We start from the raw sequence: 57,671 nt of genomic DNA on the forward strand, positions 1-57,671 counted from the left end.
CCGGCATGCAAATGCCACGGGGTAGAAGAGGCAGATCCAAAGGAAACCATCATGAAGACCGGCACAGCGCAAGCGCAATCTCCCTGCCCCTGGGAAGCGCTCGAAACCGGGGCAACCCCTTGGGAGAACTTTTCGCCTGCAGAGCAGGAATCTGTGGTGCGGCACTATGCGCCCAAGATCCGCTTTCTTGCGTTACGGCTCAAGGCCAAACTGCCGCGCAGCGTCGAGCTTGGCGAACTGATCAGCTCCGGCACGCTCGGGCTCATGGAGGCCCTTGGCAAATTCAGGCCGCAGCTGGGTATACGCTTTGAAACCTACGCCGAAAGCCGTATCAAGGGAGCAATGCTTGACGAGTTGCGCCGTCTCGACTGGTTTCCCCGTTCGTTGCGCCAGCGTGTGCGCGTGCTTGACGAGGCCATGCGCAAGGTTGAGCACGAGCATGGCCGCCAGGCCACCGAAGACGAACTGCAAAAGATCACCGGCCTCGACTTGCGCGACGTGCGTCAGGGGCTTGAAGCCCTGCAAAACCAGCTCTGGATTTCGCTCGACGCCATTCAGGACACGCTGTCGGGCGAGGGGCCGGAGGGCGGCGGGGAGCCCTACCGCAACACGGCGCTGCGAGAGCTTGTGGAGCGCGTGGCGCCACTGATAGACCGCTTGACGCCAAGGGAAAAGTTGGTACTGTCGCTGTATTACACAGATGAGCTTAATATGCGCGAAACTGCCGAAGTTATGGGCATTACCGAAGGACGTGTTTCGCAATTGCATTCACAGGCCCTGAACCGCCTTCGCAAAGAGTTTCATAATCTCTACGGCGAAGGCTCTGAAATATAAGCTTACAACAGACAGTGGCGTACGGCTGCAACGTCTGTTGCAAACCGATATTGACGAAGCTTCAAGGAGTTTTTCTCATGCCTTACAATCCCAACATGCGTGTTCTTGTGGTTGACGACTTCTCCACCATGCGTCGCATTGTACGCAACATCCTGCGTCAGCTCGGTTTTCAGAACGTGGTGGAAGCAGACGACGGCACCTCGGCATGGGATGTCCTGAACCGCGAAAAAATCGACTTTATCGTTTCTGACTGGAACATGCCGCAGATGACCGGCATCGACCTGCTGCGCAAGGTGCGCGCAAGCGAGCAGTTTGCCAACATCCCCTTTTTGATGGTCACTGCCGAGGCCCAGCAGGAAAATATCATCGAAGCGGTGCAGGCAAGGGTTTCCAATTACATTGTCAAACCCTTCACTGCAGACACCATGAAGCAGAAGATCGACAAAATTTTTCCCTAGGCATTGCACCAGCGGTTCCCTGGCTTTGACGGCCCGCACCTGGCCGGGGTTGGCGCAACGCAGCGCTACCTGGTCGGGGGCGGGTCTTTTGCAGGCCCGTATTTGACTTTATGGCTCGTTGCGCCCTGCACGTCTTTGCATGGCGGGGAAAGGGCACAGCAGGCGGCGCACGCCGCAAACTACCGCCTGCAGCACTGCGCCATGCTGGCGGCGTGCGGTTGACAGCAACATAAGCGCCAGTGACCGTCTGGTATTTTGGGCGTGGCCGTCAGGAGTGACGCGTGGCTGAAAAACAAGAGACCAAAGAAGCCCCCGCCAAGGACGAACTGCAGGTTGCAGTGAGCCCCGATACAAGCCTGCGCAAAGTTGAGCTTGATCTGGACGACGCGCCTTTTTTGCAGGAGCAGGAGTCTCCCCCTCCAGCCAAAACCGACAAAGCGCCCCTGCAGGTGCCTGCCGAAGCCCCCGCGCCCAGCAAAAAGAAAAAGCTGCTCATTGCGGGCGCTGCTGCCCTGCTTGTGGTGCTGGTGGCGGCCGTGGCCGTATGGTGGTTTGTCTTGCGCACCCCGCCGCCCCCGCCGCAGGACCCCGTCAAGCCGGAGGTGATCGTGGTGCCCTCGGCCAAGTCGCCCACCGCCAAGCCCGACAGCGTCAAGGAACTGGCGCCCTTTGTCATACCCCGACAAACAGCCAAAGGCGCGCGCTTTTTGATCTGTAAATTTTCTACGGTGAGCCAGAGCCCCCGGGTGGGCATGGAAATAGACCAAAAGCTCATCCCCCTGCGCGATGCCCTGTACTATTACCTGAGCAGCAAATCCGACGCATTTCTGCTTGACCCTGCCAGTGTCCCCACTATCAAAAAAGACCTCGGCGGCGTGCTCAACGACTATCTTACTCAGGGCCGCATCGATGACATTTTGTTTGAAAGCTATTTAAATGAATAGGGTACATTAGCTAGCCGTTGCTCACGTGCATGGCGGCCCGGCATCTGCCGCAGCCGCACCACAGCCGCCACAACCCGCGAGACGTATCAACCCCACGGTACGCAAAGGGCGTTTGCAGGCGAGGCAGCACCGCGCACACGGCAGCAGGAGGCAGCCATGAGCGTTGACGCCACAATGGCCGTGCTGTATGCCCAGACTAACCTGGCAACCTCTGTAAGCAATGCCGCCGCCGTTGCCCCGCAGGCATCGACGGCCATGTCGCGCGTGCTTGCCGCCGCCATGGCAAAGCAGGAGCAACAGCAGGTAGCCCAGACCGACCCAAGCCATCAGGCCGCACTCACGCCGGATGCGGAAAAACGCGGCGCTCCCCAGTTTGGCAGCCGCAGAAAACGAAGACCACCACCGCCGGAGCCGGAACCTGCAACCGGCGAAATAACATCTCCTCTGGTGGGCAACCTTTTGAACATAAAAGTATGAACGACACCCTGCTGTTTGCGCTGGTTGCGCTTTTTTCTCTCTTTGAGCTGGCCATTCTGGGCGGCGTGCTTGTTTTTTATCTGCGTTTGCGGCGCTCCGAAGCCCTGCTCAACGCACTGCAGGGCAATCAGGAAAGCCTGCTCGCGCGCATAGAGATGAACGCACGGCTCGAAAAGGAAATTGTGGCCACATTTGCCCAGCGACAGGCTGAATTGCGGAATCTGGATGAAAAGCTGGAAGAACGCACGCATGAACTGCGCCGCTTGCTGGAACAGGCCGAGGGTATCAGCCGATCGCCCCAGTTTTTGCGCGAACTGATCCTGAACGGACGCCGCAAAGGACTCAACAGCCGTCAGATTGCCAAAAACGCCGGTCTTAGCGTGGATGAGGTTGATCTGATTCTGGCGCAGGAAGTGCAGTAAAAACCCAGGCCTGCCCACAAGCGGGCTCATGCCCAACACACGCCGCCAGGCTGAAAGCGCTGGCCTTCTTGCGCTAAAAGCCCAGCTTGAACTGCATGCCCATACCCAGGGCGGAGTCCGGCTGCTTGTTGGCCGCGGCCCGCTCGCGCTGTTCATCCTTAAGAATCAGCTCTGGCCCTACGCTGACGTTCAGGTCATCCCCGGCATCCACATCGGCATACGCCCGCACCACATGGCGGCTTTGCATGGGCACGTTTTCGTCAGCGGCTTCCGGCTCTAGCTGGCTTTTTTTGCGCCAGCCCGATTCCTCCTGCCCCACGCTCAGCGCCAGCCCGTTTTTGCGTTCGTTCTTGGCGTTTGCGCTTTTCAGGGCCGAGTTGATGCCCGAGGTGGTGTTGATCGAATTATCCTTGGCAGCCTCGTCGCCCACCGCTCTTTTTTGCAGATCAGAAGTGCTTACGCCTTCGCGCAAGGCCTCCCGGCTTTGCGAGGCGCTGCCAAAGGCCCATGCAGGCGCGTGGATGCCCTTGGAACTTTTTTCCTTGCCCTTTGCTTCGTTACGCTTTGCCTTGACGGCAACCTTTTTGTCCAGCCGGTGCTTGGCGGATGCGCCAGCCAGGTCGGCGCTCTTTGCGCCCGGGGGGCTGGCTTCCTGGGCGCGCACGTCCAGAGGCGCGCATAACACCTGCTGCGCGACAAAAAGAATAAGAAAAAATACGGGCAATTTTCTGTCCATGTTTTCCCTTTACGACAGGCAAGGCATGTATGTAAAGCCTGTCATTTTTCCCCTGGCCGCAGCCTGCCGCCGGGCCGCTGTAAATGCAAAAACGGGAAAGACGCCTTACGACGCCTTTCCCGCTGATAAACTGTCTGCGGCAAAGAGCATTGCCGCCAGCAGTCTGTTATTCTGTTTTGCCCGCAGGCGCGGCCATGCGCATGCTTGTCTGTTCCTGCAGCAGTTTTTCAGTGTTCACAACCGGAAAGCTTGGGCTTGTGCCCGCATCCTGCCAGCCGCCGCCAAGGGCCATGCACACGCTGACCACGCTGTCGAGCCGGTCGCGCAGGGCTGTAGCCAGTTGCAGCTCGGCTGCAAACAGCTGACGCTCCGCATCCAGCACCGTCAGGTAGTCGGTATAGCCGTTGTCGTACTGCAGACGGGCAATCTGCACAGCGCGCCGCAGGCTTTCAACCTGCACCTGCATGCTGCGCACGATGTGGTCAGCCTCGCGCTGCGAGGTAAGCGACGTACGAATATCCTCAAAGGCCGACTGCACGGTCTTGCGGTACACGGCAATGGCGGCCTTTTTCTGGGCCTCGGCATCTTTGAGGTTATACCAGTTGCGGCCAAAATCGAGCAACGGAACCGTACCCGTCGCGCCGTAGCTCCACGCCCCAGCTGGTCCGGTAAAGAGGTTGCCCACCGAGGCGCTCAAGGTTCCCAGCATGCCCGTGAGGGATATGGACGGGAAGAACTGCGCGCGGGCAACGCCGATGTTGGCGTTGTACGCCATGATGGAGAACTCTGCGGCGCGGATGTCGGGCCTGCGTTCCAGCAGGTCTGAAGGCAGACCGGCGGGCAGTACCGGCGGCGCGGGCAGCAAGTTGATGCCCTGTCCGCGCTTCATGGCGCGGTCCATGATTTCGCGCGGCGAGCGCCCTAGCAGCACGGCCAGACCGGCCTCGGCCTTGTCCACAGTCACGGTGCTCGTATGCACCTGGGCACGGGCGGTTTCCACCTCGGCACGGGCCCGCTGCCAGTCAAGCTCTGTAATGTCGCCCTGCTTGTAGCGGGCGGTATAAATCCGGAAGGAATCCTCGCGTGACTTCAGGGTGCGGCGCGAGGTTTCAAGCTGCATGTCCTGCGCAAGCAGGGCAAAGTAGCCCTGGGCCGTCTGCCCCGCCACCGAAAGCCTGAGGGCTTCGTGACCGATAACCGTGCTCATGAGCACATCGCTGAGCATGGTGTACTGGTTGCGCACCTTGCCCCAGAAATCCAGTTCCCACGACGCGCTGAGGGCGCCCTGATAGGAGGTGTTGGAACGTGCAAGCTTGCTCTGGTCAAAGGGTACTGTGTTGGCGGTTTTTTCCGACGCGCCCTGAGCCGTGGCCGAACCAGTGCCCGTAACCGCAGGCGCAAGCGCGGCCGTGCCGACGCCCACCTGTGCGGCGGCCGATTCGATCTTGGCCATGGACTGCGCCAGATCCTGATTATTCTTCAGGGCTTCTTCAACCAGCTCGGTCAAAACAGGGTCGTTGAACCTGTTCCACCAGTCGGTATGGAGAGGGGCCGAGCCCATGTCCACAGACCGCCACTGCTTGGGCATTTCCTGATCTGGCCTGTCGTAATGCGGGGCAAGCGAGCATGCCGAAAGCAGCACTGTCAGGGCCAGCACCAGGGCTGGTGTTTTAAGCGTTATACCTGCCGCCTTGCGGAACACGCTCATATGTCGTCCTCCTGGTCTTCCGCAAGGTGGTCCTTGCCCAGATTGGGGTCGGTTTTTCCCTGCAGTTTCAGTGAGAGTTGCATGATGGCCTTAAAGAAGAACGGCACAAACAGCGTGGCTATGCACGTTGCCGCCAGCATGCCGCCAATAACCGCCGTGCCGATGGCGTGACGGCTGTTGGCGCCAGCTCCCGTACTGATGGCCAGCGGTACGCAGCCGAGAATAAAGGCAAGCGATGTCATCACGATGGGCCGGAAACGCAGCTTTGAAGCATGGATGGCCGCCGCATCCAGGCTGCGCCCGGCGCGCCATGCTTCAACAGCGAATTCCACGATAAGAATGGCGTTCTTGGCGGCCAGACCAACCAGGGTAACCAGCGCCACCTGAAAGTAGATGTCGTTGGAAAGCCCACGGCCCCAGGTTGCCACCAGTGCGCCAAACACGCCGAAGGGCACGGCCGTGAGCACCGAGAGCGGCAACGACCATGACTCATACTGCGCGGCAAGAATCAGGAAGACCATGATCAGCGCCAGTACAAAAATGACGGTGGTGTCGGAGCTGGCCAGTTTTTCCTGCAGGGCCGAACCCACCCAGCCCAGCTGGTAGTCGGAGGACAGCACCACGGACGCGGCTTTTTCCATTTCCTGGAGCGCCTGACCGGAGGAATACCCCAGTGTGGGCGATCCCATGATGTGCGCAGCGGGGAACACGTTATAGCGCTCCACCACCTGCGGGGCGGTACGGCGTTCAAGGCTCATTACCGCAGTCAGCGGAATCATCTCGCCAGCGCTGTTGGCCACGAATATGTCGTTCAGGCTGTCAGGCAGCACGCGGTTCTCCGCATCGGCCTGCATACGCACCTGGAAGGTACGGCCCATCAGGTTGAAGTCGTTGACGTACGCGCTGCCGAAGGTAGCACTCATGGCCGCATACACATCGGCGATGCTGATGCCCATATCCTTGCAGCGCTCGCGGTCAAGGTTGGCGTAAAGCTGGGGCGAACCGGTGGAAAAAAGGTTGCGCACCATGCCGATGGAGGGATACTTGGGCGAACCGTCGGCGTTTGTGGATGTAACCTCGGCCACCAGTCTGTTGGCCGCGTCTTCCATGTCCTTGAGGCTGCCGCTGCCGCGCATCTGCACGTAACCTTCAAAGCCGCCCGTGGTGCTCATGCCGCTGATAGGCGGCGGCGAGAAGCCCAGGATAAAGGCCTCAGGCTGCATGACGGTAACTGCGCCCGCCGTGTTTACAATGGCGTCGGCCGAGTCCTTGGGATCCTTGCGTTCGTCCCAGGGTTTGAGCAGCGCAAAGAACGTACCGTAGTTGCTCTTGGCCGCCATGGACGTGATGTCCAGACCGGAGAGCGTACCCACGCTCAAGACCGCGGGGTTTTTGAGCAAGAAGTCGTTGAGCACCTTGTTTACCGCAGTGGTGCGGGGCTGGGCTGCGCCGTCGTCAAGGATGGCCATGCCCAGCAGGTAGCCCTGATCTTCGTTGGGCACAAGCCCGCCAGGCACAATGCGGAACAGCCATACTATGCACAGAAACATGAGCGCGCAGAGCGCCAGCGCCCGCAGGCCGGAGGCTTTGATAAAGCGCACGGCGTTCACATAGCGGCGGGTGATGCGGCCAAACATATAGTTGAACCACACAAAGCCCTTGGCCGGCGTATGATCATGGGCATGCGGCTTGAGCAGCAGGGCGCAGAGCGCCGGGGTGAGCGTCAGCGCAACAATACCCGAAAGCACAACCGACACCGAGATCGTTATGGCAAACTGCTTGTACATCTGCCCGGCAAGGCCGCCCATGAACGAAACAGGGATAAACACGGCGCACAGCACCAGCACAATGGCGACAACCGGGGCCGTAACTTCGTTCATGGCCTTGGCTGTCGCCTCTCTGGGCGGCAGATGCTCCGTACTCATGATACGTTCGACGTTTTCAAGCACAACGATGGCGTCGTCCACCACGATGCCGATGGCCAGCACCAGGGCGAACAGCGTAAGCGTGTTGATGGTGTAACCAAAGGCGAACAGGCCCGCAAACGTACCGATAATGGATACGGGCACGGCAATGCAGGGAATGAGCGTTGCACGCCAGTTTTGCAAAAACACATACACGACGATGAACACCAGGATCATGGCTTCGACCAGGGTGCTCACCACTTCCTTGATGGACTCCATAACAAAGTCGTTGGTGTCCACCAGCAGCGTGTAGGCCAGACCGTCGGGCATGCGGCTGGAGATTTCTTCCAGCCTTGCCTTGACGAGGTCGCCCGTGGATATGGCGTTGGCGCCCGGCAGCAGATACACGGCGCCCATGCGGCCCACCATGCCGTTGTATCGGGAAAGGACGCTGTAGTCCTTGCCGCCCAGTTCTATACGCGCCACGTCCTTGAGACGCAGCATGGCGCTGTCCTGTCCGGTGCGGATGATGATTTCGCCAAATTCCTCGGGCGTTACAAGGCGACCCTGAGTGTCGATCTGCCAGGTGAGCTCGGTGGAATCGGCCGTGGGCATGTCGCCCAGGCGGCCGGGCGCGTACTGCGAGTTTTGCTCCTGAATGGCCGCGCTTACCTGTTTGGCGGAGAGGCCGTACTTGGCCAGTTTGTCTGGCTGCAGCCAGATGCGCATGGAGTAGTCCATGCTGCCAAACAGCGAGCAGTCGCCGACGCCGGCCACGCGCTTGAGTTCGTCAACAACGTTGACCTGAGCCCAGTTGTGGATGAACACGCCGTCGTACTGGCCGTTTGGCGAGTAAAAGCAGAACACCTGCAGCATGGCGGGCGAACGCTTGACGACTGTAACACCCTGCCGGCGCACGTCTTCGGGCAGGGTGGTCTGGGCAAGGTTAACCTTGTTGTTGACGTTGACCAGGGCCATGTTGGGGTCGGTCCCCAACTTGAAGTACACGTTGATGCTGCCCGAACCGGAACCGGAGGCGGCAGTGGAAGTCATGTAAAGCATGCTTTCCACGCCGTTGATGTTCACTTCGAGGGGAGCCAGAACCGTAGAGGCGATGGTTTCCGCTGAAGCGCCGGGGTAAGACACGCTCACGTTGACCGTGGGCGGCACAAGGTCGGGGTATTGTGCGATGGGCAGGGCCTTCATGGCCAGCGCGCCCACCAGGGTTATGACGATAGAAATAACGGCCGACAGTACCGGCCTGCGCAAAAAGAAATTCGGCTTTGTAGAAACAGCCATATGCTACCTACTTCTTGGGCGCGGCATCCTGGGGCTGCTGCCCGCTGGCTTGCTGCACGCGCACTTGGGTCCCGGGGCGGGCCTTGATGATGCCTTCACTGATGATGCGTTCGCCGCCCTTGAGGCCCGAACCCACCAGGTATTTGTCTCCCACAGCCACAGTCACCGTAATGGGAATGGGGTAGACCTTGTCGTCCTTGTCCAGTCCCATGACCACGGCGCCCTTTTGGGTCATGACCACGCACTTTTGCGGAATAAGAATGGCGTTCTTGAGTACGTCGCCTTCAACAAACAGGCGTATGTACTGTCCGGGCATGATCTGTCCGTCGGCATTGGAAAACACCGCGCGGGCCTTGATAACGCCAGTGGTGGGCTGCACCTGGCTGTCGATAAAGGTAACCTCGCCCTCGGTGGCGTACATGGTGCCGTCGAGCAGGCGCAGCTTGGCCTTGTACCGGTTGCCCTGGGGGAACTGCAGCACCCCGGCGGCAGCAAGCTGCTGCCGCTGCATGCGCTCAGGCGCGGCAATGGAAAAATCAATATACATGGGGTCGGTCTGGTTTACCGTAGTAAGCAGCGAGTTGTTGCTCACCAGGTTGCCGGGGGTGTAATTTTCCTTGCTGCTGTAGCCGGAAACAGGCGACACCACCTGGCAGTAATCCAGATTGATCTTGGCCTGGCGCAGCGAGGCCTTGGCGCCGTCGTAAGCGGCAAGGGCCGAATCGCGGTCTTTTTGCGAAACGGCGTTCTTTTCGTACAACGGGCGGATACGCTTCCACTCGCGCTCGGCATTTACATATTGGGCCTGAGCCTGCTGCATCTGCGCCTCGTACTGGTCGCGCTCAAGCTGAAACAGCTGCTGCCCGGCCTTCACAAAATCGCCTTCGTTATAGAGCCGCTTTTCAATAATGCCCTGCACACGGGCGCGAACTTCAACGGCGCGCGAGCCTGTGGCCTGCGCCTGAAACTGGCTGGACCAAGGCGCGTCGCCCACTGTCACTTCAACAGCCGACACCGGCAACCGCATGTCCGGATGCCCTTTTTTATCGCTTTCGCAGGCGACCAGGGCAAGGCAGAGCCCCAATACAACTGAAATCTTTGCAATAGATCTGATACTCATGAATAACTCCATATGGGCGTGGCGCACGGCGCTCAAAACACGCACGGCGTAGCGGCGGTGGTTTGAGTTGCCACCGGGACGGGTCATCTCGCTAAGTTTTGTTCCTGGGGGGATCAGCATGAAGATTGGGCGCTCACAAGCGCCACATGACGCGCAAGGGGCGTCACACGGCCCCAGCCTGACAACACAACGGCGAAAGCAGTAAACCACCTCTCTAAAAAGCACAGTTCACGCCAAAAAGCAATGCGCGAAGCGATATAGGCGGCGGGAGATTAAAAAGAATATTGTCAATTATTTCAGCAAGTTGCCGATGCGGGGTGTTTTTATGTAACATGCTGAAATAATTGTATAAAATTTTCAGGAAAAAACTGTATCATTCTCGGTGGTTTCACTCTGCTCAAAGTACTCTTTTATGCGTCTGGCGTTGGCGCTGGCGCTGTCCAAAAAAACCGCCCACCACACCGTGTCCTTGAACAGTTCCATGCGTTTGAACTTGTGCCGTTCATCGTTCATGCGCAGCACGTTTATCTCCAGCTGTTTTTCCGCGCCGTCGTCGCCAGCGAAGGTCAGGCGCAGGCCCGCGCGCTGCATGAGGCGCAGATCAGCCGACGAATAGCGGGCAAAAATCCTGCCCGCCACATCCGTGGCCTTCAAAAAGCTGGTGGCCTGCGTGGAGGCAACCCCCACATCGCGCGGCTCGCCGTTGACAAGCAGATCAACCCGCCTGATGTTGGCCAGGTTGATGCGGCTGCGGTTGATGACCTTGCCGTTGCGCAGCACCCGGTAATAACAGGCCCCGACCTCTTCCGAAACACCCACAATGACCGTGGTGCTCACATCGGGGTAAAAAACGCCAATGCTGGCGGTCATGCCCGACGCCTTGGCGATGTCGCCCTTTTCTTCTGCAATGGAGCGCAAATGACGGGCAGCGCGCATACGGACATTCAGATAAATGCCCACGAGCAAAAGAAAAAGCAGGGCGACAATTGTAAGGATCATGCAAAGCGCCTTGAGTAGAGTTAAGGGTGACCCGTCGAAGGGGCCGCACGGAACCGGCAGAAAACAGGCCGCGAGCTGATACGGGCTGATCGGCAGATCCGCGCGCGTTGAAAAAACCGGAGCTGCGGCATATTCACCAGGTGCAAAAGCCCAGGCAAACCGTGCGGCAGAGCAGGCCCGAGGGGCCGCCTAATCGTCGAAGCGCAGCCGCATCAGGGTTCCGGCACGGACGGCCAGCAGCTCGGCCACGATGGAGACGGCGATCTGCTGGGGAGTCTCGGCCTCTATGGAAAGCCCGATAGGGCAGCACACGGCGGCCAGCTCCGAAGCGGGCACGCCCTTGGCGCGCAAAAGCCCGTACACCTGCTCCCGCTTGGTTTTGCTGCCGATCATGCCCACATACTGCGCGTGGCTCGACAGCGCCTGAGCCAGCGCCTCGCGGTCAAAGCTGTGCCCACGGGTCAGGATGGCCACAAAATGCCTGCGCCCGATATTGCAGGTCTGCACCAGATTTTCGTACTCCGGCAACACGAGGCACTGCCGGGCCATGGGAAAGCGCTCGGCATTGGAAAATTCTGTCCGGTCATCCACCACATCCACGACAAATCCGCAGGAGTGAGCCAGGCGGGCCACCTCAAGCGAAACATGGCCCCCGCCGCACAAAAGCAGCACCGGCGGCGCGTCCAGCGGCTCCACGTACAGTACCCGTCCGTCCCGCTCCACCAGGCCCGGCTTGTTCTTGCGCGCCTCAACCAGCGGCAGCACCGCATCAAGCCCAACGCTGACGCCATCGGGCAAGGGGGCATTTTCCTCCTGCCCGTCGGACGGCAGCGCGTCAATAAACAGCTGCCGCACGGGGTTTGCCGCCTCGCCGTGCAACGAAACGCCGTCGTCGCGCAGTTCCACAAGCCACACGCCCCTGCCGCCCTGTCGCAGCACGCGGGAGGCAAGGGTAAACATTTCGATCTGCCGGGGGGCGAGCACCTCGCAGAGCACCTCCATGCCGCCGCCGCAGATCATGTCGCTGGTGGGCAAAAAGCCGCTGAGATCAACTGAAACCCGCGCAGACACAGCGCTTTGCAAACTGTTGCGGGCCGCTTCCATGGTGCGCGCTTCAAGCAGGCCGCCGCCCACCGTGCCCTCAAAGCCGTTGCGGGTCTGCAGGGCGCGGGTTCCGGCATCCCGTGGGGCGGAGCCGGTACGGCTTACCACCGTCACCAGCACTACAGGTTCGCCAGACTGCAAAAGCAGGGCAGCCCGCGACTCCAGGGTGTCCTCCCACGGCGTAGTTACCAGGGTTTCCGGCGTACCGTGGGAGACCGCGTCGGCAGCCGTTTCAGCAGCATCGCCCTTGTTTTTTTTAACCATCGCCATCCTCCTTCACGTACCCGCAGCCCTTGACCGGGCAGAGAACGCGCATGCCGTCACGGTTTTTTTTCTCGACGAGATACGGAGAACCACAACGCGGGCATGGGCCTGGTACCGGCTTGTCCCAAAGAGCAAAATCACACTGCGGGTACTGGTCGCAGGAATAGAATATCTTGCCGCGCTTGGTGCTTTTTTCCACCAGCGAGCCCTTGCCGCAACGCGGGCACGGCACGCCGGTAGAAAGAGGCGCCGCATACTTGCAGTCAGGATAGCCGGTGCAGGCAATAAAACTGCTGCCGGTGCGCGCCTTTTTGATGACAAGATCTTTACCGCACTGCGGGCACTCGCCCACTTTTTCGTACTGGGGTTTCTCCTGCGCAACGGCCTCTACGGTGCCGTCTTCCGTGCGCTCAAAATTGCTGGTGTAGCGGCAGTCGGGGTAGCCGGAACAAGCCAGAAAAGCCCCGGCCTTGCCAAACTTGATGAGCAGGGGTTTGCCGCATTCCGGACAGGGCAGGTTGGCGGGCATGCCGCCCTTGAGGCTCTTCATGTTTTTGGAAGCAGCCGCCAGCGTGGGATTAAAGTCTTCTGAAAAACGCCGCAGCAGTTCGACCCACTGCTCCTGCCCTTCAGCCACCTTGTCCAGGTTTTCTTCCATCTGGGCGGTAAAGCCCACGTCCATCAGTTTGCCAAAATGCTCCACAAGCTGGCTGCACACCACGCGCCCAAGATCGGTAGGCACAAAATGGCGTTCCTTGAGGCTTACGTACTCCCTGTCCTGCAGGGTTGAAATGATGGCGGCGTAGGTCGAAGGACGCCCGATGCCCAGCTCTTCCAGCTCGCGCACGAGGCTTGCTTCGCTGAAACGGGCCGGGGGTTGGGTAAACTTCTGTTCCTTGTCGAGCTTTTCAAGCTTGAGGGTCTGTCCTGCGGTCAACGGCGGCAGCTCGGCGTCGGCCTCGTCCTTGCCGCGCGGCATGGCCGCCAAAAAACCGGCAAACAGCAGGCGTTCGCCCTTGGCCTTCCACTGCGTGTGGGCGCAGGCAATGCTGGCCGTCGTGTCGTGAAACCGGGCCCCGGCCATCTGCGAAGCCACAAATCGCGCCCAGATGAGCCTGTACAGGTTGTACTGCTCCGGCGGCAGGCTGGGCTTCACCTCCTCGGGCGTGATGGTCACGTCAACCGGGCGGATGGCTTCATGCGCGTCCTGCGCGCTGCCCTTGGCCTTGTACACCCGGGCCCGCTTGGGCAGGTACTCCTTGCCGAAACTGCTTTCGATAAAGGCCTTGGCCGCGTCGCGCGCCTCGTCGGCAATACGCGTGGAGTCGGTACGCATGTAAGTGATAAGGGCCGTAAGCCCCCTGTCGCCTATCTCCACGCCTTCGTACAGGCGCTGGGCGATATTCATGGTGCGCTTGGCCGTGTACGACAGGCGCTGGTTGGCGGCCTGCTGCAGGGTGGAGGTGATAAAAGGCGGCTGCGGCGCGCGCTCGCGCTCTTTTTCTTCCACGCTTTCAACCACAAAGGGCTTGCCCGCCATGGCGTCTTCAATATCCTGCGCCTGGGCCGCATTGCCGATGACCGCCTTTTTGCCGCTCACCTTGGCCAGCTCGGCCTTGAAGGGCGGCGGCACGTCGCCTGCCAGCAGCGCCTTGAACAGCCAGTATTCCTCAGGTTTGAACACCTCGCGGGCTTCCTCGCGCTCCACAATGAGGCGCAGGGCGACTGACTGCACGCGCCCGGCGGAGATGCCGCGCTTGATGCTCTTCCAGAGCAGGGGCGAAATTTTGTAGCCCACCAGCCTGTCCAGCACGCGCCGGGCCTGCTGCGCGTCAAAAAGATGTACATTGAGCTCGCGCGGGTTGGCCAGCGCGTCCTTTACGGCCTTGGCCGTGATTTCGTTAAACTGGATGCGCTTTATATCCTTGGCCTTGTCGCGGATAAGCTCCGCCACGTGCCAGGCTATGGCCTCGCCCTCGCGGTCGGGGTCGGGCGCAAGATATACGGTGTCGGCCTTGGATGCGGCGGCGCGCAGCTCGCTGACCACGTTTTTTTTGTTGTCGATAATCTCGTAGTGCGGCGCAAAATCATTGGCCTCGTCCACACCAAGCGAGCTGGAAGGCAGGTCGCGCACATGGCCCACGCTGGCCTGCACCATGTACTGCGGTCCCAGAAACTTTTTGATGGTCTTCACCTTGGCGGGTGATTCCACAATAATAAGCTGTTTGCCCATGCTGCCCCTCGGATTATCTTGTGCTTGCCGGCATACAGGCCCGGCCCGGTATAACGCGCACGCGGTTTGCGCCGTCGCTCTCATACGGCAAAAGCGTAGCCCTGCTCTGCGGCTGCGCATGCGGTTTTGCATGCCTGCGCCCTACGCAACAAGCCCACGTAACTGCAATTTTCCCTTGTCGGAACCCTTTGTAACGCCGTCATGGCCCCAGGGGGGCAATGCGCGACACAACCAATAGCGTCAAGTACGAAGCATTTGTCAAGTCCTGAGCTATTGCCGCCATGTCCGCGCCAGCGTCCTTTATATGAACAAATCCGCAAAACTGGACAGCAAAGCCGATCTGCGCTATTAATGATAGTGTTGTTTAAAATTGCAAGGAAATTTATGCGCGTCCTTTGTATGCCCGTCAAACTCGCCGCAATACTCTGCATGCTGGTTCTGTGCGCCCTTGGCGCCGGTTGCGCCGCGCATCAGGATCAACCCGCCGAACCGCCTGCCGGCAACGCCGATGCACGGCACGGCAGTGAGCCCGGCGCTGCGGACGCTCCTTTGCAGAGCGTGCAGATACGTAAGGGGCAGACAGTGCATGTCAAGGTCACCGGCGGCGACGCCAGCTTTAACGCCGACCTTGAATCCATGCTCACGGGCTACCTGCAGAGCGAAAAAGACCTGAACCCTGCCGATTCGGCCCAAAAGGCCGACCTGCTGCTGCGCGTCAAGGTAGAGGACATCTACCCCCTTGGGTCGCGCAACGCGCCTGTCAGCGCGGGGCACGCGCTGGGAACCACCGCCACCGGAGCCATGCTGGGCGCGCTGCTGGGCGGCGCTACCGGCGGGCGCAGCGGGCTGGCCTGGGGCGCTGGCACGGGCGCGGCGCTGGGCCTTGGCGCGGCGCTGCTCGACAGCTCGGGCAAAAGCAAAATATGGGGCATGAAGGCCCTTGTGGGCATAGGCCGCAACGGGCAGGAACCGGCTGAGGCCGACATGCGGCGCACCACGGTGCGCGCCGAAGGGGCCAACATGGGCAAGGAAGAAATAGCCCCGGCCCTTGAAGACACCCTGAGCCGAAAGATTCTCGATTCTCTGCGCTCCTGACCCCGCGCCAACGCATTCAGCATCCCGGCCGCCCAGCGCCGCCGGTCGCAGCGTATAAAATCCCCCGAAAAACCGATCCGCGCCCCCTCAGGCTGCGGCATCTCCAAGGAGTTGTATGTCCTTTATCCGTAATATTCTGTTGCTCTGCGCGGCGCTGGCAGCCCTGTGCGGCTGCGTGCGCCATCCGGCCGACGCGGCGCGGGTGGAAGTGCTGCGCCAGGGGCAGTTGGAGGAACCGGAAGGCGACGTAAACATCAATCCCGTTGTCTATGTAAACGTGCGCGACAATACCAGCAGGACTTCCGGCTTGCGCTCCCAGGTCGAGACGTGGCTGCAGCGCCGGGGCTACACCGTTGTGCCCAACCCCAGCGAAGCAGGCTATATCCTTCAGGTGGTGGTGCTCTCGGCTGGAGTGGCCGCGCCGGACAACGTCCGCCAGATTGTGAACGCGGGGTACGACGCCCCCTCGCAACTGACCGGCAAGGGCGGCACTGCCCTGGTGGCCGACGTGCTGCTGGTGCGACGACACGTGCCCAGCGCCCAGCGCCCCAGCCGCACAAAACTCAAAAGCATTACCAAGCGCAACGCCGTGGCCAGCAGCCAGATGCGCATAGCCCTGCTTGCAAACCAGGAGTTCAAGCTTGATGCGGGCATACCGCCCGTGTTTACAGAAACCATGGCCAAGGAGCTGACCACATCGGTTCATGGCGCCGCAGCGGAAGAAGCGCAGCCCCAGACCGCCCAGCCCCAGACCGCGCCCACGTTCTGATGCCCGCACGGGCCAGCGCGCCGCCGCCATCCGGCGCACGGAGGCATGCGGCGGCATCGGGCGGTGCATGACGGAGAGGTTGGGCCATTCCGCCCCTGACGCGCCGCCGCGTTTACGTTGTCGGCATTCTTGCGAGGCCCCGCAGTTGCGGGGCCTCTTTTTATTGGCGCAGGGTGTCAGCATTCCGGCGGCGACCTGCGGGCGCGGGCATAACCTGGCGTTTTACCGCGCATATCAGACATTGGCACTGTACTTGCTTTTTCCTCTGCGCGGCGGCGGCAGCCCCGCAGGAGGAACTTTCATGGCACTTTCCAATTTTCTGATCCGTCCACCATCAGATGCGCAACCAGCCCAGGGGGCACTTTCGCGCCGCACGCCCGGCGTGCAGCCCGGAAATTCCCCGTCTTTCGCCAGCATCATGAGCGGCCAGACCACCAATGCGGAACCCGCCAGCACCGCCGAAACCAAGCACACGGGCATGCCCCTTGGCGCAATTGGCGGGGGGCAACAGGGCATGGTGCTGGCCGGACGATCGCCCAGCGACATCATCCGGGCCCAGGTGTTCAGCAAGGCGGAAACCGACATGCGGCAGACCAAGGCCATCGACAGCCTCATGCAGACCGTATCCGGCGGCAACTCCACCCTTGACCTTGCCCGCAGCATGGGCACGGCCCGACATCTGCGCTCCATGACCAGCGCCATGGACAGCCGCGTCAAAGGCATGAGCATGGGCGACTTTGTCCACTCGCGGCCTGCTGCCCAGGCGCGCACCAAGCCCTCGCACCATGTGGAAGACAGCGAGCTTGGTCAGCTTTCCGCCCAGTTTGAATCCGGCAGCGACGGCGTAGCCGCTGTGGGGTACGACCGTGTAGGCGGCACCTCGTACGGCAAATATCAGGTTTCATCCCGCGCGGGCAGCCTCAAGGATTTTCTGGATTTTCTGGACACCGAAGCTCCCGACCTCTCCCGACGCCTGCGGGCCTCCGGCCCCGGCAACACGGGCAGCCGCAAGGGGGCCATGCCCGACGCCTGGCGGGCCATCGCCAGCGAACAGCCCGAGCGGTTTGAGGATCTTCAGGAGGCCTTTGTGCGCCAGAGCCACTACCAACCGGCGCTGGAGTCCATAGCGCAGCGCACGGGCCTGAACCCCGACAAGGTGTCCACAGCCCTGCGCGAGGTCATCTGGAGCACCTCGGTGCAGCACGGCCCGGCAGGGGCCGCGCGTATATTCGAACGGGCGCATGCCATGAGCGGCAGCCCCTCCGACCCGGCGTACGAGCGCAACCTCATCAACAATGTGTACAACATCCGCGTGGGGCAGTTCGGCTCCTCGGACAGCAACATCCAGGCGGCAGTGGCCAACCGCTTCAGGCAGGAAAAGGCCCTTGCCCTGAACATGCTGCACGGCGGTAAAAAATCGGCGCTGGCGTAGGAAGGCTGAACAATGACGACCACCTGCCCCGCAGGAAACAGCGGCACAAACGGCAACGCCCATGGGGATGCGGGCTGCACCCTGGTCATCAATCTGACGCGGTTTGGCGATCTGCTGCAGTGTCAGCCCCTTATTGAAGATTTGCATCAGCAGGGCCAGCGGGTGCACCTGGTATGCCTGGACAACTTTTCCAGCGCCCTGCCCTTGATGCGCCATGTGGAACGGGCCTGGCCGCTGCACGGCGCACGCCTCATGGCCGACATGGACAGGGACTGGCGCACCGCCGCCGCCCGGCTGCTGCAATATGCCCGCGCCATCAGGGCGGACGCGGCCCCCGATTGCGTTGTAAACCTTACCACCACCTTGCCCGCGCGCCTGCTGGCCGGACTGCTGGCTGGCGACAGCGCCGAGCTGCGCGGCTTTGCCCTTGATGCCCATGGCTTTGGTCAAAATCTCGGCATCTGGTCCACATTTCTCAACAGCGCGACCGCCAACCGCCTGAGCGCCCCCTTTAATCTGGTGGACATGTTCCGCATGGTGGGCGCCCCAGACGGACAAACCCGGCGGCACTCCCGCCCACGTCTGCGGCTTGCGGCCCCCCCCATGGAGGCGCAGACGGCGGCGGCAGCCATACTGGCTGCGGCTCCGCCCCAGACGCAGGGCTTTGTGGCCATGCAGCTGGGCGCCAGCGAGCAGCGGCGGCAGTGGCCCGCGCACTATTTTGCGGCGGTGGGCGACCGACTGTGGCGCGAGCGCAGGCTCTGCCCCGTGCTGCTGGGCTCGCCTGCCGAGCGGCCGCTGGCCGAGGCATACGCCCAGGCGGCGCAAGGCCCCATGCTGGACGCCGTGGGCAAAACAGACCTTACCCAGCTGGCCGCCCTGCTGCGCCGGTCACGCCTGCTGCTCACCAACGACACCGGCACCATGCACCTTGCCGCTGGCCTTGGGGTGAGTTGCCTTGCCATTTTTCTGGCCACGGCCCAGCCCAGCGACACCGGCCCCTACCTGCCCGGCTGCTGCTGCCTCGAGCCCGCACTGCCCTGCCACCCCTGCCCTTTTGGCCGCCCTTGCCCCAACGGTCTGGCTTGCGTGGAGCACATCCGCCCGCAAAGCGTGGCCGACCTTTCCCTGGCCTGGCTGGACACTGGACGCTGGGACACCGCAGCTCTTGAAAGCATCGGGCATGAGGCCCGCGTCTGGCTGACAGAGCTGGATGAACACGATTTTATCAGCGTGCGCTGCCTTTCGGCGCAGGCTGACGACGACCGCAGCCGCTGGCTCGCCTTGCAGAGGGTCTTTTGGCGTCAGATACTTGACGACCTGAATTCCCGATCTTCCAAGGCCGCGCAAGGGAGCCGTCAGGTTCAACCCCTGCCGCAGGCAGCCGCCGGGGTCAAGCGCACGCCCCTGCGGCAACCCGACATATGGGCCGCTGCAGGACGCGAATTTTCACCCGAATTTGCGCAGCGGCTGTTCAACACACTGGATCAGGCTGCGCAACTGTTTGACATGCTTACCCAACAGGGTTTGCTTCTGGGCAAAACACCCAAGGCCGGGCAGCTTTTTTTGCGCAACTGCGAGCGGCTGCAGGCCGTACTGGACGCCTGCCCCGAACTGCGCTCGCTGGGCGCGTTCTGGCGCGAGCTGCGGCAAGAGCGCGGAGACCGGCTGGACGACCTGCTGGCACTTACTACCCAGTTGGGGGCGCATCTTGTTTATTGGCGCGATAAATTTAAAAATGGCACGTCATTTGCTTAACCGGCAGCAGACTACATTACGGTAAAATCTTCCCTGTGGGGAGAGGAGGGGACTGGAATGATCATTATAGACGGTTCACAAAGCGAAAAAAGCATTTCTGCCTTTGCCAACCTTGAAGAACTTCTCAAGGACCTCATGCAGGAAGAAAAGATGGCCGACCGCGTCGTTACGGACGTTTTGGTAAACAACGAAGCGTTTTCCGAAATCTATCCGCACCAGGCCGAAGACATCGCCTGCTCCGAAATTTCATCCCTCGAGGTGCGCTCGGTGCCCGTGGGCGAAATGGCCGTGGACATCTCCGCCGAGATGGGCAAGGTGGCCCAGATGATGTCCCACGGGGCACGCGAAGTTGCGCGATTGTTCCGCGCCGCCTCCGACACGGACGCGCTGGAGCTGTTCCAGGACCTGCTGGATGTAACCCGCGACTTTATGGGCATGCTTGGCGAGCTGCGTTCGCGCCACACCGACGGCGCGCTGCCCGAATTTGCCCAGAAAACCGAAAAGTTCTCCAACATGCTCTCTGAAATGGGCGACGTGCTGGAAAACGAAGACTGGATCCTGCTGGCCGACCTGCTTGAATACGAATTTATTCCGCAGTGCGACGAATGGCGCAGCACAAGCGAAGTACTGCACCGGCAGGTGATCGAACACGTGGCCCAGTAGGGCCTCAGGAGCTCGCATGAGTCAGGGCGTATGCCTTTTGGATGAGGCGCTTAACCTTGCCCGTCAGGAAATGGCGGCCCTTGAGGACGGCGCGTACGACAAGGCTGTCGAGCTTGCCGAAAGGCGAGGCGAAGTGACCAGCATGGCCTGGCACATGCTGGACGACAGTCAGGCCGAGGAATACAGGGCGCACCTGATCGAGCTGGCCCGTGTGCAGGACCAGCTTACAGAGCTTGCCACAAAGGCTCACAGCGACATCAGGGCGCAGTTGCAGCGCTCACGTCTTGAAAGCCGACGCATGCGCGGCTACCACAGGGCGGTGGGACAAGCGCTGCAGTAATGCCTGTGCGTTTTAACGATCAGGGGCGGCGTACGCGACAGGCGTACGCCGCCCCAAATTGTTTGCGGCCGAGCAGCAACGTCGGGCAGGCTAACCTGCCAGCCCCTCGCGCATGGCCTTGCGCACCTCTTCCACTCTGGCGCGTATGTCGGGCGCGCCCACAAGCTCGCTCACCAGCGAGCAACAGCGTGCGCCGTGCCGCGCCACTTCCGCAATATTGTGCCGCTTGATGCCGCCAATGGCCACAAAGGGCAGATCGGCGTTGCGGCTTATCCAGTCCAGATATTCATAGCCCACGGGGTCCACCACGTCTTCCTTGGTATTGGTGGCAAATATGGGCCCCACGCCGATGTAGTCTGCCCCAAGACCTCGCGCCTCGCGGGCGTGCTCCGGCATGTGGGTCGAAAGGCCGACGATCATATCCGGCCCCACAAGGCGGCGCACTTCGGGCACGGGCAGATCCTCCTGCCCCACATGCACGCCGTCGGCCCCCACCAGCATGGCGATATCAATATGGTCGTTGACGATAAAGCAGGCCCCGGCCTCGCTGGTCAGCCGCCGCAGCAGGCGGCATTCTTCAAGCATGGCCCCGGCTTTCAGTTTTTTTTCGCGGTATTGCACAATACGCACGCCCGCGCCCAGCAGGGCGGAAACGACCTCTTCAAGAGGTCTGCCCAGCGACAGGCCAGCATCGGTGATGGCGTAAATATCGGTTTCTCCCGGGAGGATCTTGGCCATGACAGGCTCCTTGACAATTATTTTTTAAACGCCGCAAAAATACGGCGAAAGCAACTCTGAACAAATCTGGCCGGATGAAAAGACGTGTGCGAAAGTTCCGCAGGCAGCTCAAAACCAGCGGCGCTGAAATCCGTCGGGGCCTGCAGGGGAAACGCCGCCTGCGCGCCCGCCGCCGCACTGCCCCAGGCCTTGCGCCGACACAGGGCCGCCCCCAGCGGCACGTCCTGCGGCGCGAGGCCTAGCACCGCATACAGGGCTTCGTCCAGGGCCACGGCGGAGGCGCTGGCCCCAAGCAGACCCAGCGCAAAGGGCTTGCCGTTGCTCGGCCCTGTGACGTGCATGGCCGTGATGCCGTCGGCCACGGCGGCCACCGGCGGCAGCGCCGCCCACAGCGCGGCAAGGCAGTCGGCAAAAAACCGGGGGTCGCGCCCCTCGCGGGCGTGCGCCACCGCCTTGTGCAGGCCGCGCACGCAGCCAAAGCAGTTTTTTACCGAGAGCGTCGCCAACATCTGGGCGTGCGCCTTGACCCTGGGCACGGACACAATAACGTCGCTCTCCATGGCTAGGCGGGCCACATGAAAACGCGCGCCGCCCGCCTGCAGGCCCGCCTTGAGCGCAGCCTCCCCCTCAAGGGGCAGGGGCACGGGCAGGGCGGGGCCGACCTCTTCCACCGCAAGGCCCAGAGGGCGCAAGGCGGCCTCAAGCCCCACGGCGCGGGCCACGGAGCAGGCGCGCCCAAAACCCGGCGAATCAGCCACGCGCACCTTTGCGCCGTGGTCGAGCAACCACGCGCAGACAGCGGCCACAACCCCGGGCGAGGTGCAGGCAAGGGGCTTGGCCAGCAGCAGGTTGGGCTTGACCAGCACGCGCGCGCCTGGACGCAGCGGGCAGTATGCCGACAGCCCGGCAGCGTCCAGCACCTGTCCCACGGCCTGCCGCAGGTCTTGCCCCGGCGTCTGGTTCGAGGTCTGGCCACAAATCCGGGCGGCATCCGGCAACACATAGGCCGCCCGACGCAGCAGGGCCACCGGCAGCGTATCAGATTGAAGCCCCCGACTGCCTGCAGATTCCGGGGCCAGCATGTCCATGCCTGTTTTCATGCCCTAATTATGCAGTCCCGCCATGGCATTGTAAAGACCGCGCTCTTTTCAAACGGAGCGTCTTGACGTATGGAAGGGCATCTACCAATCCGATACAACAGATGTACTCTGAGGATTCCATGCACGCACCCAAACAGCTGCTCTTTGCCCTTTTATTGACCCTGTGCTGTGCCCTGGCCTCTCCCGCCGTGTATGCGGCGGAAACGACCCCCGCCGCCAAACAGGACGCGCCCAAGTCTGACGCGGGCAAGGCCGACGCCGCCAAGGCGGACACGGCAAAGTCCGATGCCCCCAAACCCGACGCGGCAAAACCGGATACGCCCAAGGCCGACGCCCCCAAGGCGGATACGGCCAAATCGGACGCCGGCAAAACAGACGCCAAAAAAGATTCGGCCAAAGCCGACAAACAGGATAAATCCTCCGCCAAGGCCGACGCCAAGGCTGATGCCAAAACCGACGAAAAGGCGGTCGAGCCCAAGGACGGCGAAGCGCCCATCCCCACCCTGCCCCTGCGCGACCCGTGGGAGATGGTCTGGAGCGGCCAGAAGACCCTGCTCGACGAGATCACCCAAAAGGCCACCGTCATGGGCGATACCTTTGTCCAGCGCTCCACAAACCTGAGCGAAAAGGTTCAGCCTTTCATGGAAGAGGCCCGGCGGCTGCTGGTGCTGCTCAACACCTACAAGAACTGGCCCAACCCCGTTGAGGCCGTGAGCCGACGCATCACCTCCACAGTGCTTGACCTGCGCAAGGTGCTTGACCCTGTCATGGGGGCGCGCACAGAAGTACAGGCACTGCTTGAACGGGTGGGATACCTGGCCGACAGCATGCCCGAAGACCTGCACGACGGAAGCCTGAGCCCCGAAATGCAGGAGTACGCCAAAACCCTCGTGCTCACCCGCCTGCGCCTCACCGCAGTGATGGCGCAGTACGATTCGGCCCTTGCCCCGGCGCTGGCCCTGATCAAGCGCCTGGAAAAAATGCAGGAAGAAATCAACGCCCAGATCCCCCTGCTATGGAAAAACTATTACCTGCAAAGCCCGGTCCCCTGGCTCAGCCCCGATGCCTGGGCCGATTTTGGGCGGCAGATGCACAACTCGGTGCAGGGCATGATCCTGCGCCTGCCTGTTGAAATTCCCGTTACGGCGGAGCGCTGGGGCACGGCTTTGCTGCGCTTTGTCGTCTGTCTGCTGCTTACGGGCGTGCTTACCACACTGCTCTACCGCCGCTGGGCCTCGCACGATACCGTGAGCGGCACCGTACGGCACATCTTTCGCGTCAGCCTGCCCTGGCTGTGCGTGGGGCTGGCGCTGCTTGGCAGCTCGCTTTCGGCGTCGGGCGAATTTTTCCGCCTGTTTCTGGCGCTCGGCAACCTGTGCCTCATTGTGGCCCAGATACACCTGGCCTGGGACCTCCGCCTGCTCAAATACCCCGAGGTACAGCAGCAAAAACCGCCTTTCTGGATACTCATACAGCCAACCCTGTGCTCGTATGTGCTGCTCTACCTGCCGCTCACCAAGCCGCTGGTGCTGGTCATCTGGCTGGGCATTGTCATTGCCTCCATTGTGCGGCAGCACCGCAGGCCCAAGCTCGACCTCGGCCCCTTGCACGTGGAAACCAGCGTGCTTGAATGCGAGCCCATGGTTCTGTGGATATGTCTTGTGCTGACCCTTGGCGGGCTGCACATCTACAGCATGGTGCTGTACCTGCTGTTTGTTTCGTGCTCGCTGGCCCTGCAGCTCTGCCTGGGCGGCATGGCGCTGGTCAGCAGCCTCAACGACAGGCTGCCGCAGGAAGGCGTACGCGCCGCCCTGGCCCACCTTGCCGTGGCGCTCTCCGCCCCGGTGGTGCTGGTGGCGGCCATTGTGGGCGTTTCGCAATGGGTGGGCACGCTGCCCGGCGGCATGTACCTGCTGCAGCACTACGTACTGCGCGGCGTCAACGTGGGCGCGACGCAGTTCAACATTGTGCACCTGTTGCTCATCATCACCATGTTTTACCTCACGCGCACGGCCGTGGCCATGGGCTCGCGCTTTCTGGCCCGTCTGCCCAAGCAGGGCCTGGCCATCGACTCCACGCTCATCCCGCCCATGCAGACGGCCTTCACCTATGCCCTGTGGTGCTGTTTCGGCCTGTTTGTGCTGCGGGCCCTGGGCATGGAGCTGAGCAACCTTGCCATGGTTGCCGGCGGCCTTTCCGTCGGCATCGGTTTTGGCATGCAGACCATCGTCAACAACTTTCTGTCTGGTCTGATACTTATCTTCAGCCGCACCTTGCAGGCGGGCGACGTGGTCGAGGTGGGCGGCACGCAGGGACGCGTGCGCAAAATCAGCGTGCGCGCCACCATGGTTGAAACCTTTGACAACGCCCTGATCATCGTCCCCAACTCCGAATTTGTAGCCAGCCGCCTGATCAACTGGACGCGCAACAGCCGCACGGTGCGCAGGGAGATCAAGGTGGGCGTGGCCTACGGCTCGGACGCCGACCAGGTCATGAAGATTCTGCTGGCCATGGCCAACGCCAACAGCAACGTGCTCAAGTACCCGCCGCCGAGCGTGGCCTTTGCCGACTTTGGAGCCAGCACGCTCGACTTCAGCCTGAAGTTCTGGGTGCGCGATTACGACGTGGCGGTTTCCACCGCGTCGGACATCCGGGTCGAGATAGAAAGGGAGTTCCGCGAGCAGCACATCGACATTGCCTTTCCGCAGCTTGATGTGAACATCAAGGAGCTGCCGCCGAGCGCCAAGGCTCCCCTGCCTTCGGCCGAGCCGCGCGCCAGCAAACGCCGCGCGCCGCGCCGCCCCCGCAGGGTGCTGCCAGCAGCGGCAAAAAGCAGCAAGCCGGGCGACAAAAACGCCCCCGCCGCAACCCCCGACGACGGGGACGACGACGAAAACAGCTAAGCGCTCCCGCGCCGGTAATCGTCGCAGCAATGCCCGGTTACGGCGCGGGCGTTGCCGGACGGGCCCATTACGCAAAGATGCCTCCGCAGCACCGCTCTAACCGGCGCACCTGCGCCTTCACCACAGGAGAACACCATGATCAACCGCGCAAACGACCTGGAATGCTTTGAAAAAGAACTTTTTGGCGGGCCGGGCGCTGTCCACTTTACCAAGATCGTCAACGAAAACGGTCTGGCGGGCAAAGGTCGCCTGTTCAACATCGGAACCCTAAAACCCGGCTGTGCCGTGGGCAACCACAAGCACAACGGCGAAATTGAAATATACTACATTCTTGAAGGCGAAGGCCTGTACAACGACAACGGCGTCGAAGCCCCCGTCAAGGCGGGCGACGTGACCGTGTGCAACGACGGCGAGAGCCATGCGCTTTTGAATACCGGTTCCACAGACCTCAAGATGGTCGCGCTGATCCTGTTCACCAAGTAGCGAGCCCCACGATAATACGCGGCAAGGCCCCTCCAGACGGAGGGGCCTTGTTTTTTTTTGGGGGGGATGCCTGCGGGCAACCCTCATGAATGCTGCCGCAGCGGCGCTAGTACTGAATGTAGGCCACCTGGGTCTGCAGATATTCCATAAGGCCGTGCTTGCCGTCCGCGCCGCCGATGCCCGATTTGCGCCATCCGGCGTGGAAACCCTGCATGGCTTCAAAGTTTTCGCGGTTCACGTAGGTTTCGCCAAACTTGAGCCGGTTTACGGCTTCCATGGCCGTGGAAACATTGCTGGTGTAGATGGACGAGGTGAGGCCGTACTCGCAGTCGTTGGCCAGAGCCAGGGCTTCATCCATGTCGTGGAAGGTCAGCATGGGCAGCACCGGGCCAAAGACCTCGCTGCGCACAATTTCCATATCCTGCTTGCAGTTGCGCAGCAGCGTCGGCGTGTAAAAATAGCCCGACCCGCGCTCTGCGGGCGCGCCGCCGGTAACGGCCTGTGCGCCTGCGGCCTTGGCCCGTTTGACCATACCGTCGATCTTGGCAAGGTGCTCGGCGCTGATCTGGCTGCACATGTCCGGGGCCGGATCGTCAAAAGGATTGCCCAGACGCACGGCCTCAAAGGCCGCCGCCAGTTTTTCGGCAAACATGTCGGCCACGCTTTCATGCACATAGAGGCGCTCGGCGCAGTTGCACACCTGCCCGCTGAACACCGTGCGCGATGCCGTGACGGCCTTGACCGCCATATCCATGTCGGCATCGGCGCAGACAATGGCCGGGGCCTTGCCGCCCAGCTCCAGCGAAACCTTGGTGATGTTGTGCGCTCCGGCCGTGATGATGCGCTGCCCCGCCTCGACGCTGCCGGTAAGGCTGACCATGTCGGTCATGGAGCTTGACGACAGCGTCTCGCCAAGGGTGCTGCCGCCGCCGGTAACAAAATTGAGCACGCCTGCTGGCAGGTCAATCTCGCGCAGCAGGCTGGCAAAATGCATGACCGTGGCCGGGGCCACGCTGCTGGGCTTGATGACCGTGGTGCACCCCACGAGCAGCGAGGGAGCGACCTTGCGGGCCATGACAAAGAAAGGGAAGTTCCACGGGCAGATGCCCACCACCACGCCCACAGGCCTGCGGTAGAGCAGTATGTTTTCGCGCGGGCGGTCGCTCTGGATGATCTCGCCCTCATAAATGCGCGCCCAACCGGCGTAGTAGTCAAAATACTCCGCCGTCAGATCAATCTCCACCTGGGCCAGAGGATGGGTTTTGGCCTGCTCCTCCGCCAGTATACGGCCAAGTTCAATCCGGTGTTTGCGGATAAGATCCGCCATTTTTTTCAGGTATCCGGCGCGGGCCACTGCCGGCAGCGCCGCCCAGGCATCCTGTGCCCTGTGTGCGGCAGCAAGCGCGGCCAGCCCGTCCTCCTTGCCGCCGTTGGGCGTCTGGGCCATTATTTCGCCGGTAGAGGGGTTTTCTACCTCAATAACTGCAAAGCCTGTGGGGGAAACCAATTTACCGTTGATGAACTGTTGATAGGTACGCATGGTTGCTCCTTGGTTTGAGCAACCATAGGCACATATACTTTCAAAGGTAAAGGCAGACCTTTTTATTGCATATGCAGCACCTTCCGCAAGTCCGCGCGGCAGGCAGCCATCGGGACGACCGCCCCGCCGCGCGTGGACATACATGCGCGCTGCGCGCGACTGCGTATTTACATGTGCGCAATTACAGCCAGAGCGCCGTCCATAAAGTGCTCGCTGACGCCTTCGATGACGCCCTTGTCGCAGGCCTCGGCCAGCGAGGGGTCGATGGGCAGGCGGGCAAGCACCTTGAGCCCGTGCCGCTGCGCCACCGCGTCAATGTGGCTTTCGCCGAATATCTTGTATTCCTTGTTGTTGTCCGGGCATTTGAAGTACGAGAAGTTTTCCACCAGGCCCAGAATGGGAATATTCATCTGGCGGGCCATATCAATGGCCTTTTGCACGATCATGCTCACCAGATCCTGGGGCGAGGTCACAACCACAATCCCGTCCACCGGCAGGGACTGAAAGACGGTCAGCGGCACGTCGCCGGTTCCTGGAGGCATGTCCACAAACATGTAGTCCACATCGCGCCAGACAACGTCCGACCAGAACTGCTTTACCGCGCCTGCGATGATGGGGCCGCGCCACAGCACCGCGTCCGAATCGCCGGGCAGCAACAGGTTCATGGACATGATGTCCACCCCGCACTGGCTGCGCTCCGGCATAAGGCCGTCGCCCTCCACATGCGCCTTGCCCGTAAGGCCGAAGACGCGGGGGATGGAAGGCCCGGTGATATCCGCGTCCAGGATGGCGCAGTGTTTGCCCTGACGGGTCATGCCCACGGCCAGCAGCGACGTGACCAGCGATTTGCCCACGCCGCCCTTGCCGCTCATAATGCCGATAACCTTGCCCACGCGGCTTTGCGGGTGCAGCTTGACGCGAAAGTCCTCCTGAGGCTCGCTGCGCTCTCCGCAGCTCTCACCGCAGCTTCCACACTGATGGTCGCAATCACTCATGATTTTTTTCCTTCTCAGGATGATCTGCTTTCAGAAGCATTTTTTTCAGACAAATTGCCCTTGCCTGAGTTTTTGTTATTGACATATGTCAAAATCAGACATACTCCTATTTATGACATATGTCAATAACCACAACACAAGGAACATCACATGCCTAATTTCGATCACACAGGGCCTAACGGCGAGGGTTCGCGCTCAGGACGCGGCATGGGCAAGTGCGGCGGTGCTGGCCGCAAGGCAGCGCAAACCGGCGCTACCATCACCACTTCGGAGCAGGAAACAGCGCAGGGCATGGCCCCGGCCTGGGGAGGCGGCGACGGAGCCTGCCGGACATACGGGCAAGACGCTGCGCCGGGGTGCTGCGGACGGCGTGGACAGGGCAACGGCGGGGGACGAAACCGCGCCATGAACAGGATGAGAGCAGGCAATGGCGCTGGAATGGCCACGGGCAATGGAGCCGGACAGCGCGGGGCCCAGGGGATGGGCCAACGTATGAGCCAGGGCGGCAGCGCCGCAGGGCAAGGCTGCCAGCCCCGGACGCCCGACAGTGACGTTACGGACAATAACCGCTAGAGTAACTGCCGATGCTTGAGCAAGGCCGCCCGCCCGACGGGTAGCGGAGTACAAATCCGCCCTGCCGACGGACGGCCCCAAAAGAGGATTACATGCCAAGACCAAAGAAATGGCGAAAAGTCTGCAGCCTGCCGGAAAACAGCACCTTCGGCCCCTTGCCCGGCTGCGGCCAGCCAGTGGCTGCCGTGCAGGAAGTGATAATGACGGTGGATGAGTACGAATGCGTGCGGCTCATCGACCTTGAAGGCATGAACCAGGAGGCCTGCGCCGAAAAAATGCGCATCGCCCGCACCACCGTGCAGAGCATCTACGCCGAGGCGCGAAAAAAACTGGCCGACTCGCTGGTCAACGGCAAACGGCTGCGTATTGAAGGCGGGGATTATGAGCTGTGCGACGGCCAAAGCGCACGCTGCGGCATGGGGACGTGCCGCAGACGCCGCTGCGGCGGCGGTTTTGGCCAGTAATTTTTCCGCATGGTCATGGCGTCAGGCCCAGCAGCGCGTCTCCACCCTGCCGCAGCAGAAGGCCCGCCGCGACGAGGCTGATGCAGGGCAGGCCCCCCGCCAAGTACGGCAGATTCGTACCCCGGTTGACTGCCCTGCAGCTACGGCCGGCGCGCAGCCGCGCAAGCCGGACGCATGGATCAATCCTCGCCGTTTTTGCACACATCCACCCACACGCCCCCGGTGACGCGTTCAAGCTCCGCCAGCGTCAGCCTGGCGGCATTATTGGGCGCGCCCGCTGCCGGGTACACGGGGTCAAACTGCTGCAGGCTTTTATCCAGATAAACGGGCACGCCTTCAGGCAGGGCAAAAGGGCACACGCCGCCCATGGGGTGCCCCACCTGCGCCTCCAGGTCTTCGGGCTTGATAAAGCGGGCCTTGGCGTGAAACGCATCCTTGAACTTGCGGTTGTCCAGCCGGGCCGTGCCCATGACAACCAGTACCAGGGGGGCGTCGTTGACGCTTATGGACAGGCTTTTGGCTATGCGCCCCGGTTCGCAGCCCACGGCCTGGGCCGCCAGATCAACCGTGGCGCTTGAAACGTCAAACTCGAGATAGGCATTTTCAAGACCATGGCGGGTCAAAAAGTCCCGCACAGCAGCAACACGCATGATTTTACCTTACAGTTTCCGCAGAGGCGCAGGGCCGTCCGCTACAGGTTCAGCGGCGCACCACCAGGGCGATGCCCGCCAGCACAAGCGCAAGGCCCAGCAGCCTGCGCCAGTCAAAAACAATGACATTGAGGCCAAACCAGCCCTTGTGGTCGATGATGGCCGCCATAACCAGGTTGCCAAAAATCATGGCCACCAGAGTGCTCAGCACGCCTATGCGCGGGGCGGCCATGGTCGTAGCCACAACCATAAATGCCCCCAGCACCCCGCCAGACAGCTGCCAGGCAGGTATTTCGACCACCCGCAGCAGGCTGCCGCGCCCGAGCAGCAGCACGGCTGCAGCCAAAAAAATCGTTCCAACGGCAAACGAGACAAGCCCGCTTTCGAGCAGACCTACCGTGCGGCCCAGCGCCGCGTTGATGGGCGGTTGCAGGGCAACCACGCAGCCCGCAAAGACCACCAGCGCAATATAGTACATGCTGCCTCCGCTGCCTCAGGCTGTTTCCTCCGCCGATGCCGCCTCGCGCAAAAAGGGCGTATGCGTGATGGCCATGAGGATGCCCTCGGGGCTGAGAAACCTGGTGACGGTCTGTCCCCATGGTTCCTGCTTGAGCCGCGTGAGCAGGTTGTAACCGTTCTGCTCAAGAATGCTTGTCGCCGACATGATGTCCTCGACATCCAGCTCGAGCCAGGCCTGCGGCACGGGCAGATGCCCAGGCCAATCCGGCTTGCCGAAGCAGGAGAGAGCCGCCTTGTCCAACGGCCAGAGGGCAAAATGCTTTACGCCGCCAAGGCACTGCGAGTGCCAGTAGCCCTCGTACCCGTCTTCGTGACGCAGGGGCAGGGCCAGCACGCGTCTGTACAGCCTGTCGCTTTTTTCGCGGTTAACCACAACCGGCCCAAAACCGGCCACAAACAGAACCCTGATGCCCTGTGGAAGATTATTCTGCATGATCCCTCCCGGTTTAGGGCCGTTGGCCAGCGCCGATTAGTCCAGAATACCCTCGGGCAGGGGGCCGAATACGTCTTCGTACCGCTGGCGGAAAGCATAGGGCGTAAAGGCGTGTTCCTGCGTGCCCATTTTTTCCAGGCAAAAACTGGCGCTCACCGAGCCAAGCTTGGCCGCCTCGGGCATGGCGAGCCCGTGCAGCAGCCCCTTGAGCAAGCCTGCGCGGTGGGCGTCGCCCGCGCCGGTGGGGTCGAGAATCTGACGGGGAGGCACAGGGGGGATGCGCGTTTCCGTGCCGTCGGCCCCGCGCACCAGCGCGCCGTCCGCGCCGAGGGTGGTCACAAGCCACAGGGTGCGGCCCACCAGCTCGTCTTCGGTCTTGCCCGTGGCCTTGCAGATCATGTTAAGCTCGTAGTCGTTGGTAATGCAGGCAAACGAGCCTTCGATGGCGGCCAGCAGGTCGTTGCCGGTCAGCACGGGCAGCTGCTGGCCGGGGTCAAAGATGTAGGGCACGCCCTTTTCGCGGTAAAATCCCGGCAGGCGGCGCATATCTTCGACGTTGCCGGGCGAGATGATGGCGATGTCCTTGTCCGCATTGATGGAGGGAAAGGCGTAGTCGGCGGCAAGGCTCATGGCTCCGGGGTAAAAACCGGTTATCTGGTTGCTGTTGAGGTCGGTGGTGATGTAGCACAGCGCGGTAAAAATTTCTTCCGCTTGGCGGATGCCGTCCAGCGGCAGGCCCATCTTACGCAACACCTCGGCATAGGGGGCAAAGTCGCGCCCGGCGGCGGCGACGATGGTGGGTTTTTCACCCAGCAGCGCCAGAGAATAGGCGATGTTGCCCGCGCAGCCGCCGCGACGTTCGTCCATGCCGTCTACCATAAAGCTCACGTTGATCATGTGCAGCTTGTCCATCAGGATGTGATCCTGAAAGCTGCCGGGAAAGGTCATGATGCGGTCAAAGGCCAATGAGCCAGAAACATAGATGGACATAATTTCCTCTTGGTGACGTGACGGATGAAGGTTGGTCAGGCCGAGGGCGGCAGACTGTTTTGGGCAATCCATTGCAAAAAGGGCTGGTGGCCGTCGGCAATGGGCATGGCAACCACGCAGGGAACTTCGTAACTGTGCAGGGCGCGCACCGTTTGCAGACATTGGGGCAAGGCGTCAGCGCTCACCTGAGCCAGCAGCAGGCATTCGCAAGCCTCGTGCACCTCGCCCTGCCAGCGGTACACTGAGTGGGCGCCCGGCAGCACGTTAACCCCGGCAGCCAGGTGCAGCCGCACCAGCTCGCGGGCCAGATGCAGCGCCTCCTCTTGCGTGGGCGCGGTCATGTAGACCAGATAAGCCCGGTCTTTTTCATGCTGTTCCATTGATCCAGCATACACGCCGCGGCAAAAAAAACAAAGCACCGCGCGGGCGGAGCGGCGGCGGGCGCACTTGCTTGCGGGCGTGCGCCGCCTGTGGCATAAAAGGACATGAGCGCAAAAATTTCACCCGAGGCGACGGCCAAAAATGTGCTCGCTGCCCTGCAGCAGCGCTACCCGCACCCGCGCACGCACCTTGACGCCCAGAACGCATGGGAGCTGCTGGTGGCAACCGTGCTTGCGGCCCAGTGCACGGACGCGCGGGTAAACACCGTCACGCCAGAGCTTTTCCGCCGCTGGCCTACGCCCGCCGCTCTTGCCGAGGCCTCCATTGAAGACCTTGAGGGCGTCATACGGCCCACGGGCTTTTTTCACAGCAAGGCAAAAAACCTGCTGGGCGCTGCCCGGCGCGTGAGCGATATTTTTGGCGGGCAGATACCCAAAAGCATTGATGAACTGACGACCATACCCGGCGTGGCCCGCAAAACGGCCAATGTGGTGCTGTTTGGCGCATACGGCATCAACGAGGGGCTGGCGGTCGACACGCATGTAAAACGCATTGCCTACCGGCTGGGGCTGACGGACGAGACCGACCCCGTGCCCATTGAGCGCGACCTCATGAAGCTTTTTCCGCGTGAGGAATGGGGCGACGTAAACCACCGCATGGTCTGGTTTGGCCGCGAAGTGTGCGACGCGCGCAAGCCCCTGTGCGACGCATGCGAGATGAGCGGCTTTTGCCCGCGCCGCCAACCGCCCAAGCCCCCCAAGGCTTCTCGCCGCAAATAGGTTTTTACGCTGAGGCCTTAAGAGAACAGATATCCGGCCGATAATCAAAACAGCGGTTCCCATAACCGGAACATACGATCTCGGTGGAAAGCACGCCTTCCGCAGCACAGGATGGAACGTCATGTCGCAAAACAGCTTGCTGAACGTTAGCAATAACGAACTTGAAATCATTGAATTTATTATTGACGAGAAGCAGCCGGACGGCAGTGTCTACAGCGGGCATTACGGCATCAACGTAGCCAAGGTGCTTGAAATCATCCGCCTGCCCAACATCACCAGCGTGCCGAGCAAGTGCGATCCTTCCGTGCTTGGCACGTTCAACCTGCGCGGCAAGGTGCTGCCCATCCTCAACCTGGCCGAGTGGCTGGGCAAGGAGATGGCGACCGAAGAAAACACCAAGGTCATTGTCACCGAATTCAGCGGAGTGCAGGCGGCCTTTATGGTTTCCTCGGTCACAAGCATCCACCGCATGACCTGGGACCGCATAGAACCGCCGAACCAGTACGTGCAGACGTATTCGCGCGAGACCATCACCGGCGTTTTGCGCATTCAGGACCGCGTGCTCTTTATTCTGGACATGGAAAAAATCCTCGCCAGCCTCGACAGCACGCTCGACATGTCGCAGGTTGAGGTCGACACAAGCCCTGTGGAAGGCGCTGGGCAGTTTCACCTGCTGGTGGCCGACGATTCAAGCTCGTTGCGCAACGTGATGCAGTCGTCGCTCGAAAAATCGGGCTTTCAGGTCACAGCTGTGGGCAGCGGCCGCGCGGCCTGGGAATTTTTGCTGCGCACCCGCGAAGAAGCGCAGGCCAATGGCAAGGAACTTACCGACGTGCTGCACCTGATTATTTCCGACATCGAAATGCCGGAAATGGACGGGCACATGCTTACGGCCAAAATACGCGAAACGCCGGGCCTCAGCACGCTGCCGGTCATTCTGTTCTCGTCGCTCATCACCGACGCGCTGTATGATAAAGGCGTTAAGGTCGGCGCCGACAGGCAGGTCTCCAAGCCCGATCTGCCGGGCCTGAACAAGATTATCCGCGAAGTTATTTCAGAAAAGCTGAACCGCTAACGGCGGCAGCTCCGCATATTTCAACGGCGGGGGGCATGCCCCCCGCCGTTTTTTGTTGCGCGCGCATTGTTGCCTACAGCCGCGTCACCGAGGCAAAACTGCGTTTAATGCCCGCCCGGTAGTGGATGCGGGGGTGTCCGAACAGCACGACAACGCCCTCACGGCTTTTGCCGCGTATGCCGTAACGCTGGCGAAAACGCGCGGCGCTGCCGCCCCACTGTATCAGGGGATGGATGGAGCCTATCATGCAGGTTCCCAACCCCTGCGCCTCGCCCGCCAGCATGGCCAGTGTCGCCGCCACCAGCGGATCCGCAGGGTCGGCCCAGGGCGAAGCGTAAAAATACATGAGCAGGGGCGCATCATAGGTAACAATATTAGTCCCTGCATCCATGGCTTCGGTAAAGGCGGCCAGGGCTGGCCGCACAAAATGGCGGAACAGTCCGTCGTTGGCCTTGCCCCAGAACGGGCGCATGAGGGTGAGAAACCAGGGGGCCGTAAGCCAGCGCATGGTTTTGAGGTGCTCGCAAAAATCACGGGCAAAGGCCCTGTTTTTATCCAGGCTGTCGAGTACGAGCACGTTGACGTCCGAGGGCGGCAAGCCCATGGGCGCGGTACGGGCTGCGTCAAGGATGCGCTCGATCTGCTCGCCGGGCACGGCTGCGGGCAAGAATTCGCGCACGCTTCTGCGCTGCAGCAGCAGGCCAAACAGGCTGTCGTACGTTGCCGCGCTGCCCCTGGGCGGCAGGGCAAAGAGATGCTCCGGCCCCAGAGTGCGCCCGCGCACGGTTACCGCGCCCGTGGGGCAGACCGCCATGCAGTGCCCGCAGCCCAGGCAGCCGAACAGCGACTCCGTAACAGGGCAGGCCTTGCCGTTTTCAAGACGCAGACAAAAATCCTTGCACACGGCCACGCACTGGCCGCAGCCTGTGCAGACGGTTCTGTCAACAGCGACTTCCGCCGCGCTGTGCGTTCGTGACGTGGGTATGGCCATGTTCGCTCCTGTGTGGCCGCAGATGCGCTGCATTGTAAATATCCGCCCATATGCTATCAAGCATGCACGCGGCGGCGCGCGACCGTCACTCAGGTGACGGCCCCCTTGGCAACCTTTTTGCAAATTCTGCTACCATGGACGCTTTCAGCTACAACCCGGCCAGCGTGCTCAGCCTGCTGCTCACCATGATGCGTGTGAGCATTGTCATGTTTATGCTGCCGGTGTTCTCCACCAACAACATCCCCACGCAAGTCAAGGCGGCCATAACCATTGTGTTTTGCCTTGGCGTGTGGCCTCACCTTGCCCTCAGCGGCACGGCCATGCCCGCGCATCCCTTTGACGTGGCCATCATGATGATGGGCGAGGCGGTGCTGGGGCTGGTACTGGGAATGGCCGTCAATTTTCTGTTTATGGGCATTCAGGCGGGCGGCGAGCTGCTGGGCTTTCAGATGGGCTTTACCATGATCAACTTTGCCGATCCGCTCACCGGCAACCAGACAGGCGCTACGGCCTTTTTTTTGTGGATGGTCTCGCTGCTGGTTTTTCTGAGCCTCGACGGGCACCTTTACATGATCAAGGGTTTTGTCGCCTCGTTTGATCTGGTGCCGCCGGGGCAACTCTTTGTGGGGCCCATGGTGCTGCGGCAGGTTATGTATCTGGCGTCGCAGATGTTTGTGCTGGCCCTGCAGATTGCCGCGCCGGTCATGGTGGCGCTGTTTCTGGTCGAGGTGTCGCTGGGGCTTATGGCGCGAACCTCGCCGCAGATCCCCATCATGGAATTTGGCTTTCCCATCAAGATTGCCGTGGGCTTCTTCTTTTTGGGGCTGCTCATGGTCATCATGTCCGACCGCATCGCCTCGTTTGTGCAGGGGCTGGACGGCCTGTTCAGCAACCTGCTGCGGGCCATGAGCCCCATGTACCAATAGGCGCACCCGCCCACCGCGCCAGACTACTGCCACGCCAGCCTACTGCCGGACCAGACTACTGCCGGGCCAGATGCTCGGCGATGCGCTGGGCGGCCTTGCCATCCCCATACGGATTTTCACGCGCTGCCATGCTGGCAATGGCTTCGGGATGCCGCAGCAGGTCAAGCGTTGCGGGCACAATGGCCTTGGCGCTCGTGCCCACCAGCATGTTAACCCCCGCGTCCACGCCTTCGGGGCGCTCCGTGGCGTCGCGCATGATCAGCACGGGCTTGTTGAGCGACGGGCCTTCTTCCTGTATGCCGCCTGAATCTGTAAGGATAATTGTGCAGCTGTCCATGAGGCGCACAAAGGTTCGGTAGGGCTGCGGGTCTTCGAGAAAAATATTGGGCACCGCCCCAAGCAGCTCGTGCACCGGCCCCTGGACATTGGGGTTGAGGTGCACGGGGTAGACAATGCGCGCCTGCGGCATGCTCCGCGCCACTTCCACCAGCGCGGCGCAGATGTGCCTGAGCCCGTCGCCAAAACTCTCGCGCCTGTGCCCGGTAACCAGCACAATCTGTCGGCCTTCCGCTATGGCGGCCTCCACCCTGGGCGGCAAGGCCGGGGGGTCGCGCCGCACAGACTGCAGGGTCATGAGCAGCGCGTCCACGACCGTATTGCCGCACACAGTGATGGCCTGCTCAGGCACACGCTCAAGCAGCAGGTTTTGCCGTGCGAGGTCTGTGGGGGCGTAGTGCCAGCGGGCCACCAGCCCGGTCACCCGGCGGTTGAGCTCCTCGGGAAAGGGCGAAAGGATATTCCAGGTGCGCAACCCCGCCTCCACATGGCCCACCGCTATGCCACGATAAAACGCGCACAGCGAGGCTACCTGCACTGTGGTGGTGTCGCCCTGCACAAGCACGACATCGGGCGCGGCCTCGGCCAGCAGGGCATCCACGGCTTCAAACAGGCGCGCGCTGAGTTTGGACAGGGTCTGGTTGCCCGTCATGACGTTGAGGGCCACATCGGGCGCCAGGCCAAAGTCGGCAAAGGTCTGCTCAAGCATCTGCCGGTGCTGCCCGGTGGAGCACAGCCGCACCGCAAAATCTGCGGGCCTGTCGCGCAGGGCATGGATGACGGGAGCCATCTTTACGGCTTCTGGGCGTGTTCCGGCGATGACGAGTACTTTTTTCATAAGGGCCTGCCCGGCTGTGAAAAGCTCAGTGGAAACAAACCAGTTGCCTGCAAAGTCGATGACGCGCCATGCGTGACCGCCAGTGCCGCCAACAAAAAACATGGAGTCATTGCCGGATAAATATCTCGCTACAGGACAGCGCGGATTGGACGGGAGCATTCCCCACAGCCCAAGTCACCCAAATATCGAGAGGCAACGGCTCAGGCCAAAAAACAATCCTCACAAGATCAATTGCGGCCAAAAAACTGCGCTGCGGTACTTCTGAGCCTCCGCATGGCGTCATGATCTTTAGATAACAAGCTACAGTGCAACATCTCTTTCGATTCGAGCTGCTGGACCGATTCAATGGAAAATTTACCTGCAGAGTTTACTGCGTTGTCTGAAATTGTTTTTGAAAAATCCTTGTCCTCAAATTTAAGTATTGCCGATGCAACGGCGCTGGGGCTTTCATAATCACCAACAAGAACAGCATTATAATCATTAGTAAGAAATTCATTCATTGGTGCGATATCTGAAGTTACAATATTGCACCCGCAGGCAAGAGCTTCTATAAACACAATACCAAATCCTTCATAGCGCGAAGGCGTGCACATGACGTGAGCCCATGAGTACCATTTGTGCAGCTCTTCATTTTCCACATTTGATATCCAATAGCATCTTTTATCTACGCGCAGTTTTTTTGATATTTCTTTGTATTTTGTTTCATCGCCGCGCCCAATAAATACTGCGATATAATTTTCTGGCAAGAGCTTGAGCGCGCCAATAACTGTTTCAAGATTCTTCTGCTCAACCTTTCTCCCCACGCAAAGGATAGGCAGACAGTTGGTCAGATCGGGCCATGACTCGGGAAAATCGGGCAATACAGTTGTTCTGAAAAAAAATTGTTGCTGTATCCAGTTGGGCACCACAACTGTTCTGTCCTTTTCTACCCCGCTATCGATTACCGCCCTCTGAACCCCCCTGCTTGTGCAATGAACTTTATCCGCAAACTGCATCGACTTGAATATAAGGCTTGGGTTATCATCGTGCACACTGATGTACACAGGCGTTTCCGGCACGGCAAGGGCCGCTGAAAAGACGGAGAAGTCACAAGCCCAATACCCCCCGTATCCCCTGATCAGGTCAGGATCGATATTGCACAGAACCTCAACGGCCTCCAAGCCTTTTACACCAATAACCGTTATATTCCCGACCATCCGCACGCCACGAGGTTCAATGGGGCTTACAATAAATACCTTTTTAAACGCGTTAGATGGATTGAAGTAGCTATTATTTATAAGTTTTTTTAAATAACCAGCTTCATGATACGCCATCAGCGCGTCAGACGGGACCACCACAAGTTTGCCAGGATTAATCATTTGAGCCTCGCAGTTACGCTTTGACATTCTTGCTGATATCTTGGTGGCCGACCCGTTTGGCTAATTCCCTGCCGCAAGGGGCATGCAACACACAAAAACCGCGAGCCAACAGGTTGTCTACTTGCAAGATCGCCCGACATTTTTCTGCAAAATTTACTTTTTCTTTGCAGTAATGCCAAAAAACAGCCCGTCTTTGCGTCCTTCGTAGCCGACATCCGCATCCATGGCGGCAATGTCAAATCCACGCTCGCGCAACTGAGCCGCCAACGCCTCGCAGTCAAACCACTGTTCCCATTCCGGGATACCGCCTGGCCATGAGTCAAGCCGACTTTTATTCTTGTCTATGATTATCAGCTGGCCGCTCGTACAGAGGATTCTGTGCATTTCGGCGATAGCCGCGGGCACGTCTATGCAGTGCTCAAGCACCTCGCACAACAGCACGGCGTCAAACTCACCGTCCGCCCAGCCGGAGCGCAGCACCGTACCCGTCCGCGCTGCAACCCCCTTGGGCATAAAGCGGAAAAAGGCATCATGCACGTCTTGCCCGGTCACACTTGCTGCAAGTCGCCCATAGTGAATGCGGCGCAAATACCGCCCCTTGGCTGTGCCCATGTCGAGCACACGGGCGTGCGGCACTGGCGCAAGAGCGCGCTGCACAAAAAGCAAGCGGCCGTCATCCGCAGCAATATCATCAATAAAATTGGGAAAATACGCTTCAAACCCATGTTTTTGCCTGGCGGTGAGGGCGTCCAGAAAAGCGCAGGCCTCATGAGCCAGCCCGGCAAAAGGAGCTTCCACTGTCTCAGGCAACGCGGCCATCCCCTGACTGTACGCAGCTTCGCCCAGATCGGCGCAGCCCGCAGTCCACGCCGCTTCGGCCAGCTGCAACAGGCACCGGGCATATTCCTGCGGCAAAGCCTCGTCGCTCAGGCCCATAGCGTCTATCTGTCTGGCGAGCTGCTGCAACAGGGCATTGCCTCTTTCGGGCGAATTCAGGACGATAAAGCTGGCGGCATCGCGCACATGGTCAGGTGTAATGCTTTTGACTGTCCAGCCTTGCCGATTGGCCCAAAAGCGGGCGCAATCCTTCCAGCTGCTGTTGCCCGTCCGCTCGCCCGCCTCTGCCAGAGCTGCAAAGCACGAAAACAAACCGGCAGCACCATCGGCATTCAGCCTTTGCCTGCATAATACCTGCACGCAAAGCGATTTCAGAGCAGCATCCCCGCAGACGGCCAGCACCTCTGATTGAGAAAATGCCCGTATCAGCGCGGCAAGCCCCCAAAGGCCACGTGCCTTTTGCTGTCCATCCCACGTGCTGTCGGGCATGCCCGCGACAATCCTGGTCAGCTCCGCTGCCAGCTGTAGTGCAAGCGGACGGCGACCCCAGTTCAGCAGGCAAGGGATTATGGAGGCAACAAATTCAACATCCTCCATCGACATCTCCGCCTTGTTTCCCTGCACCGCCTGCGCCACCGTGCGCTCAAGCTCCTTGACGGCATTCTGCACCAGTTCGATGACTGTAACCTTATCACGGGCCTGAATACTCTCAGCCCCGGTCAGGCCCTGCGACATCACGCTGGCGCTGGAGGGTTCGTGTCCGCTCTGGCGCAACAACTGGGCATCGAGCCAGAACTTGACAGCCCACGAGAGTTCTTCGTTCTGAAAGTAGGCCGCGCCCTGTCCCGCGCTGCCGGGGAAGCCCCCCGAAGCGTTGCGCAATGATTGCACATGGCTCAGGGCCGCCAGCCCCCGATCCTGCCTGCCCAGTTTAAGCCAGACAATCGCAGCCTGGATCAGGCCCGGAGTGCATACCCACGACACATCAGAAAAAGCGGGAACCATTCCGTCAGGACGCTGCAGTTTTTCCAGGGTCAGCATACCGTGGCGGCACACTTCTTCGGCCCCCAGGTCATAAAGGGCTTCCTGAATATAGCAGTAAAAATGCAACAGCATGTTGGGAGCGTAAAAATTGCTCAGATTGCAGTTCATTATATAGTAGCTGAGCGATCTGCGTACAAATTCATTATAGGCCGGAGTATTCAGGGCGTCCCCGGCAGCCAGGAGCCCTGGCAGCACATACAGATGCACAGCCTCATTGATGTAGCCGCGCCCATCAGCCATTTGCCAGATCGTTGACGGAGGCACGCACAACTGGCCCGATGGATTTGCGGTAGACACAATCCAGTTGCAGGCTTTGACAAGGGTTTGCTCCAGATGTGGAGCATAGGGAAGGATGGCGGCAAGCCCCCGCACAACCTGCCCGGTGTCAAACACAAATGATTCTGACGAATTGGGGCCCCAAAATGACCCATCAGGATTTTGTATTGATGCCAGCCAGCCTGCATACTGCAAGGCGATATCAATCTTGTTCAAGCGCAACAAGGTCGGGATGAAATACCCTGTCACTTCCGGGTAGGCGTGCCTGTTTTTATCGCTTACGGCAACGCCCTGGCCGGGAACTGTATTTTTTTCAACCCATTGCAGCGCCTTGCCGCACGCTGTTACCGGGCTTTCCATATCCTGGGCGGGGTTGGTATTTGTTGCGCGGGGGGCCGCAACGGCAGCCGACGCCACGCTATTTTTTGCCCTGTGGGCAGCCTGCCCGGCGGACGGAACCATCCCGACCGTGACAAGCAGATATCCCTGGTTCAAACGTTCCTTGTCTTCTGAGGGCAGCGACGCCAGCCAGTTTTCCCAGACCTGGATCAGCTTTTCGCTTCCGGGGAATGTCATAAACTTCAGTGCGTGCCCGGAAGCGATGGAAAATTCCCTCACGTCAACAAGTCCGGCGCGTATAAAAAAGTCTGCCAGAGAAAATTTGGGGTCTTCGTAACCCCATTTCCATTCCCCGCTCTGTTCCTGCGCCCACTTGCCAAGCCTATATGGCAGCGAGCAGGCATTGGGCACCAGCGAGACAACCATGCGCCGGGCCACACGTGCCGATTCCGACACGATGTGCTGAATCTGCGCATCGCCGAAATGCTCCAGCAAGCCACCGCTCCAAACCACATCGACAGATGCTCTGCCACAAGGCAGCTCGTGCAGGACGTCCGCCTGCTTAAACTCTCCCTCAAGGTGCAACAGGCTGAACAGACGTTCTGAAAACCTCAAACTGTCCACGCTGAAATCCAGCAGCACAGGCTGGCGCTTATGCAGGGCCAGCGTTGAGGATATCTCCCCGGTTCCGCTACCCAGCTCAAGGCAAACTTCCCCCGGGTTGGTGAGCTCCAGCAGCAGCTGGCCCCAGCGGGAACAAACCCCGTCATGAACGCGTTGCGCCACTATCTCTGGGGTTTGCCCCCCGACAATGGCGTTGTGCCAGTCGCCAGATGAAAGACCTTGCGCCGTTTGTGTTGTGCTTGCTTGTGCCATGGTTTTACGCTTTTAGTAGTGTGTTCAGTTTGCCTGGCAGGGTGAAAAAACCAGCCGGTCGCCGTCCACGCGGCGCATCAATTCACTCTGTTCCGGGCCAGGGTACGGAACCGTCGGGCAAGAAAATTCGTACATGCCTATGTGGCGCTGCTGCTTTGCGCACCCTACGCGGAGGGTTTCAAACAGCTGGGCCGCCCGCGCCCCGCCACGGCAAAACAGCTCTTTTGCCATATCCCGCCGGCCCTGCCAAAACAGGGCAACGGCATAATTGCCCATGGCCGCCAGGTCGTCGGGGCGCATCTTGAATGCGGCTTCCAGGTATTTGGCCGCCGCCGCCTTGAGAAAGGAATCAGACCTGATCATGCGGCTGCCCAGGGCCAGGTTGGCGTGGAACAGCGCCAGCTCCTGATCGCTGCACTGCCCGATCTGGGGAAAGAGACCGCCTATGCCGCCGCTCTGCTCCATCCGCAGCAGCGCCTTGAAGGCCACGCGGGTTGAGGCCTCCAGCACTTTTGCCGACAGCCTGACCCGCATGGAATTGTCATGCCAGCGGTAGTGATAGAGCACCTGGGGCACATACACGGGCCGCGCAACGCTCAGCATGCGCAGCCACATATCCCAGTCTTCGGCCCCTTCAAGCCGGGGGTCGTACTGGCCCGCCTGCGCGGCCAGATCCCTGCGGTACATGAAGGCGGCCATGCCGCTGTTGCAGCAGAGCATCGAGGGCAACGAGGCCTCGCCCGCCAGCCTGTCCAGCGCCCAGCCCTGCGGCGATACGCGGGCAAATGCCGACGAGGCGAAGCCCGCCTGCGGAAAGGCCCGCAAGGCCCCGGCCAGCGAACTGCAAAAATGCGGCAGGCAGACGTTGTCTGCCGAAACCCACGTGAGGTACTCGCCCCGCGCCAGCGCAAACCCGCGGTTAAGCGCGGCGGGCAGCCGGGTGTTGGGGCCGCTTTCAACCCGGATGCGGGGCGACTCGAGGGTTTCGAGGTAATTTGCCGTGCCGTCCGTGGACCCGTCGTCAACAACCACAAGCTCAAAATTTGGATAATCCTGCCCCAGAACAGATTCGATGGCCAGAGGCAGAAACGAAAGGTGGTTGTAGGTAGGCAGCACAATGCTGACCAGCGGGCACTGCCTGTCTCCCGCTTCAAGGGTGGAGCAGCGGGCCTCTCCGGGTTGCGGCGCTCTGGCTGCGAACTCGGCGGGCAAAATATCGGCGTACACGTCCCACAGCATGCCCATGGTGCGCTCTGGCGAAAAGTTTTCCGCCACGCGCTGCCTGCCGATCTCGCCGGCGCTGCGGGCAAAACCATCGTGCCCGAGCAGAAATTCCACATGCTTTGCCATGACAACGGCATCGCGCTCGTCCAGCACAAAGCCGCTTTTGCCGTGCTCCACCACATCGGCGGCCCCGCCGCAACGCGTGGTGACCACAGGCACCTTGTAGGCCTGCGCTTCAAGCAGCACGTTGGGCAGACCTTCCACATGCGACGTGAGCAGAAAAACCGAGCACAGCGAAAGAAACGCGGGTACATCCCTGACAGGACCGGGAAACAGTATGCGCCCGGCAAAAGGCGTTTGGGCCATACGCGCGCGCAAAGACTCCAGCTCGGGGCCGTGCCCGCCCACGACGGCGTAAAGGTCCGGCACTGCCGCGCAGGCCCGGATGGCCGTACTGACCCACAGCTCCGGATCCTTGATGGAAACAAAGCGGAACAGCCCGCCGAGCACGCGGGCGTTTTGCGGTATGCCCAGCGACTGCCGCAGGTGTTCAATCTGCGCGCTTTCCGGGCGCGGCCAGGCCTGCAGGTCAAAGACATTGGGGGTCAGGCGAACCGTGCCGGGCGGCAGCCCCAGCCAGTCTTCGTACGTACGGCAGCCCGCGCGGCTGTTGTTGGTCATAACCACATGGGGAAACCGCATGAGATTTGCCAGAATGGCAAAAGCCGCATGATCGTCGACGCTTTCAAACCCGTGCGGGGCGCGCTGAGCGGGCGAGAGGCTCTGCCCTGCGATGATGATCTTGGGTACGCCTGCAATAAAGGCCGCCAGCAGAGGCTCCAGATGGTCGGCGTTCCAGAGGTGCAGCAGACGGGGCCGCACGCGCAACAGCCATGCCGCATAGGCGGAAATGCTGTCCACAAAAACCTGGGACGCTCCCGAAACAAACTCGGAGACAATGGCGCGGGCCTCATAAAAAAGGTCGCGATCGACCACATCCAGCGAAAAGCCCAGCACGCGGCTGCACGACTGAGCCTCCTGAAGAAAAAAGTCGTTGCCGCCGCCGGGCGATATGGTCCGGCAAAGCAGGGTGACTTTTTTGCCCTGCTGCTGAAAAAATCTGGCGCTGGCCACAACCTGACGTTCTACGCCGCCACAGGTCAAAGAGTCGCTCCACCATGCCAGAGGTCCGATAAAATGGGACGGCGGACGCATGGGCGCACCCTTTATGAACTGCGAGACTGTCATGCCATTTCCCCCTGACGGAGCACTCCAGTTATTTCAGGATAAATATTTTTTGACGCTCGCCTGATATTGCAAGTCCAATGCCAGCAAAAACAACAAAGGGCCGGCCCAATGGGCAGACCCTTTGTAAAGTGCCATGTTCTTAAGGCGGTTACCCCATTGCCCGTTGCAGCCGGGCGAGGGTTTCCTGCTTACCCAGAAAGGCCATTATCTCGTTGAGGTGCGAGCCGCCCATAAAGCCCATGAGGGCCGTGCGCAGGGGCGGGGCCACTTCCTTGAACTTGAGGCCGTTGTCGGCCACATAGGCGTTGAGCGCGGCCTCAAGGGCCTCGGCGGTAAAGGGCTCGCAGGCGGCAAACACTGCGGACAGGGCCTGCAGATGCGCCTTGCCCGCATCGGTAAAGTGCTTGGCCGCGTCCCTTTCCACATAGCTGAGCTCGGCGGCGGGCACTACCAGCGGGCGGAACGCCTCGCCCAGAGCCTTGAGGTTGTTGGCCCGCTCGCGAAACATGACGCACAGGGGTTCGAGCTTTGCCAGAGGCAGGCTGCCAAGACCGGCGGCTTCCACAAAGGGCGCAACCAGCGCGGCAAGCTCGGGCAGGGGCAGCTCGCGCATAAAGTGCGCGTTGCACCACTCAAGCTTGGCAGGGTCAAAGGCGGCGGCTGCCGGGTTAAGGTTTGTGCCGTCGAAGTATTCGATCAGCTCGTCTTTGGTAAACAGCTCCTGATTGCCGTGCGACCAGCCGAGCCGCACAAGGTAGTTTACCAGAGCCTGCGGCAGCAGACCGTCCTGCTGATATTCAATAACCGCCCGCGCGCCGTGGCGCTTGGAGAGCTTTTGCCTGTCGGGGCCAAGAATCATGGGCACATGCCCAAAGTGCGGCACGGGTAGGCCAAGGGCCTCGTAAATGAGTATCTGGCGGGGGGTGTTGGAGACATGGTCGTCGCCACGGATAACGTGGGTGATGCCCATCTCGTAATCGTCCACCACCACGGCCATGTTGTAGGTGGGCATGCCGTCGGCGCGGCGAATGACCATGTCGTCCAGCTCGGCGACGTCCACGGCGATCTTGCCCTTTACCAGGTCGTCAAACACGACCTTGCCCGCCATGGGGGCCTTGAGGCGCACGCAGTGCCCCTCGCCGGGGCCAATATTTTTATCGCGGCAGCGGCCATTGTAGCGCGGTTTGAGGCCGTTTTGACGGGCTTCTTCACGCATGGCGTCCACCTCTTCGGGCGTGCACGAGCACCAGTAGGCGTGGCCGGTCTCCAGCAGCTTGTCCACATAGCGGTTGTACACGTCGGCGCGCTGGGTCTGGTAGGTCAGGTCGCCGTCCCAGTCCAGCCCCAGCCAGCGCATGGAGGCGAGGATGGAGTCGGTGTATTCCTGCTTTGACCGCAAAAGGTCGGTGTCTTCAATACGCAGGTGAAAACGGCCGCCGAAGTGCCGGGCCAAAAGCCAGCAAAAAATGGCGGTGCGTGCGCCGCCTATGTGCAGATGCCCCGTGGGGCTGGGTGCAAATCGGGTTACCACTTGAGTCATGTTGCTTTCCTTAAACTGGCGTTGGGGGCAAGGTGGCGCATGGGCGGCGCAGTGTCAAGGGCTGCTCAGCAGCCCGAGCGGCCATCGCCGGAAAGACGGCAGCCCTTCGCGGCGTCCCCGGCGGCGTCTCCGGCGGCGTCCCCGGCGGCGTCCCCGGCGGCATCCTGCCCGTTGGCCGGGCGCGGGTTAAAAAGATTGAGCGTGCGCGTCAGGTCCGCAAGGTTGACGGGCTTGGTCAGGTGGGCGTTCATGCCCTCCTGGATGCTGCGCTCGGCGTCGCCGCGCATGGCATAGGCCGTCATGGCGATGATGGGCACGCTGTCCGCGCCGGGCAGGCCGCTTGCCCGTATGGCGCGCGTGGCGGAATATCCGTCCATGACCGGCATCTGCACATCCATAAGGATAATGTCTATCTCCGCATGCCGACCGGCCCACATGTCCACGGCCTCCCGCCCGTTGACCGCCGAGACGCACTCGATGCCCATGCCGTCCAGCAGCACTTCCATTATCTCGCGGTTTATGTCGCCGTCTTCAGCCACAAGCACGCGCAGCCCGTGCAGAGACCGGGCATCAGTACTGGCGGAATCTTTGGCCGACTTGTCGTCGCGGTGGCCGCTGCACACGGCAAAGGGCAACTCCACCCGAAAAACGCTGCCCTTGCCTGGCTCGCTCTCAACCGAGATGCGCCCGCCCATCAGGGCAGTCAGGCGGCGGCACAGCGAAAGCCCAAGCCCCGTGCCCCCAAACCGGCGCGTGATGGACGTATCCGCCTGCGAAAAAGGCGTAAACGCGCGGGCAAGCTCTTCGGTCGACATACCTATACCCTCGTCGCTCACAGTGCAGACAACGCGCACCCTCTCGCCGGTATTTTCCTGCAGGTCAAGGGCCAGCCGCACCGTGCCCCGCTCTGAAAACTTCAGCGCGTTGCCGCCGAGGTTAAGCAGTATCTGGCGCAGACGCAGGGCGTCGCCCGACAGAAAGTCGGGAATATTGGGATCGACAAAACTCTCAAGCGTAAAATCCCTGCCTTTGTGCCCGGCCTTGGGCCGCAGCAGCGACATGACGGCCTCCAGCTCTTTGCCGGGCTGAAAGGGCAGGTTTTCCAGCTCCAGCCGGTTGGCCTCGATCTTTGAAAAATCGAGCAGATCGTTGATGATGTCCAGCAGCGACTCGCAGGTTGAGTGGATTTTTTCCACATAGTCGCGCTGTTGCGGATTCAGCGGCGTATTGAGCACAAGATGCGCCATGCCCATGATGCCGTTCATGGGCGTGCGTATTTCGTGGCTCATGTTTGCCAGAAAGATGCTTTTGGCGGCGTTGGCGGCCTCGGCGCTTTCCTTGGCCTCGCGCAGGATGCGTTCGTGCTGGCGCGTCTCGGTAACGTCGCTGACATAGCCGGTAATGCGCAGTACGCCCGGCACGCCCACGACCTCATATGCCAGGGCGTACCAGCGCAGGCCCTTGCGGGGGTGCGCCACCCTGAGCTCCAGATGCTCCTGACCGCCGGTTGTCCACAAGGAGGGAAAACAGAGCTTGCGCCACTTTGGCCGGTCTTCGGCCACAATGCGCGACCCCATGCGCTCCAGCCTCTCCGCCATGCTGGCTGCGGGGTTGATGCCAAACTGCTCGTAAAAAACATCGTTGCCGGTGAGGTCCAGCTCGCCGCTTTCGAGCCGGGCGATTTCAAACACGCCCAGCCAACCAAGACGGCAGGCCAAAGAAAGACGCACCAGGCCTTCACGCAGGCTTTGGTGCGCCTCGTGCAGTTCGGTCATGTCCTGATGATAACCGACAATCCGCACCACATCGTCCTGCTCGTCGCTGATGCGCCGCCCGCCGCAGCGCACCGGCACAAGCCCCCACTGGGGATGATTATAGAGGTAGCGCACCTCATGCATGGCCTTGTCGGCAAGAAATTCGTCGTGGATGGCCCACAGGTGCTGCTTCGAGCGGGCATCGACCCTGTCCACCCAAAAATTGAAGCTTTCAGCGGGGGTCATTTCTTCGCTCGCGCCCAGCAGCCGCATGGTCACCGGGTTGGCAAGCATGGACATGTCCCCGGTGTTGCGGTCAATTTCTATGACCCACAGTCCCACATTGGCCGCAGCCAAGGCTTCGCTGCTCCAGTCCTCGTTGCGAGACGCGTCTTTTGCTGCACCGTTTGCGGTCATATCCCCCCCGTTTCCATGGTATAATCCATAGCCGTTTTACCGCGTCAGCACAATGGCATACGCCCTCAAGCGCCCTCCCCGGGCTGACATGCCTGCCCGACACGGCACGAAACAAAAAATCCATGCAATGCCACGCAGTTGTCACACCCGGCGCTTGCATGGTTACGCACAGGGTGCTAGCGTTTACAACTGTAAAGCAAATACACATACTATAGCGAAAGGCCCCGGCGGGCCGGGCGGCGCTGCAAGCGCTGCCGCGCCGTCGGCAAAGCAGCCTTTCCGGCTGAACAGCCAGAGGATTACCCTTATGAAAGATGCCACGGTGGTTATCAAATACGGCGGACACGCCATGGACAATTCCGACCTCAGCTCGGCATTTGCCAACGACCTTGCCCAGCTCTCGGCGCAGGGCATGGAATTTGTGGTGGTGCACGGCGGCGGCCCGCAGATATCGTCGCTGCTCAAACGCCTCAACATCGAAAGCCGCTTTGTGGACGGCCTGCGCGTTACCGACATCGCCACCATGGAAGCCGCAGAAATGGTGTTGTGCGGGCAGGTCAACAAGGCCGTGGTCAACGAATTTGCCCAGCAGGGCGTGCGCGCCGCCGGCATCTCTGGTCGTGACGGCGGGCTGCTGCGGGCGTCTGTAAAAAACCCCGCTCTGGGCCTTGTGGGCACGGTGGATGCCGTCGACCCCGCCCTGCCCCGCTGCCTGCTGGCTGGCGGCTTTGTGCCGGTGGTGGCCCCTGTGGCCTCCGGGCCGGACGGCGAGGCCCTGAACATCAACGCCGACACTGCGGCCGGCGCGCTGGCCGGGGCCCTCGGTGCGGAATATTTTGTGCTGATATCCGACGTGCCCGGCGTGCTGGACGGCGACGGAAGGCTGATACCCAGCCTGAACCGCCGCGAAATCCAGACCCTGCGCGAGGCGGGAGTGATCACCGGGGGTATGATTCCCAAGGTGGAGGCCTGCCTCAACGCCCTGGATGCGGGTTGCCAGCGCGCGCTCATCCTTGATGGCCGCTCGCCCTCAAGCCTGCGCCGCTACCTGCTTGACGACGCGCCACTGGGAACGGTGGTCGCCAACTAGATCGTTGTAGCGCTGGAGAGTGCGGGGGAGGGTTCCCCCTTCGGCCCCCTCTCGTGCTTCATTTAAATAGAGCGACTGCCGGCAAAAGGGGATTCCCCCAGGCAGACCACAAAAATAAGGCCCAAAACCGCACGACGCACATGACCTCGTCACCCGGTTTCGGGCCTTTTGCACTTTTGCAAATCTGGATTTTTCAGCGGCCTCGCCGCACCCACCACTCGCTCTCCACCTGACCATACCACCAGCGGTTGTGGTCTGCCCGCAGCACGGCCTCGGCCACTTGGCGGGCAGCTGGGCTGCGCAGACGCTTGACCGCGCTCTCCAGCCACTGTTCCGCAAAAGCATTGCCCTTGTCGAGCTCGGCCTTGAGGTTGCAGATGAGGTCCAGCTGATCGGCATCGTGCGCCAGCAGGGCCTCGCGGCTTGATTCTTCTTCCAGCTCGTCCCAGAGCGGCAGCACGTCTTCTTCCAGCCCGGTGCCCGCCACGCAATCCTCCAGCGCCTTGCGGGCCTGACACTGCGCATAGCGGTGGTTCACATAGTTGAGATCGCCGGTGCGCGCCTCGTGCAGGTCGTGGAACAGGCACAGGTACGTCACCCGGGCCGGGTCCATACCGCACATGCGGGCCAGCACGTAGCCCATGACGCTCACCCGGTACGAATGCTCGGCCACGTTCTCCTGCCCGGTGCCCAAAAAGGCGTAGCCAGTGCGCGGCGTGTGGCGCAGCATGCCGACTTCGTTAAAAAAATCCGCCAAGCGGTCAAGCCGCTCGGCACCCATGTCCACAGCCGAAAAATCGCCGTTGTTGCTCTTGGATTCGCTCATGCCTGTTCCATACCGACAGCGACGGCCTCTTGCAAGGCTGCAAGGGCGAAAACTGAGATGAAAGGAGCAGAAACGCCCCGGCGGCTCAAGGCTGCGCCCTAAAGAATCCCCTCAGTGGCTGCCGCATCCGCGCAATGCGTCTGCATCTGCTGTCGCATCTGCGCCATGACCCAAAATTCCACACTGTTGGTGTAAAATGCATTCACGGCCTTTTGCGGGCCGAGATATTTTGTGCGCCGGCAAGGCCTGCAAGAGGGCGGCAGAGGTCGTGGACATCGGCTTCCTTGACCGATGTCGCCCCCGCAGTGGAACGCAGCCAGCGTGCAAAAAGCCGTTCACTCAAGGCCATACTTGCGCAGCTTATTATGAAGGGTGGCCCGCGTAATGCCCAGCTGGCGCGCGGCCTCGCTCTTGTTGTCGCCGGTCTGGCGCAGGGTTTCCTCAATGGCGCGGCGCTCCACTGTGTCGAGGGACAGGCCAGCGAGGGAGGCGTCCATCTCGGGCTGACGCTCTCCTGCCGGGGTGGGGCCGGTGACCACAGCGGGCAGCTCGCGCTCGGTGATGAGGTCGCCGTTGCAAAGAATAACGGCCCGCTCCACGGCGTTTTCGAGCTCGCGCACGTTGCCGGGCCAGGCGTAGCGCAGCATGCTGGCCAGCGCCTGGGGCGAAAAACCGCGCACGCTTTTGCGGTTGCGGCTGGCAAAGCGCTCAAGAAAATGTGCGGCAAGCACGGGGATGTCGTCGGCGCGGTCGCGCAGGGGCGGCACTTCTATACAGATGACGTTGAGGCGAAAGTACAGGTCTTCGCGAAAGCGCTTTTGGGCCACCTCCTCCCGCAGGTCGCGGTTGGTGGCGGCCAGCACGCGCACGTCCACGGTAATGGCGGCGTCGGCCCCCACGCGCTGCACCTCGCCCTGCTGCAGGGCGCGCAGCAGTTTTGCCTGCAGCGGCAGCGGCATTTCGCCGATTTCATCCAGAAAAAGCGTGCCTCCGTTGGCCTGGGCAAAACGTCCTTCGCGGCGACGGTCCGCGCCGGTGAACGAGCCTTTTTCATGCCCGAACAGCTCTGACTCCAGCAGGTTTTCGGCCAGCGCGGCGCAGTTGACCGTAACCAGCGGCTTTTCCGCCCTGGCGCTGGCGCAGTGCAGGGCGCGGGCCACCAGCTCCTTGCCCGTGCCAGATTCGCCTGAGATCAGCACTGTGGCCTCGGTGGGCGCGACCGTGGCGATGATTTCCTGCAGGGCGCGGATGGGGGCGCTTCGGCCAAGGATGCCGGGCCGTGCGGCTGCGTCGCCGAGCTGGCGGCGCAGCTCGCGGTTTTCTACACTGAGGCGCGAGTGTTCTATGGCTTTTTCAAGCGTGTGTCTGAGCGCTTCAAAATCCAGAGGCTTTACCAGGTAATCGTATGCACCGAGACGCAGGGCCTCCACGGCTGTTTCCACAGAGGAATACGCCGTCATGAGCACCACGGGGAGGGCTGGGTTGTACTCCAGAATATTGCGCAGCGCGTGGATACCGTCCATACGCGCCATGCGCACATCGGTCAGCACAGCGTCAAAGGACTTTTCGCGCACCAGACTGACTGCTTCATCGCCGTCGGCGGCTTCTTCCACCGTGTATCCCCACGAGCGCAGCATGGTGCGCAGCATGCCGCGGTGGGCATCGTCATCGTCTACAACCAGAATGCAGTTGCTCACTGTATCCTCACTTTATGCTTGAGCAAAAGCCCAGAGCCGTTATGCCTGCCTGCTCTGCGCCACACTGCCCGCCGCCGCGCGGGGCAGCCAGATGCTGAACGTGGTTTCGCCGCGCCGCGCCGCCTGCGCGGGACGCGAGGCGACGCTGATCTCGCCGTCGTGGGCTTCGATAATCTTGTGAACCATGGCCAGGCCAAGGCCCGTGCCCTGCCCCTTGGTGGTATAGTATGGATCAAAAATGTGCGGCAGCTGGGCCGGTTCAATGCCTGTGCCGTTGTCGCGCACCATCAGGCACACGCGTCCCTTGCGCTCCACAATAGCCAGGGTGAGCTGTCCGCCGTCGGGCATGGCGTCCAGCGCGTTGAGGCACAGGTTCAGCAGGGCCTGCCCCATGCGCTCGGGATCGGCCATGGCCAGCGGCACGCGCTTGGGCGCGCGGCAGACAATCCTGACGCCGCGTTTTTCCGCATCCTGATGCACAAGACGCGTCACGTGGTCAATCACCAGCTTCAGGTCAGCCGGGTGGGGGCTTACGTCGCTGGGTCGCGAAAGACCTATGAGATCCATAATCACGCGGTTAAGACGGTCAACCTCGTGCACCATGACGTTGGCGGCCTCGCGGTCTTCGCTGCCATCGGGAAAGCGCTGGCCGAAATAGGTGGCGTACCCCTTGATGGAACTCAGGGGATTGCGGATTTCGTGCGCCACGCCTGCGGCCAGATTGCCCACGGCGGCCAGTTTTTCCTTACGGCGCACCTCTTCCTCGAGCCTGCGCACCTTGCCCTCGGCCATGCGCTGACGCTGACGCGATTCGCGCGCGCGTTCGGCATAATACAGGGCCACCAGACAAGCCAGCCCCACCAGCAGGGTCACGGCAGCCAGCATGGCAACGTAGTCGCGGTTCTGGCTGCGGGTTATTTCAAAAGGCGAAAGGTCAAGACCCAGAAATATGACCGGCAGCGGAAAACCCCGGGGCAGATCGCGCAACCCGGGCGAAAACTGCCTGTACACGGCAAACACGCGACGCCCTTCCATGCGCATGATGCCCCAGTGGGGCAGCATGTCGGGCGCAAGCTCGCGCATGATGCCGTCGTCGGCCTCGCGCCCGCCCACGTGCAGTATTTCGCCCAGCCGGGCCGGGTTGCTGTGCGCAACGATGGTTCCGTCAGGCATGGTCACGGCCACAAAGACAATGCCGGGGCTATCGGCCATTTCTTCCAGCAGTACCTGCAGGCGCACGCCCGCCTCGCTGCGCATGCCGGAACGCAGGATGCTTTCAAAAGCAATGATCAGCGACGAGCCCTTTTCGGCCAGCAGACGGGCCATGGCCGCCTCGCTTCGGTCGATGGAAATAAGCGTCAGCAGGGTTATCATGAGCGCCAGCACCACCGCCGCACCGCCCAGCAGCAGGCCCAGAGGGGTACGCGCGGCCACATAGGCCGCCTGCGCTATTTTTGCCGTATCAGCCTGAGCCATGGGCAGCGGGCAGCAGCGCCCAGGCTCCGGCCCTTTTTTGTCCGTACTGGTGTTTTCCGTATTCATGCGGCACGCTCGATATCGCTATGCGGGGCATCCGTGGGAGGGCCACGCCGGGTCAAAATTTTTGCACGCTTTTTGCAAGATTTTTGCTATTCCTGAGTCCATACGGTCAGGAATCTTGCCACCCCGCTCTGTGCTTGGTAAGAGAGCGGGACGAGTTTATTTTCCAGAAGGTCTTTTATGATGAAACCCCTTCTTTCCCTATGCGTTCTGGCCAGTCTGTGCCTTCCCCAGCCAACGGCGGCGGATCAGACCGACTATGCGGAATATACCCCTGCGCCGGGAAGCCCCGCCGCTACGCACGCAGCTGACATGCGCGCGTGGCTGCAGCAGCTTTCGCCTCCGCAGCGGGCCAAGGCCCAGGCCGTGATTGACGAGTACACTCCCAAAATCAACGAGTTGCGCAAAAGTATCCTGCAGAAAAAAAACGAGCTCGCCCACCTGAGCTACAACCAGACGACCTCGCCCGAAACCCTGCCCCGTCTGGGGCATGAACTGCAGCAGCTGCGGGACGAGCTGCGCACCCTTTTGCAACGAGCAGACCAGCGCATGGACGCCGAGGTGGGCGTTCCGCTGGGCAGCCCGCAAACGCGCGGCTGCAGCATGGAATACCCCGGCCTGTCGACCTCCGCCAGCAAATAACCGCGACCAGAAACTCGCGCAAACGCGCGTCTGCCTTTATGGCGGGCGCGTTTTTTGTTTTTTGCTGCCCTCGCCCACTGTAAGAAAATTATGCAGATGTACAAATTTTATACAGGGAAGACTGCCGAATGTATAAAAAACATACGCTTCCCTGGCCGCTGGCGCAACGCCAAAGGGCAATCCAAACTCAATATGCTGTTTTTATTGAAAAAATAATCTTTGGCACGCGCATTGCTTTATAGCAAGCAAACGTTGCAACAACAACGAGCCCATATACAAGAATTTTGCTTAAGAGGTAGCTTTCCATGAAGTCCAAAAACATCGCCATCGCAACCATACTTGCTGCCACCCTGTTGGGAAGCGCCATATCAGTTTACAGTCAGCCGGCCCCTGCGGGCGATATGCCTGAAGGCATGCGGGAAATGGGCGGCTGCCAGGGCGAGATGCCCTGCCCCGGCATGCAGGGTTACGGCATGCACGGCATGATGGGCCGAGGCGCTTACACTCCCGAACAACTGCAAAAATATGATGCCATTGTGGCCGAATTCGCCAAGCAGATGGAACCCGTCAAAGACCAGATGTTTATCAAACGGCAAGAGCTGCGCGCCCTGCAAAATGCGGCCAACCCCGACATAGCGGCGGTGCGCGCCACGGCGACTGAAATGCTGCAGCTCAGAAAGCAGCTTGGTCAGATGCACGAAACCATGACCCAGCGCCTTGAAAAAGAAGTGGGCAAGCCTGCGGCAGCCATGCCGAAAAAGGACGCCCCAACCCAGGCTAAACATCAGCACGGCGCGGCCCAGTAGCCACTAACCCCAATTGCCGCTCCCAACACGTCCGCCCAAGGCGGTGCACATATAAAGCCTCCTGCAGAGTAACATTTCCGTCATGCCCTCTACCCCCAAGGGGGGCATGGCGGAGCCTCCAAAAAACCTCCTCCTTTGAACAGAACCTTTTAACCATCAACACCCTCCCTCCCTTCTCGGCCGCCGGTTCCCCCCCGGCGGCCGCCTTCTTTTTTATACCCGCGCCACAGACCGCGCCTGCGCTCAGGCGTGAAGCGGCGGCAGCAAAATATGCGGTTCGGTATCTTTGTCAAAAACAGCAGCCCGCAGGCCAAGAGCCGCCCAGGCCGGGCGCAGCTCGCCGCCAGCCCCCCAAAAGTAACCCTGCGCCGCGCGCGGCAGACGCAGATCAAACATCCCCACGGGGCCGTCCCCCCGCGCCGCATGCGCGTCAAGCGCCTGCCGCACGGCCAGCAGCAGGGCGCGCCCCTTGACCCTGCCGCCCAGCTCCTTATCCACAGGCCCTGCCAGCACGGCTGCGGCCAGCCCCGGCTCTGGGGCAAGCCCCATGCGGATCACGGGCACGCCAGCCCTCGCGGCGGCAAGCCAGCCCCCGGCTAGAGCCTCAAGCGTGACCTCAAGCGACCACGGTTCATAACTTTTATCGCGCCACATGGCGGCGAGGCCGGTTCCTTCCAGCACCAGGCAGGGATAAAAACGCAGCATGTCCGCACCTGCACCCAGAGCTGCGGGCACATCAGCCGCAAAGTGCCGCGGGGCATGGCCAGGCATGCCGGGCAACAGCTGCACCCCAAGCTTGAGGCCCGCCGCGCGCACGCTGGCGCAGGCGGCCAGCGCCGTCTGCCCGCTGTAACCCCGGCGCGCCGCAGCAAGGGCGCTGTCGTCAAAACTCTGCACGCCCAGCTCAACCACGCCGCAACCCGCGCGGCGCAGCCGCTCTAGCATACTGGCGTCCACCCTGTCAGGCCTGGTCGAACACCGGAACGAGCCTATCCACCCCTGCTCCAGCGCCTCGCGGGCCAGATCAAGACAATCGGCCAGCTCCCGCTCCGGCAGAGCGGTAAAGGTACCGCCGTAAAATGCCAGCTCGGCCGGGGCAAGCCCCTGCTCATGCCGCAGCCGCAAACCATGCCGGGCAGCGCGCAACAAACCGCCCGCCCCATCCCTGCCCGGCTCACCGCGTGAGGCGGACGCGCCGCCAAGACCGGTCTGCACGTCCTGCGCACAAAAAACGCAGCGCACAGGGCAGCCCCTGAAGGGCAAAAATACTGGCACAACAGCCGGCCGCTCGGCGCGAGGCCGCAGGCGGCCAAAATCGATGGGCAACACGCTCACGAGAGCCTCCCCGGCATGCGCGGGCAGACCCCCGCCCCGGCTGCCCAAATCACTGGATCACAGGGTGCGGATGCGAACATGACAACGGAGAAAAAAAACTTTTTTTTAAGGGGCATAGAGGCTCGCTGACTGTGAAACGGTATGTGGAGCGCATCGAACGGAAAATGACATGCAGGTGAATTTTTTAAAAAAACCTTGCTCTGCTTGTAAGTTGCGTGTATTTTACACAAAAGTTCCGTTCGTGTGAAGCTGACGACCATTGCTGCGGGGCACAGGAACACAGGGTTCCATTTAGCCATACCAGCGCACTGCGCCGGAGAGCACTATGAAAAAAACACTGACCAAAGCGGACATCGTGGAGGCCATCTACGAAGAAACGGACAAGAACCGCGTAGATGTAAAAAACGTGGTGGAAAAACTGCTGGAGATCATGAAGATCGCCATCAAAAAGGACCGGGCGCTGCTTATCAGCGGGTTCGGCAAGTTTGAGTGTTACGACAAGGCCTCCCGCAAGGGCCGCAACCCCAAGACAGATGAAACCATCACCCTGCCGCCGCGCAAGGTAATGGTGTTTCGTCTTTCGCGCAAACTTCGCGCGGAGCTGAACCCCTAGGCAAGCCGCCAAGCTTCGGCAGCCTGTGCATGCCGTTGGGGGCGCGTGTGACGCGTTTCTTGTCGTGCGCGCTTTTTCTTGCCATTGCAACGGCCAGCGCCCCCTGAAGGGTACAGAGCGCTCATAGGCATGCCTGCGCCCGGAGCGGCTGGGGGCTGGCCGCATGCAGGTTCGGCGGGCCTTGGCACTATCTGCTGAGCGCAGACACCACACGCCGCTGCACGCGGCAGAATTCAGGCTAACGCCAGAGCGGCGGGCATGTCCACGCCGCCCAACGGGAGTCGCACATGCTTTTTAACTCGTATTCCTTCCTTTTTGCATTTCTCCCCTTGCTGCTGGTTTGCTGGCGACTGACCCAGGGCTACGGCCCCACGGGGCTGGCGCTTGTACTGCTGGCTTTTTCGGTCGTATTTTACGGCCTGTGGGGTCTGCCGTTCCTTATCCTGCTGGCAGTCATACTGGGCATGAACTACGCCTTTGCCCTGGCCCTGACGGCGCCCGAACATGAGCCAGTGCAGGATGCAGCCAGCGCCGAGGCTACCGGGCCGGAAGTCAAAGCCGGGGGAGCATGCCTGTGCGGCGCGCGCAAACAGACCGGCTGCCGGTTTGGCCTGAGCCGCAAGAGCCTGCTGACCCTGGCGATGGTGCTCAACCTGCTGCCCCTGTTGTGGTTTAAATATTCGGCCTTTCTGGCCCAGAACCTGGGCGCGCTTTTGCACGCGCAGTGGCATTTTACCCCTCCGGGGCTGCCTCTGGGCATTTCATTTTATACCTTTATACAGATCGCATGGCTTGTGAGCGTCTATCGCGGGCAGGTAACCCCGCAGGGGTTTACGCGGCACGCGCTGTTTTCGGCCTGCTTTCCTTACGTCATCTCGGGCCCAATCGTGCGCTACGAGCAGATGGGGCCGCAATTTGACGCGCTAGCGCCCGCCAC

Annotated in this window: 50 protein-coding genes (1 of these 50 cut by a window edge); 23 read left to right on the forward strand and 27 right to left on the reverse strand. The window is 61.1% G+C overall.

What is annotated here, in order from left to right:
* Positions 1–51: 51 nt before the first annotated feature.
* From DDIC_RS11940 to DDIC_RS11960, 5 genes are all read left to right on the forward strand, one after another.
* Positions 52–834, forward strand: a complete 783-nt coding sequence (locus DDIC_RS11940) for a FliA/WhiG family RNA polymerase sigma factor (RefSeq protein WP_136400647.1) — start codon at positions 52–54, stop codon at positions 832–834.
* Between the two features lie 77 nt (positions 835–911).
* The gene (locus DDIC_RS11945; RefSeq protein ID WP_136400648.1) at positions 912–1,292 is read left to right on the forward strand and encodes a chemotaxis response regulator CheY; all 381 of its coding nucleotides are present in this window, start codon (positions 912–914) and stop codon (positions 1,290–1,292) included.
* A 281-nt stretch (positions 1,293–1,573) separates the two neighbouring features.
* Entirely contained in the window at positions 1,574–2,236 is a 663-nt protein-coding gene (locus DDIC_RS11950; RefSeq protein ID WP_136400649.1) for a flagellar basal body-associated FliL family protein, read from the forward strand.
* Positions 2,237–2,392: 156 nt separating this feature from the next.
* Positions 2,393–2,713, forward strand: a complete 321-nt coding sequence (locus DDIC_RS11955; protein ID WP_136400650.1) for a hypothetical protein — start codon at positions 2,393–2,395, stop codon at positions 2,711–2,713.
* Positions 2,710–3,135: a hypothetical protein gene (locus tag DDIC_RS11960; RefSeq protein ID WP_136400651.1), complete on the forward strand. Its 426-nt coding sequence runs from the start codon at positions 2,710–2,712 to the stop codon at positions 3,133–3,135. Before DDIC_RS11955 ends, DDIC_RS11960 begins: the two co-directional genes overlap by 4 nt.
* 73 nt (positions 3,136–3,208) lie before the next feature.
* Here DDIC_RS11960 and DDIC_RS11965 read toward each other — a convergent pair whose 3' ends face one another.
* From DDIC_RS11965 to topA, 7 genes are all read right to left on the reverse strand, one after another.
* Entirely contained in the window at positions 3,209–3,871 is a 663-nt protein-coding gene (locus tag DDIC_RS11965; protein WP_136400652.1) for a hypothetical protein, read from the reverse strand.
* 166 nt (positions 3,872–4,037) lie between these two features.
* Positions 4,038–5,579: an efflux transporter outer membrane subunit gene (locus DDIC_RS11970; RefSeq protein WP_136400653.1), complete on the reverse strand. Its 1,542-nt coding sequence runs from the start codon at positions 5,577–5,579 to the stop codon at positions 4,038–4,040.
* Positions 5,576–8,782 carry an efflux RND transporter permease subunit gene (locus tag DDIC_RS11975; protein ID WP_136400654.1) on the reverse strand — a complete coding sequence of 1,069 codons (3,207 nt, stop codon included), beginning with the start codon at positions 8,780–8,782 and terminating at the stop codon, positions 5,576–5,578. Before DDIC_RS11975 ends, DDIC_RS11970 begins: the two co-directional genes overlap by 4 nt.
* A gap of 7 nt (positions 8,783–8,789) precedes the next feature.
* The gene (locus DDIC_RS11980; RefSeq protein ID WP_136400655.1) at positions 8,790–9,902 is read right to left on the reverse strand and encodes an efflux RND transporter periplasmic adaptor subunit; all 1,113 of its coding nucleotides are present in this window, start codon (positions 9,900–9,902) and stop codon (positions 8,790–8,792) included.
* A 357-nt stretch (positions 9,903–10,259) separates the two neighbouring features.
* Complete coding sequence (locus DDIC_RS11985; RefSeq protein WP_136400656.1) at positions 10,260–10,901, reverse strand: thioredoxin; 642 nt, start codon at positions 10,899–10,901, stop codon at positions 10,260–10,262.
* Positions 10,902–11,090: 189 nt separating this feature from the next.
* Positions 11,091–12,269 (reverse strand): XdhC family protein, encoded by a 1,179-nt coding sequence (locus DDIC_RS11990; RefSeq protein ID WP_136400657.1) that lies wholly within the window; start codon positions 12,267–12,269, stop codon positions 11,091–11,093.
* Entirely contained in the window at positions 12,262–14,502 is a 2,241-nt protein-coding gene (gene topA / locus DDIC_RS11995) for a type I DNA topoisomerase (RefSeq protein WP_136400658.1), read from the reverse strand. Before topA ends, DDIC_RS11990 begins: the two co-directional genes overlap by 8 nt.
* 384 nt (positions 14,503–14,886) lie before the next feature.
* Between topA and DDIC_RS12000 the strand changes: the two genes are divergently transcribed.
* The 6 genes from DDIC_RS12000 to DDIC_RS12025 all read left to right on the forward strand — a co-directional run bounded on the left by DDIC_RS12000 (position 14,887) and on the right by DDIC_RS12025 (position 20,559).
* Positions 14,887–15,597, forward strand: a complete 711-nt coding sequence (locus DDIC_RS12000) for a hypothetical protein (RefSeq protein ID WP_136400659.1) — start codon at positions 14,887–14,889, stop codon at positions 15,595–15,597.
* A 115-nt stretch (positions 15,598–15,712) separates the two neighbouring features.
* The gene (gene traT / locus DDIC_RS12005; protein WP_136400660.1) at positions 15,713–16,366 is read left to right on the forward strand and encodes a complement resistance protein TraT; all 654 of its coding nucleotides are present in this window, start codon (positions 15,713–15,715) and stop codon (positions 16,364–16,366) included.
* Positions 16,367–16,667: 301 nt separating this feature from the next.
* Complete coding sequence (locus DDIC_RS12010; RefSeq protein ID WP_136400661.1) at positions 16,668–17,798, forward strand: hypothetical protein; 1,131 nt, start codon at positions 16,668–16,670, stop codon at positions 17,796–17,798.
* A 12-nt stretch (positions 17,799–17,810) separates the two neighbouring features.
* On the forward strand, positions 17,811–19,556 hold the full coding sequence (locus tag DDIC_RS12015) for a glycosyltransferase family 9 protein (RefSeq protein WP_136400662.1): 1,746 nt from the start codon (positions 17,811–17,813) through the stop codon (positions 19,554–19,556).
* A gap of 57 nt (positions 19,557–19,613) precedes the next feature.
* Positions 19,614–20,219: a hypothetical protein gene (locus tag DDIC_RS12020; protein ID WP_136400663.1), complete on the forward strand. Its 606-nt coding sequence runs from the start codon at positions 19,614–19,616 to the stop codon at positions 20,217–20,219.
* A 16-nt stretch (positions 20,220–20,235) separates the two neighbouring features.
* Positions 20,236–20,559, forward strand: coding sequence for a hypothetical protein (locus DDIC_RS12025; protein ID WP_136400664.1), 324 nt, complete (start codon positions 20,236–20,238; stop codon positions 20,557–20,559).
* Positions 20,560–20,649: 90 nt separating this feature from the next.
* Here the strand turns inward: DDIC_RS12025 and thiE are convergent, their stop codons facing one another.
* Together thiE and DDIC_RS12035 are read right to left on the reverse strand one after the other, a co-directional pair.
* Positions 20,650–21,297, reverse strand: a complete 648-nt coding sequence (thiE, locus tag DDIC_RS12030; protein ID WP_136400665.1) for a thiamine phosphate synthase — start codon at positions 21,295–21,297, stop codon at positions 20,650–20,652.
* Between the two features lie 17 nt (positions 21,298–21,314).
* Positions 21,315–22,397, reverse strand: a complete 1,083-nt coding sequence (locus tag DDIC_RS12035; RefSeq protein WP_247647476.1) for a DUF362 domain-containing protein — start codon at positions 22,395–22,397, stop codon at positions 21,315–21,317.
* Between the two features lie 119 nt (positions 22,398–22,516).
* Between DDIC_RS12035 and DDIC_RS12040 the strand changes: the two genes are divergently transcribed.
* Complete coding sequence (locus tag DDIC_RS12040) at positions 22,517–25,300, forward strand: mechanosensitive ion channel family protein (protein ID WP_136400666.1); 2,784 nt, start codon at positions 22,517–22,519, stop codon at positions 25,298–25,300.
* 135 nt (positions 25,301–25,435) lie between these two features.
* The gene (locus DDIC_RS12045; RefSeq protein ID WP_136400667.1) at positions 25,436–25,783 is read left to right on the forward strand and encodes a cupin domain-containing protein; all 348 of its coding nucleotides are present in this window, start codon (positions 25,436–25,438) and stop codon (positions 25,781–25,783) included.
* 106 nt (positions 25,784–25,889) lie between these two features.
* On the opposite strand, the gene aldA is transcribed toward DDIC_RS12045, so the two are convergent.
* Together aldA and DDIC_RS12055 are read right to left on the reverse strand one after the other, a co-directional pair.
* A complete protein-coding gene (gene aldA, locus DDIC_RS12050) occupies positions 25,890–27,323 on the reverse strand; it encodes an aldehyde dehydrogenase (protein ID WP_136400668.1) in 1,434 nt (477 codons plus the stop codon).
* Between the two features lie 167 nt (positions 27,324–27,490).
* Positions 27,491–28,318 (reverse strand): Mrp/NBP35 family ATP-binding protein, encoded by an 828-nt coding sequence (locus DDIC_RS12055; protein ID WP_136400669.1) that lies wholly within the window; start codon positions 28,316–28,318, stop codon positions 27,491–27,493.
* 150 nt (positions 28,319–28,468) lie between these two features.
* On the opposite strand from DDIC_RS12055, the gene DDIC_RS12060 reads away from it, so the two are divergent.
* Both DDIC_RS12060 and DDIC_RS12065 read left to right on the forward strand, forming a co-directional pair.
* Entirely contained in the window at positions 28,469–28,891 is a 423-nt protein-coding gene (locus DDIC_RS12060; protein WP_136400670.1) for a DUF5320 family protein, read from the forward strand.
* A 92-nt stretch (positions 28,892–28,983) separates the two neighbouring features.
* A complete protein-coding gene (locus DDIC_RS12065) occupies positions 28,984–29,355 on the forward strand; it encodes a DUF134 domain-containing protein (RefSeq protein WP_136400671.1) in 372 nt (123 codons plus the stop codon).
* A gap of 179 nt (positions 29,356–29,534) precedes the next feature.
* Here the strand turns inward: DDIC_RS12065 and DDIC_RS12070 are convergent, their stop codons facing one another.
* The 5 genes from DDIC_RS12070 to cutA are packed head-to-tail and all read right to left on the reverse strand — an operon-like array spanning position 29,535 to position 32,327.
* Positions 29,535–30,005, reverse strand: coding sequence for a YbaK/EbsC family protein (locus tag DDIC_RS12070; protein WP_136400672.1), 471 nt, complete (start codon positions 30,003–30,005; stop codon positions 29,535–29,537).
* Between the two features lie 49 nt (positions 30,006–30,054).
* Complete coding sequence (locus DDIC_RS12075; protein ID WP_136400673.1) at positions 30,055–30,483, reverse strand: DMT family transporter; 429 nt, start codon at positions 30,481–30,483, stop codon at positions 30,055–30,057.
* Between the two features lie 15 nt (positions 30,484–30,498).
* Positions 30,499–30,957, reverse strand: coding sequence for a VOC family protein (locus tag DDIC_RS12080; protein WP_136400674.1), 459 nt, complete (start codon positions 30,955–30,957; stop codon positions 30,499–30,501).
* Positions 30,958–30,993: 36 nt separating this feature from the next.
* Positions 30,994–31,947, reverse strand: coding sequence for a carbohydrate kinase family protein (locus DDIC_RS12085; RefSeq protein ID WP_136400675.1), 954 nt, complete (start codon positions 31,945–31,947; stop codon positions 30,994–30,996).
* Between the two features lie 35 nt (positions 31,948–31,982).
* A complete protein-coding gene (cutA, locus tag DDIC_RS12090) occupies positions 31,983–32,327 on the reverse strand; it encodes a divalent-cation tolerance protein CutA (RefSeq protein ID WP_136400676.1) in 345 nt (114 codons plus the stop codon).
* Between the two features lie 105 nt (positions 32,328–32,432).
* Here cutA and nth point away from each other — a divergent pair, with 105 nt between their 5' ends.
* Together nth and DDIC_RS12100 are read left to right on the forward strand one after the other, a co-directional pair.
* Positions 32,433–33,107, forward strand: coding sequence for an endonuclease III (gene nth, locus DDIC_RS12095; protein ID WP_136400677.1), 675 nt, complete (start codon positions 32,433–32,435; stop codon positions 33,105–33,107).
* 121 nt (positions 33,108–33,228) lie between these two features.
* A complete protein-coding gene (locus DDIC_RS12100; protein WP_136400678.1) occupies positions 33,229–34,182 on the forward strand; it encodes a chemotaxis protein in 954 nt (317 codons plus the stop codon).
* Between the two features lie 73 nt (positions 34,183–34,255).
* On the opposite strand, the gene DDIC_RS12105 is transcribed toward DDIC_RS12100, so the two are convergent.
* Positions 34,256–35,173: a nitroreductase family protein gene (locus DDIC_RS12105; protein ID WP_136400679.1), complete on the reverse strand. Its 918-nt coding sequence runs from the start codon at positions 35,171–35,173 to the stop codon at positions 34,256–34,258.
* A gap of 134 nt (positions 35,174–35,307) precedes the next feature.
* Here DDIC_RS12105 and fliR point away from each other — a divergent pair, with 134 nt between their 5' ends.
* The gene (fliR, locus tag DDIC_RS12110; RefSeq protein ID WP_136400680.1) at positions 35,308–36,099 is read left to right on the forward strand and encodes a flagellar biosynthetic protein FliR; all 792 of its coding nucleotides are present in this window, start codon (positions 35,308–35,310) and stop codon (positions 36,097–36,099) included.
* A gap of 55 nt (positions 36,100–36,154) precedes the next feature.
* Here the strand turns inward: fliR and wecB are convergent, their stop codons facing one another.
* From wecB to DDIC_RS12140, 6 genes are all read right to left on the reverse strand, one after another.
* A complete protein-coding gene (wecB, locus tag DDIC_RS12115) occupies positions 36,155–37,375 on the reverse strand; it encodes a non-hydrolyzing UDP-N-acetylglucosamine 2-epimerase (protein WP_282097270.1) in 1,221 nt (406 codons plus the stop codon).
* Between the two features lie 125 nt (positions 37,376–37,500).
* Complete coding sequence (locus tag DDIC_RS12120; protein WP_168732548.1) at positions 37,501–38,631, reverse strand: glycosyltransferase family 4 protein; 1,131 nt, start codon at positions 38,629–38,631, stop codon at positions 37,501–37,503.
* Between the two features lie 153 nt (positions 38,632–38,784).
* Positions 38,785–42,003 (reverse strand): methyltransferase domain-containing protein, encoded by a 3,219-nt coding sequence (locus tag DDIC_RS12125; protein ID WP_136400682.1) that lies wholly within the window; start codon positions 42,001–42,003, stop codon positions 38,785–38,787.
* Between the two features lie 24 nt (positions 42,004–42,027).
* A complete protein-coding gene (locus DDIC_RS12130; RefSeq protein WP_136400683.1) occupies positions 42,028–44,475 on the reverse strand; it encodes a glycosyltransferase in 2,448 nt (815 codons plus the stop codon).
* Positions 44,476–44,623: 148 nt separating this feature from the next.
* Positions 44,624–46,015, reverse strand: coding sequence for a glutamate--tRNA ligase (gltX, locus tag DDIC_RS12135; RefSeq protein WP_136400684.1), 1,392 nt, complete (start codon positions 46,013–46,015; stop codon positions 44,624–44,626).
* Positions 46,016–46,080: 65 nt separating this feature from the next.
* The gene (locus tag DDIC_RS12140) at positions 46,081–48,186 is read right to left on the reverse strand and encodes a hybrid sensor histidine kinase/response regulator (protein ID WP_136400685.1); all 2,106 of its coding nucleotides are present in this window, start codon (positions 48,184–48,186) and stop codon (positions 46,081–46,083) included.
* A gap of 307 nt (positions 48,187–48,493) precedes the next feature.
* On the opposite strand from DDIC_RS12140, the gene argB reads away from it, so the two are divergent.
* Positions 48,494–49,276: an acetylglutamate kinase gene (gene argB, locus DDIC_RS12145; RefSeq protein ID WP_136400686.1), complete on the forward strand. Its 783-nt coding sequence runs from the start codon at positions 48,494–48,496 to the stop codon at positions 49,274–49,276.
* Positions 49,277–49,469: 193 nt separating this feature from the next.
* Here the strand turns inward: argB and DDIC_RS12150 are convergent, their stop codons facing one another.
* The 3 genes from DDIC_RS12150 to zraS all read right to left on the reverse strand — a co-directional run bounded on the left by DDIC_RS12150 (position 49,470) and on the right by zraS (position 53,341).
* Positions 49,470–50,102 (reverse strand): HD domain-containing protein, encoded by a 633-nt coding sequence (locus DDIC_RS12150; protein WP_136400687.1) that lies wholly within the window; start codon positions 50,100–50,102, stop codon positions 49,470–49,472.
* 335 nt (positions 50,103–50,437) lie between these two features.
* The gene (locus DDIC_RS12155; RefSeq protein WP_432612335.1) at positions 50,438–51,751 is read right to left on the reverse strand and encodes a sigma-54-dependent transcriptional regulator; all 1,314 of its coding nucleotides are present in this window, start codon (positions 51,749–51,751) and stop codon (positions 50,438–50,440) included.
* 87 nt (positions 51,752–51,838) lie between these two features.
* A complete protein-coding gene (gene zraS / locus DDIC_RS12160; RefSeq protein ID WP_136400689.1) occupies positions 51,839–53,341 on the reverse strand; it encodes a two-component system sensor histidine kinase ZraS in 1,503 nt (500 codons plus the stop codon).
* Between the two features lie 177 nt (positions 53,342–53,518).
* Here zraS and DDIC_RS12165 point away from each other — a divergent pair, with 177 nt between their 5' ends.
* Both DDIC_RS12165 and DDIC_RS12170 read left to right on the forward strand, forming a co-directional pair.
* Positions 53,519–53,980, forward strand: coding sequence for a zinc resistance protein (locus tag DDIC_RS12165; protein ID WP_136400690.1), 462 nt, complete (start codon positions 53,519–53,521; stop codon positions 53,978–53,980).
* 305 nt (positions 53,981–54,285) lie between these two features.
* Positions 54,286–54,786 (forward strand): Spy/CpxP family protein refolding chaperone, encoded by a 501-nt coding sequence (locus tag DDIC_RS12170; RefSeq protein ID WP_136400691.1) that lies wholly within the window; start codon positions 54,286–54,288, stop codon positions 54,784–54,786.
* Between the two features lie 243 nt (positions 54,787–55,029).
* Here the strand turns inward: DDIC_RS12170 and DDIC_RS12175 are convergent, their stop codons facing one another.
* Positions 55,030–56,121: a radical SAM protein gene (locus DDIC_RS12175; RefSeq protein WP_247647477.1), complete on the reverse strand. Its 1,092-nt coding sequence runs from the start codon at positions 56,119–56,121 to the stop codon at positions 55,030–55,032.
* Between the two features lie 325 nt (positions 56,122–56,446).
* On the opposite strand from DDIC_RS12175, the gene DDIC_RS12180 reads away from it, so the two are divergent.
* Both DDIC_RS12180 and DDIC_RS12185 read left to right on the forward strand, forming a co-directional pair.
* Positions 56,447–56,734, forward strand: a complete 288-nt coding sequence (locus DDIC_RS12180; RefSeq protein ID WP_136400692.1) for an integration host factor subunit alpha — start codon at positions 56,447–56,449, stop codon at positions 56,732–56,734.
* A gap of 287 nt (positions 56,735–57,021) precedes the next feature.
* Positions 57,022–57,671: the 5' end (the start) of an MBOAT family O-acyltransferase gene (locus DDIC_RS12185; protein ID WP_136400693.1), read on the forward strand. 970 nt of this gene lie beyond the right edge of the window; 650 of the gene's 1,620 nt are visible here — the first part of the coding sequence; its start codon is at positions 57,022–57,024; the stop codon falls past the right edge of the window.

This window comes from Desulfovibrio desulfuricans (assembly GCF_004801255.1).
Lineage (GTDB): Bacteria > Desulfobacterota > Desulfovibrionia > Desulfovibrionales > Desulfovibrionaceae > Desulfovibrio > Desulfovibrio desulfuricans_C.

Bases quoted from the DNA above. Each gene is read 5' to 3' on its own strand.
- DDIC_RS12065 (WP_136400671.1), top strand. From the start codon at position 28,984: ATGCCAAGACCAAAGAAATGGCGAAAAGTCTGCAGCCTGCCGGAAAAC.
- DDIC_RS11960 (WP_136400651.1), top strand. From the start codon at position 2,710: ATGAACGACACCCTGCTGTTTGCGCTGGTTGCGCTTTTTTCTCTCTTT.
- DDIC_RS12085 (WP_136400675.1), bottom strand. From the start codon at position 31,947: ATGTCCATCTATGTTTCTGGCTCATTGGCCTTTGACCGCATCATGACC.
- DDIC_RS12075 (WP_136400673.1), bottom strand. From the start codon at position 30,483: ATGTACTATATTGCGCTGGTGGTCTTTGCGGGCTGCGTGGTTGCCCTG.
- argB (WP_136400686.1), top strand. From the start codon at position 48,494: ATGAAAGATGCCACGGTGGTTATCAAATACGGCGGACACGCCATGGAC.
- DDIC_RS12015 (WP_136400662.1), top strand. From the start codon at position 17,811: ATGACGACCACCTGCCCCGCAGGAAACAGCGGCACAAACGGCAACGCC.
- DDIC_RS12125 (WP_136400682.1), bottom strand. From the start codon at position 42,003: ATGGCACAAGCAAGCACAACACAAACGGCGCAAGGTCTTTCATCTGGC.
- wecB (WP_282097270.1), bottom strand. From the start codon at position 37,375: ATGTTTTTTGTTGGCGGCACTGGCGGTCACGCATGGCGCGTCATCGAC.
- DDIC_RS12055 (WP_136400669.1), bottom strand. From the start codon at position 28,318: ATGAGTGATTGCGACCATCAGTGTGGAAGCTGCGGTGAGAGCTGCGGA.
- DDIC_RS11965 (WP_136400652.1), bottom strand. From the start codon at position 3,871: ATGGACAGAAAATTGCCCGTATTTTTTCTTATTCTTTTTGTCGCGCAG.
- DDIC_RS12045 (WP_136400667.1), top strand. From the start codon at position 25,436: ATGATCAACCGCGCAAACGACCTGGAATGCTTTGAAAAAGAACTTTTT.
- DDIC_RS11970 (WP_136400653.1), bottom strand. From the start codon at position 5,579: ATGAGCGTGTTCCGCAAGGCGGCAGGTATAACGCTTAAAACACCAGCC.
- DDIC_RS12170 (WP_136400691.1), top strand. From the start codon at position 54,286: ATGAAGTCCAAAAACATCGCCATCGCAACCATACTTGCTGCCACCCTG.
- DDIC_RS12140 (WP_136400685.1), bottom strand. From the start codon at position 48,186: ATGACCGCAAACGGTGCAGCAAAAGACGCGTCTCGCAACGAGGACTGG.
- DDIC_RS11985 (WP_136400656.1), bottom strand. From the start codon at position 10,901: ATGATCCTTACAATTGTCGCCCTGCTTTTTCTTTTGCTCGTGGGCATT.
- cutA (WP_136400676.1), bottom strand. From the start codon at position 32,327: ATGGAACAGCATGAAAAAGACCGGGCTTATCTGGTCTACATGACCGCG.
- aldA (WP_136400668.1), bottom strand. From the start codon at position 27,323: ATGCGTACCTATCAACAGTTCATCAACGGTAAATTGGTTTCCCCCACA.
- DDIC_RS12180 (WP_136400692.1), top strand. From the start codon at position 56,447: ATGAAAAAAACACTGACCAAAGCGGACATCGTGGAGGCCATCTACGAA.
- DDIC_RS12035 (WP_247647476.1), bottom strand. From the start codon at position 22,397: ATGAAAACAGGCATGGACATGCTGGCCCCGGAATCTGCAGGCAGTCGG.
- DDIC_RS12040 (WP_136400666.1), top strand. From the start codon at position 22,517: ATGCACGCACCCAAACAGCTGCTCTTTGCCCTTTTATTGACCCTGTGC.
- DDIC_RS12020 (WP_136400663.1), top strand. From the start codon at position 19,614: ATGATCATTATAGACGGTTCACAAAGCGAAAAAAGCATTTCTGCCTTT.
- DDIC_RS12130 (WP_136400683.1), bottom strand. From the start codon at position 44,475: ATGACAGTCTCGCAGTTCATAAAGGGTGCGCCCATGCGTCCGCCGTCC.
- gltX (WP_136400684.1), bottom strand. From the start codon at position 46,015: ATGACTCAAGTGGTAACCCGATTTGCACCCAGCCCCACGGGGCATCTG.
- DDIC_RS12000 (WP_136400659.1), top strand. From the start codon at position 14,887: ATGCGCGTCCTTTGTATGCCCGTCAAACTCGCCGCAATACTCTGCATG.
- DDIC_RS12155 (WP_432612335.1), bottom strand. From the start codon at position 51,751: ATGCTGCGCACCATGCTGCGCTCGTGGGGATACACGGTGGAAGAAGCC.
- DDIC_RS12010 (WP_136400661.1), top strand. From the start codon at position 16,668: ATGGCACTTTCCAATTTTCTGATCCGTCCACCATCAGATGCGCAACCA.
- zraS (WP_136400689.1), bottom strand. From the start codon at position 53,341: ATGAATACGGAAAACACCAGTACGGACAAAAAAGGGCCGGAGCCTGGG.
- DDIC_RS12150 (WP_136400687.1), bottom strand. From the start codon at position 50,102: ATGAGCGAATCCAAGAGCAACAACGGCGATTTTTCGGCTGTGGACATG.
- thiE (WP_136400665.1), bottom strand. From the start codon at position 21,297: ATGGCCAAGATCCTCCCGGGAGAAACCGATATTTACGCCATCACCGAT.
- DDIC_RS11990 (WP_136400657.1), bottom strand. From the start codon at position 12,269: ATGGTTAAAAAAAACAAGGGCGATGCTGCTGAAACGGCTGCCGACGCG.
- DDIC_RS12105 (WP_136400679.1), bottom strand. From the start codon at position 35,173: ATGGCCATACCCACGTCACGAACGCACAGCGCGGCGGAAGTCGCTGTT.
- DDIC_RS12060 (WP_136400670.1), top strand. From the start codon at position 28,469: ATGCCTAATTTCGATCACACAGGGCCTAACGGCGAGGGTTCGCGCTCA.
- fliR (WP_136400680.1), top strand. From the start codon at position 35,308: ATGGACGCTTTCAGCTACAACCCGGCCAGCGTGCTCAGCCTGCTGCTC.
- DDIC_RS12070 (WP_136400672.1), bottom strand. From the start codon at position 30,005: ATGCGTGTTGCTGCTGTGCGGGACTTTTTGACCCGCCATGGTCTTGAA.
- DDIC_RS11940 (WP_136400647.1), top strand. From the start codon at position 52: ATGAAGACCGGCACAGCGCAAGCGCAATCTCCCTGCCCCTGGGAAGCG.
- DDIC_RS12080 (WP_136400674.1), bottom strand. From the start codon at position 30,957: ATGCAGAATAATCTTCCACAGGGCATCAGGGTTCTGTTTGTGGCCGGT.
- DDIC_RS12025 (WP_136400664.1), top strand. From the start codon at position 20,236: ATGAGTCAGGGCGTATGCCTTTTGGATGAGGCGCTTAACCTTGCCCGT.
- DDIC_RS12120 (WP_168732548.1), bottom strand. From the start codon at position 38,631: ATGATTAATCCTGGCAAACTTGTGGTGGTCCCGTCTGACGCGCTGATG.
- DDIC_RS11975 (WP_136400654.1), bottom strand. From the start codon at position 8,782: ATGGCTGTTTCTACAAAGCCGAATTTCTTTTTGCGCAGGCCGGTACTG.
- DDIC_RS12100 (WP_136400678.1), top strand. From the start codon at position 33,229: ATGTCGCAAAACAGCTTGCTGAACGTTAGCAATAACGAACTTGAAATC.
- DDIC_RS11955 (WP_136400650.1), top strand. From the start codon at position 2,393: ATGAGCGTTGACGCCACAATGGCCGTGCTGTATGCCCAGACTAACCTG.
- DDIC_RS12165 (WP_136400690.1), top strand. From the start codon at position 53,519: ATGATGAAACCCCTTCTTTCCCTATGCGTTCTGGCCAGTCTGTGCCTT.
- DDIC_RS11945 (WP_136400648.1), top strand. From the start codon at position 912: ATGCCTTACAATCCCAACATGCGTGTTCTTGTGGTTGACGACTTCTCC.
- traT (WP_136400660.1), top strand. From the start codon at position 15,713: ATGTCCTTTATCCGTAATATTCTGTTGCTCTGCGCGGCGCTGGCAGCC.
- nth (WP_136400677.1), top strand. From the start codon at position 32,433: ATGAGCGCAAAAATTTCACCCGAGGCGACGGCCAAAAATGTGCTCGCT.
- topA (WP_136400658.1), bottom strand. From the start codon at position 14,502: ATGGGCAAACAGCTTATTATTGTGGAATCACCCGCCAAGGTGAAGACC.
- DDIC_RS11980 (WP_136400655.1), bottom strand. From the start codon at position 9,902: ATGAGTATCAGATCTATTGCAAAGATTTCAGTTGTATTGGGGCTCTGC.